The organism is Campylobacter sp. LMG 7929 (assembly GCF_024723595.1).
Lineage (GTDB): Bacteria > Campylobacterota > Campylobacteria > Campylobacterales > Campylobacteraceae > Campylobacter_D.
In genome coordinates this window covers 57,672-114,719 of record NZ_JANQCY010000001.1, presented here as the reverse complement: position 1 = coordinate 114,719, position 57,048 = coordinate 57,672, and the positions used below count along the sequence as shown (strand labels likewise).

The 57,048-nt window shown below is 28.5% G+C and carries 65 protein-coding genes and 1 pseudogene (2 of these 66 running past the window's edge); 26 read left to right on the top strand and 40 right to left on the bottom strand.

Features of this window, described 5'->3' with window-relative positions:
- The 4 genes in view from CAMP5118_RS00625 to mnmH are tightly spaced (each overlapping or abutting the next) and all read left to right on the top strand, a layout consistent with a single transcriptional unit that may run on beyond the window.
- On the top strand, positions 1–367 hold the end of the coding sequence (locus CAMP5118_RS00625) for a tetratricopeptide repeat protein (RefSeq protein WP_337216345.1). The gene continues 869 nt to the left of window position 1, outside the view; only the last 367 of its 1,236 coding nucleotides appear in the window; the start codon falls outside the window, past its left edge; its stop codon occupies positions 365–367.
- Positions 352–954, top strand: coding sequence for an indole-3-glycerol-phosphate synthase TrpC (locus tag CAMP5118_RS00620; protein WP_337216344.1), 603 nt, complete (start codon positions 352–354; stop codon positions 952–954). Before CAMP5118_RS00625 ends, CAMP5118_RS00620 begins: the two co-directional genes overlap by 16 nt.
- Entirely contained in the window at positions 954–1,442 is a 489-nt protein-coding gene (locus CAMP5118_RS00615) for an HIT family protein (RefSeq protein ID WP_337216343.1), read from the top strand. Before CAMP5118_RS00620 ends, CAMP5118_RS00615 begins: the two co-directional genes overlap by 1 nt.
- Positions 1,435–2,418 carry a tRNA 2-selenouridine(34) synthase MnmH gene (gene mnmH, locus CAMP5118_RS00610; protein ID WP_337216342.1) on the top strand — a complete coding sequence of 328 codons (984 nt, stop codon included), beginning with the start codon at positions 1,435–1,437 and terminating at the stop codon, positions 2,416–2,418. The genes CAMP5118_RS00615 and mnmH overlap by 8 nt, the downstream gene beginning before the upstream one ends.
- On the opposite strand, the gene CAMP5118_RS00605 is transcribed toward mnmH, so the two are convergent.
- The 3 genes from CAMP5118_RS00605 to CAMP5118_RS00595 are packed head-to-tail and all read right to left on the bottom strand — an operon-like array spanning position 2,413 to position 5,844.
- Positions 2,413–3,933: an inorganic phosphate transporter gene (locus CAMP5118_RS00605; protein ID WP_337216341.1), complete on the bottom strand. Its 1,521-nt coding sequence runs from the start codon at positions 3,931–3,933 to the stop codon at positions 2,413–2,415. The genes mnmH and CAMP5118_RS00605 overlap by 6 nt on opposite strands.
- Before the next feature lie 46 nt (positions 3,934–3,979).
- The gene (gene pdxA, locus CAMP5118_RS00600; RefSeq protein ID WP_337216340.1) at positions 3,980–5,080 is read right to left on the bottom strand and encodes a 4-hydroxythreonine-4-phosphate dehydrogenase; all 1,101 of its coding nucleotides are present in this window, start codon (positions 5,078–5,080) and stop codon (positions 3,980–3,982) included.
- A complete protein-coding gene (locus CAMP5118_RS00595; RefSeq protein WP_337216339.1) occupies positions 5,077–5,844 on the bottom strand; it encodes a pyridoxine 5'-phosphate synthase in 768 nt (255 codons plus the stop codon). Before CAMP5118_RS00595 ends, pdxA begins: the two co-directional genes overlap by 4 nt.
- A 55-nt stretch (positions 5,845–5,899) precedes the next feature.
- Between CAMP5118_RS00595 and CAMP5118_RS00590 the strand changes: the two genes are divergently transcribed.
- Genes CAMP5118_RS00590 through CAMP5118_RS00580 form a run of 3 tightly spaced genes read left to right on the top strand, consistent with a single transcriptional unit; the run spans position 5,900 to position 7,963 of the window.
- Positions 5,900–6,859, top strand: a complete 960-nt coding sequence (locus tag CAMP5118_RS00590; RefSeq protein WP_337216338.1) for a Ppx/GppA phosphatase family protein — start codon at positions 5,900–5,902, stop codon at positions 6,857–6,859.
- A 10-nt stretch (positions 6,860–6,869) separates the two neighbouring features.
- A complete protein-coding gene (locus CAMP5118_RS00585) occupies positions 6,870–7,313 on the top strand; it encodes a GatB/YqeY domain-containing protein (protein ID WP_337216337.1) in 444 nt (147 codons plus the stop codon).
- Positions 7,310–7,963, top strand: coding sequence for a DNA/RNA non-specific endonuclease (locus CAMP5118_RS00580; protein WP_337216336.1), 654 nt, complete (start codon positions 7,310–7,312; stop codon positions 7,961–7,963). The genes CAMP5118_RS00585 and CAMP5118_RS00580 overlap by 4 nt, the downstream gene beginning before the upstream one ends.
- Positions 7,964–7,994: 31 nt before the next feature.
- Here CAMP5118_RS00580 and dnaK read toward each other — a convergent pair whose 3' ends face one another.
- From dnaK to CAMP5118_RS00565, 3 genes are read right to left on the bottom strand one after another with little or no spacing between them, the layout of a single operon-like run.
- Complete coding sequence (gene dnaK / locus CAMP5118_RS00575) at positions 7,995–9,857, bottom strand: molecular chaperone DnaK (protein WP_039641669.1); 1,863 nt, start codon at positions 9,855–9,857, stop codon at positions 7,995–7,997.
- 22 nt (positions 9,858–9,879) lie between these two features.
- Positions 9,880–10,389: a nucleotide exchange factor GrpE gene (grpE, locus tag CAMP5118_RS00570; protein WP_263708155.1), complete on the bottom strand. Its 510-nt coding sequence runs from the start codon at positions 10,387–10,389 to the stop codon at positions 9,880–9,882.
- Entirely contained in the window at positions 10,386–11,168 is a 783-nt protein-coding gene (locus tag CAMP5118_RS00565) for an HrcA family transcriptional regulator (RefSeq protein WP_337214465.1), read from the bottom strand. Before CAMP5118_RS00565 ends, grpE begins: the two co-directional genes overlap by 4 nt.
- Positions 11,169–11,406: 238 nt before the next feature.
- Between CAMP5118_RS00565 and CAMP5118_RS00560 the strand changes: the two genes are divergently transcribed.
- On the top strand, positions 11,407–11,538 hold the full coding sequence (locus CAMP5118_RS00560) for a hypothetical protein (protein ID WP_256374638.1): 132 nt from the start codon (positions 11,407–11,409) through the stop codon (positions 11,536–11,538).
- Here CAMP5118_RS00560 and CAMP5118_RS00555 read toward each other — a convergent pair.
- From CAMP5118_RS00555 to CAMP5118_RS00535, 5 genes are read right to left on the bottom strand one after another with little or no spacing between them, the layout of a single operon-like run.
- Positions 11,527–12,156 carry a hypothetical protein gene (locus CAMP5118_RS00555; protein ID WP_263663188.1) on the bottom strand — a complete coding sequence of 210 codons (630 nt, stop codon included), beginning with the start codon at positions 12,154–12,156 and terminating at the stop codon, positions 11,527–11,529. The two genes, CAMP5118_RS00560 and CAMP5118_RS00555, sit on opposite strands and share 12 nt — an antisense overlap.
- Positions 12,153–12,389 carry a hypothetical protein gene (locus tag CAMP5118_RS00550; protein ID WP_263663187.1) on the bottom strand — a complete coding sequence of 79 codons (237 nt, stop codon included), beginning with the start codon at positions 12,387–12,389 and terminating at the stop codon, positions 12,153–12,155. Before CAMP5118_RS00550 ends, CAMP5118_RS00555 begins: the two co-directional genes overlap by 4 nt.
- Positions 12,373–13,425: a DHH family phosphoesterase gene (locus tag CAMP5118_RS00545; protein ID WP_263663186.1), complete on the bottom strand. Its 1,053-nt coding sequence runs from the start codon at positions 13,423–13,425 to the stop codon at positions 12,373–12,375. Before CAMP5118_RS00545 ends, CAMP5118_RS00550 begins: the two co-directional genes overlap by 17 nt.
- 9 nt (positions 13,426–13,434) lie before the next feature.
- Entirely contained in the window at positions 13,435–15,594 is a 2,160-nt protein-coding gene (gene flhA, locus CAMP5118_RS00540) for a flagellar biosynthesis protein FlhA (protein ID WP_263678690.1), read from the bottom strand.
- Entirely contained in the window at positions 15,587–15,991 is a 405-nt protein-coding gene (locus CAMP5118_RS00535; RefSeq protein WP_263663184.1) for an Rrf2 family transcriptional regulator, read from the bottom strand. The genes flhA and CAMP5118_RS00535 overlap by 8 nt, the downstream gene beginning before the upstream one ends.
- 175 nt (positions 15,992–16,166) lie before the next feature.
- Between CAMP5118_RS00535 and rpsO the strand changes: the two genes are divergently transcribed.
- Positions 16,167–16,439 carry a 30S ribosomal protein S15 gene (rpsO, locus tag CAMP5118_RS00530; protein ID WP_012661650.1) on the top strand — a complete coding sequence of 91 codons (273 nt, stop codon included), beginning with the start codon at positions 16,167–16,169 and terminating at the stop codon, positions 16,437–16,439.
- Between the two features lie 189 nt (positions 16,440–16,628).
- On the opposite strand, the gene CAMP5118_RS00525 is transcribed toward rpsO, so the two are convergent.
- Genes CAMP5118_RS00525 through ilvC form a run of 5 tightly spaced genes read right to left on the bottom strand, consistent with a single transcriptional unit; the run spans position 16,629 to position 20,737 of the window.
- Positions 16,629–17,522, bottom strand: a complete 894-nt coding sequence (locus CAMP5118_RS00525; RefSeq protein WP_263682144.1) for an RsmB/NOP family class I SAM-dependent RNA methyltransferase — start codon at positions 17,520–17,522, stop codon at positions 16,629–16,631.
- Entirely contained in the window at positions 17,509–17,895 is a 387-nt protein-coding gene (gene ruvX / locus CAMP5118_RS00520) for a Holliday junction resolvase RuvX (RefSeq protein WP_337216335.1), read from the bottom strand. The genes CAMP5118_RS00525 and ruvX overlap by 14 nt, the downstream gene beginning before the upstream one ends.
- Entirely contained in the window at positions 17,892–18,659 is a 768-nt protein-coding gene (locus CAMP5118_RS00515; protein WP_337216334.1) for a DNA-processing protein DprA, read from the bottom strand. Before CAMP5118_RS00515 ends, ruvX begins: the two co-directional genes overlap by 4 nt.
- On the bottom strand, positions 18,646–19,713 hold the full coding sequence (locus CAMP5118_RS00510) for a divergent polysaccharide deacetylase family protein (RefSeq protein ID WP_337216333.1): 1,068 nt from the start codon (positions 19,711–19,713) through the stop codon (positions 18,646–18,648). Before CAMP5118_RS00510 ends, CAMP5118_RS00515 begins: the two co-directional genes overlap by 14 nt.
- A gap of 1 nt (position 19,714) precedes the next feature.
- Positions 19,715–20,737 (bottom strand): ketol-acid reductoisomerase, encoded by a 1,023-nt coding sequence (gene ilvC / locus CAMP5118_RS00505; RefSeq protein WP_337214471.1) that lies wholly within the window; start codon positions 20,735–20,737, stop codon positions 19,715–19,717.
- A 107-nt stretch (positions 20,738–20,844) separates the two neighbouring features.
- Here ilvC and CAMP5118_RS00500 point away from each other — a divergent pair, with 107 nt between their 5' ends.
- From CAMP5118_RS00500 to CAMP5118_RS00475, 6 genes are all read left to right on the top strand, one after another.
- Complete coding sequence (locus CAMP5118_RS00500) at positions 20,845–22,785, top strand: ribonuclease R family protein (protein ID WP_337216332.1); 1,941 nt, start codon at positions 20,845–20,847, stop codon at positions 22,783–22,785.
- On the top strand, positions 22,778–23,743 hold the full coding sequence (gene holA / locus CAMP5118_RS00495) for a DNA polymerase III subunit delta (protein WP_337216331.1): 966 nt from the start codon (positions 22,778–22,780) through the stop codon (positions 23,741–23,743). Before CAMP5118_RS00500 ends, holA begins: the two co-directional genes overlap by 8 nt.
- 91 nt (positions 23,744–23,834) lie before the next feature.
- A complete protein-coding gene (gene rpsF, locus CAMP5118_RS00490) occupies positions 23,835–24,209 on the top strand; it encodes a 30S ribosomal protein S6 (RefSeq protein ID WP_263663175.1) in 375 nt (124 codons plus the stop codon).
- Positions 24,210–24,212: 3 nt separating this feature from the next.
- A complete protein-coding gene (locus tag CAMP5118_RS00485; protein ID WP_263663174.1) occupies positions 24,213–24,740 on the top strand; it encodes a single-stranded DNA-binding protein in 528 nt (175 codons plus the stop codon).
- A 10-nt stretch (positions 24,741–24,750) separates the two neighbouring features.
- Positions 24,751–25,011, top strand: a complete 261-nt coding sequence (gene rpsR / locus CAMP5118_RS00480; RefSeq protein WP_039618521.1) for a 30S ribosomal protein S18 — start codon at positions 24,751–24,753, stop codon at positions 25,009–25,011.
- Between the two features lie 51 nt (positions 25,012–25,062).
- The gene (locus tag CAMP5118_RS00475; RefSeq protein WP_337214474.1) at positions 25,063–25,704 is read left to right on the top strand and encodes a MarC family protein; all 642 of its coding nucleotides are present in this window, start codon (positions 25,063–25,065) and stop codon (positions 25,702–25,704) included.
- On the opposite strand, the gene CAMP5118_RS00470 is transcribed toward CAMP5118_RS00475, so the two are convergent.
- From CAMP5118_RS00470 to fliW, 5 genes are all read right to left on the bottom strand, one after another.
- Positions 25,686–26,108 carry a hypothetical protein gene (locus CAMP5118_RS00470; protein WP_263678705.1) on the bottom strand — a complete coding sequence of 141 codons (423 nt, stop codon included), beginning with the start codon at positions 26,106–26,108 and terminating at the stop codon, positions 25,686–25,688. The genes CAMP5118_RS00475 and CAMP5118_RS00470 overlap by 19 nt on opposite strands.
- A gap of 71 nt (positions 26,109–26,179) precedes the next feature.
- Positions 26,180–26,833, bottom strand: a complete 654-nt coding sequence (locus CAMP5118_RS00465; RefSeq protein WP_337216330.1) for a prepilin-type N-terminal cleavage/methylation domain-containing protein — start codon at positions 26,831–26,833, stop codon at positions 26,180–26,182.
- Complete coding sequence (locus tag CAMP5118_RS00460) at positions 26,817–27,113, bottom strand: hypothetical protein (protein WP_039618527.1); 297 nt, start codon at positions 27,111–27,113, stop codon at positions 26,817–26,819. Before CAMP5118_RS00460 ends, CAMP5118_RS00465 begins: the two co-directional genes overlap by 17 nt.
- On the bottom strand, positions 27,110–27,838 hold the full coding sequence (locus CAMP5118_RS00455) for a pyrroline-5-carboxylate reductase (protein WP_337216329.1): 729 nt from the start codon (positions 27,836–27,838) through the stop codon (positions 27,110–27,112). Before CAMP5118_RS00455 ends, CAMP5118_RS00460 begins: the two co-directional genes overlap by 4 nt.
- Complete coding sequence (fliW, locus tag CAMP5118_RS00450; protein WP_263663168.1) at positions 27,838–28,233, bottom strand: flagellar assembly protein FliW; 396 nt, start codon at positions 28,231–28,233, stop codon at positions 27,838–27,840. Before fliW ends, CAMP5118_RS00455 begins: the two co-directional genes overlap by 1 nt.
- 176 nt (positions 28,234–28,409) lie before the next feature.
- Here fliW and bamD point away from each other — a divergent pair, with 176 nt between their 5' ends.
- Positions 28,410–29,066 (top strand): outer membrane protein assembly factor BamD, encoded by a 657-nt coding sequence (gene bamD, locus CAMP5118_RS00445; RefSeq protein ID WP_263663167.1) that lies wholly within the window; start codon positions 28,410–28,412, stop codon positions 29,064–29,066.
- Entirely contained in the window at positions 29,066–31,444 is a 2,379-nt protein-coding gene (gene lon, locus CAMP5118_RS00440) for an endopeptidase La (RefSeq protein ID WP_337216328.1), read from the top strand. The genes bamD and lon overlap by 1 nt, the downstream gene beginning before the upstream one ends.
- A gap of 15 nt (positions 31,445–31,459) precedes the next feature.
- Here the strand turns inward: lon and CAMP5118_RS08050 are convergent.
- The 11 genes and pseudogenes from CAMP5118_RS08050 to CAMP5118_RS00385 all read right to left on the bottom strand — a co-directional run.
- Positions 31,460–32,161: pseudogene (locus CAMP5118_RS08050) on the bottom strand (methyl-accepting chemotaxis protein); the annotation flags it as partial.
- Between the two features lie 682 nt (positions 32,162–32,843).
- Entirely contained in the window at positions 32,844–33,335 is a 492-nt protein-coding gene (locus CAMP5118_RS00430) for a PAS domain-containing protein (protein WP_337216326.1), read from the bottom strand.
- 79 nt (positions 33,336–33,414) lie between these two features.
- Positions 33,415–33,906, bottom strand: coding sequence for a PAS domain-containing protein (locus tag CAMP5118_RS00425; protein ID WP_337216325.1), 492 nt, complete (start codon positions 33,904–33,906; stop codon positions 33,415–33,417).
- 47 nt (positions 33,907–33,953) lie between these two features.
- Positions 33,954–35,165: a threonine ammonia-lyase gene (gene ilvA / locus CAMP5118_RS00420; RefSeq protein ID WP_263663163.1), complete on the bottom strand. Its 1,212-nt coding sequence runs from the start codon at positions 35,163–35,165 to the stop codon at positions 33,954–33,956.
- Positions 35,166–35,167: 2 nt separating this feature from the next.
- Positions 35,168–35,527, bottom strand: a complete 360-nt coding sequence (locus CAMP5118_RS00415) for a CoA-binding protein (protein ID WP_258108542.1) — start codon at positions 35,525–35,527, stop codon at positions 35,168–35,170.
- Positions 35,528–35,595: 68 nt separating this feature from the next.
- Positions 35,596–36,768, bottom strand: coding sequence for an MFS transporter (locus CAMP5118_RS00410; protein ID WP_337216324.1), 1,173 nt, complete (start codon positions 36,766–36,768; stop codon positions 35,596–35,598).
- Positions 36,769–36,781: 13 nt separating this feature from the next.
- Positions 36,782–37,123 (bottom strand): MarR family winged helix-turn-helix transcriptional regulator, encoded by a 342-nt coding sequence (locus CAMP5118_RS00405; RefSeq protein WP_337216371.1) that lies wholly within the window; start codon positions 37,121–37,123, stop codon positions 36,782–36,784.
- A 135-nt stretch (positions 37,124–37,258) separates the two neighbouring features.
- On the bottom strand, positions 37,259–38,299 hold the full coding sequence (trmA, locus tag CAMP5118_RS00400) for a tRNA (uridine(54)-C5)-methyltransferase TrmA (RefSeq protein WP_337216323.1): 1,041 nt from the start codon (positions 38,297–38,299) through the stop codon (positions 37,259–37,261).
- Positions 38,300–40,012 (bottom strand): Na+/H+ antiporter NhaC family protein, encoded by a 1,713-nt coding sequence (locus CAMP5118_RS00395; RefSeq protein ID WP_263663159.1) that lies wholly within the window; start codon positions 40,010–40,012, stop codon positions 38,300–38,302. It lies immediately after the preceding gene.
- A gap of 16 nt (positions 40,013–40,028) precedes the next feature.
- The gene (locus tag CAMP5118_RS00390) at positions 40,029–40,775 is read right to left on the bottom strand and encodes an SDR family NAD(P)-dependent oxidoreductase (RefSeq protein ID WP_337216322.1); all 747 of its coding nucleotides are present in this window, start codon (positions 40,773–40,775) and stop codon (positions 40,029–40,031) included.
- The gene (locus CAMP5118_RS00385; protein ID WP_337216321.1) at positions 40,772–42,019 is read right to left on the bottom strand and encodes an ankyrin repeat domain-containing protein; all 1,248 of its coding nucleotides are present in this window, start codon (positions 42,017–42,019) and stop codon (positions 40,772–40,774) included. The genes CAMP5118_RS00390 and CAMP5118_RS00385 overlap by 4 nt, the downstream gene beginning before the upstream one ends.
- 109 nt (positions 42,020–42,128) lie before the next feature.
- Here CAMP5118_RS00385 and CAMP5118_RS00380 point away from each other — a divergent pair, with 109 nt between their 5' ends.
- Positions 42,129–42,581, top strand: coding sequence for a methylated-DNA--[protein]-cysteine S-methyltransferase (locus CAMP5118_RS00380; protein WP_337216320.1), 453 nt, complete (start codon positions 42,129–42,131; stop codon positions 42,579–42,581).
- Position 42,582: 1 nt separating this feature from the next.
- On the top strand, positions 42,583–43,461 hold the full coding sequence (locus CAMP5118_RS00375) for an EamA family transporter (RefSeq protein WP_337205571.1): 879 nt from the start codon (positions 42,583–42,585) through the stop codon (positions 43,459–43,461).
- Here CAMP5118_RS00375 and truA read toward each other — a convergent pair.
- From truA to glmU, 8 genes are read right to left on the bottom strand one after another with little or no spacing between them, the layout of a single operon-like run.
- The gene (gene truA, locus CAMP5118_RS00370; protein WP_263724819.1) at positions 43,415–44,149 is read right to left on the bottom strand and encodes a tRNA pseudouridine(38-40) synthase TruA; all 735 of its coding nucleotides are present in this window, start codon (positions 44,147–44,149) and stop codon (positions 43,415–43,417) included. The two genes, CAMP5118_RS00375 and truA, sit on opposite strands and share 47 nt — an antisense overlap.
- A complete protein-coding gene (locus CAMP5118_RS00365; RefSeq protein ID WP_214100351.1) occupies positions 44,149–45,174 on the bottom strand; it encodes an LptF/LptG family permease in 1,026 nt (341 codons plus the stop codon). Before CAMP5118_RS00365 ends, truA begins: the two co-directional genes overlap by 1 nt.
- On the bottom strand, positions 45,171–45,422 hold the full coding sequence (locus CAMP5118_RS00360; RefSeq protein WP_337216319.1) for a hypothetical protein: 252 nt from the start codon (positions 45,420–45,422) through the stop codon (positions 45,171–45,173). Before CAMP5118_RS00360 ends, CAMP5118_RS00365 begins: the two co-directional genes overlap by 4 nt.
- A gap of 17 nt (positions 45,423–45,439) precedes the next feature.
- Positions 45,440–45,865, bottom strand: a complete 426-nt coding sequence (locus CAMP5118_RS00355) for a prepilin peptidase (protein ID WP_337216318.1) — start codon at positions 45,863–45,865, stop codon at positions 45,440–45,442.
- Entirely contained in the window at positions 45,862–46,530 is a 669-nt protein-coding gene (uppS, locus tag CAMP5118_RS00350; protein ID WP_337216317.1) for a polyprenyl diphosphate synthase, read from the bottom strand. The genes CAMP5118_RS00355 and uppS overlap by 4 nt, the downstream gene beginning before the upstream one ends.
- Position 46,531: 1 nt before the next feature.
- Positions 46,532–47,152 carry a hypothetical protein gene (locus CAMP5118_RS00345; protein ID WP_337216316.1) on the bottom strand — a complete coding sequence of 207 codons (621 nt, stop codon included), beginning with the start codon at positions 47,150–47,152 and terminating at the stop codon, positions 46,532–46,534.
- Positions 47,149–48,312 (bottom strand): bifunctional phosphopantothenoylcysteine decarboxylase/phosphopantothenate--cysteine ligase CoaBC, encoded by a 1,164-nt coding sequence (gene coaBC, locus CAMP5118_RS00340; RefSeq protein ID WP_337216315.1) that lies wholly within the window; start codon positions 48,310–48,312, stop codon positions 47,149–47,151. The genes CAMP5118_RS00345 and coaBC overlap by 4 nt, the downstream gene beginning before the upstream one ends.
- Entirely contained in the window at positions 48,309–49,601 is a 1,293-nt protein-coding gene (gene glmU, locus CAMP5118_RS00335; protein WP_337216314.1) for a bifunctional UDP-N-acetylglucosamine diphosphorylase/glucosamine-1-phosphate N-acetyltransferase GlmU, read from the bottom strand. Before glmU ends, coaBC begins: the two co-directional genes overlap by 4 nt.
- Before the next feature lie 137 nt (positions 49,602–49,738).
- Between glmU and fliP the strand changes: the two genes are divergently transcribed.
- The 7 genes in view from fliP to CAMP5118_RS00300 are tightly spaced (at most 44 nt apart) and all read left to right on the top strand, a layout consistent with a single transcriptional unit that may run on beyond the window.
- Positions 49,739–50,473: a flagellar type III secretion system pore protein FliP gene (fliP, locus tag CAMP5118_RS00330; protein ID WP_337216313.1), complete on the top strand. Its 735-nt coding sequence runs from the start codon at positions 49,739–49,741 to the stop codon at positions 50,471–50,473.
- 9 nt (positions 50,474–50,482) lie between these two features.
- Complete coding sequence (locus CAMP5118_RS00325; protein WP_263708127.1) at positions 50,483–51,394, top strand: AEC family transporter; 912 nt, start codon at positions 50,483–50,485, stop codon at positions 51,392–51,394.
- Positions 51,395–51,402: 8 nt separating this feature from the next.
- Positions 51,403–53,151 carry a bifunctional anthranilate synthase component I family protein/class IV aminotransferase gene (locus CAMP5118_RS00320; protein ID WP_337216312.1) on the top strand — a complete coding sequence of 583 codons (1,749 nt, stop codon included), beginning with the start codon at positions 51,403–51,405 and terminating at the stop codon, positions 53,149–53,151.
- Positions 53,148–53,711 carry an anthranilate synthase component II gene (locus CAMP5118_RS00315; protein ID WP_337216311.1) on the top strand — a complete coding sequence of 188 codons (564 nt, stop codon included), beginning with the start codon at positions 53,148–53,150 and terminating at the stop codon, positions 53,709–53,711. The genes CAMP5118_RS00320 and CAMP5118_RS00315 overlap by 4 nt, the downstream gene beginning before the upstream one ends.
- A gap of 44 nt (positions 53,712–53,755) precedes the next feature.
- A complete protein-coding gene (locus CAMP5118_RS00310; RefSeq protein ID WP_337216310.1) occupies positions 53,756–55,012 on the top strand; it encodes a TolC family protein in 1,257 nt (418 codons plus the stop codon).
- Entirely contained in the window at positions 55,009–55,749 is a 741-nt protein-coding gene (locus tag CAMP5118_RS00305) for an efflux RND transporter periplasmic adaptor subunit (RefSeq protein WP_337216309.1), read from the top strand. Before CAMP5118_RS00310 ends, CAMP5118_RS00305 begins: the two co-directional genes overlap by 4 nt.
- A gap of 2 nt (positions 55,750–55,751) precedes the next feature.
- Positions 55,752–57,048, top strand: partial view of an efflux RND transporter permease subunit gene (locus CAMP5118_RS00300; protein WP_337216308.1) — the 5' end (the start) only. The gene runs 1,718 nt beyond the window's last position; only the first 1,297 of its 3,015 coding nucleotides appear in the window; it begins with the start codon at positions 55,752–55,754; its stop codon lies beyond the right edge, outside the window.

The window sequence follows — 57,048 nt, the reverse complement described above, 5'->3', positions numbered from 1 at the left end:
ATTTGAAATTCATATGGATCCTAGAAGTAAAAAAGTCACGGATCCAAAAATTCTAGCCTCTATCATGAAAAAATTTGAACAAAGCGTAGATGTGCGCAGTGATGCTTTATATCAAAACTACTATGGCTATGCTTTAATTGAATATGATATTGATATAGCCAAAGGTATAGAGCTAGTAGGCTGGGCACTTGAACAAGAACCACAAAATCTTTACTATCTAGACTCTTTAGCTTGGGGGTATTATAAACTTAAAAATTGCAAAAAGGCTTATGAAATTTTGCAAAAAACACTGCATGATAAAGAATTTTCAAGCTCAGATGAAAGCAAAGAGCATTTAAAGGCTATCGAAAAATGTTTAAAACAATAGATTTAAAAAATCATTTTTCAAAAACACAAAAAAATCTTGAAAGCAAAAAAGAAATTTTTCCTTATGATATGTTAGGTAGAAGTCTAGCTTCTAATGCCTTTTATCCTAAAGATATTTATACACTTTTACTTGAAGGAAAACTTTCACATTTTTTATATTCTAAAGATTTAAATTTTAATCATAAAAATTTTGATGCCATCATCTTACCAACAAGCCCTTTGCTTAATCAAGACATACAAAATTTAAGTCTTTTTAGACGCTATCATGAAAAACCTATTGTGCAATTTGATTTTATTTTTGATGAATATCAAATTTTAGAAAGCTTAGTATATGGGGCTGATGCATTTATTGTATTTCCTAAAATGCTAAAAACCATGCAACTAAAAAAACTTTATAATTTTGCAATACATCTTGGCTTAGAAGCCATTTTTTACCTTGAAAGCAAAAGTGACCTTAATAATGCTATTTTAGCAGGAGCTAGAATTTTTTTACTAGAAGATGAAAAGCTATTACCTTTAATACCAAAAAATAAAGCTCTTATAAGTAAAAATATTAAAAATCTACATGCTTGCATAAAGGAGAGTTGATGGAGTATTTATACGCACCTTGGAGGGATGTTTATTTTAACAATAAAGATAAAAATTTTTGCCCTTTTTGTCATTGCAAGTATGAGCTTAATGAAGATGAAAAACTTAGGGTGATTTTTAGAGCTAAAGAATGTTTTGGCATTATGAATAAGTACCCTTATAGTCCGGGTCATTTTATGATTATCCCTTATGAGCATTTAGAAAATATAGAAGATTTAAGTAATGATACATGGCTAGAAATTAGCCATTTTGTGCGTATTGGAGTTAAAATTTTAAAAGAAAACTTTCACGCTAAGGGTGTTAATATAGGTATGAATTTAGGCAGTGCAGCAGGAGCTGGCATAGCACCACATTGTCATTATCATTTAATCCCAAGATGGCAAGGCGATACAAATTTTATCACCACCATAGGACAAACTAGAGTTTGCGGGAGCGATTTGGAAAAAGTTTATACCACCTTATGTAAAGCTTTTAAAGACTATGTATAAAGAAGTTGATTTTGAAAATTTTTTAAAATTTAATTTTGATCTTTTAATTGATGCAAGAAGCCCCAAAGAATACAAACTTGCTCATATAAAATCTGCGCAAAATTACTATGCGCTCAATGATAATGAATTTGAAGAAATAGGCACACTTTATAAGAAAAATAAAGGCTTAGCTAAAGCAAAAGGTGTAAGTTATATTTGCAAAAATATGAGTGAGCATATTAATAAAATTTATCAAAATTATAAAATAGGCTCTTTGGTGGGAATTTATTGTGCAAGGGGTGGTAAAAGATCAAAAGCTATTGCTTTAATTTTAGCTGAACTTGGTTATAGGGTTGTAAGATTAGAAGGTGGATACAAAGCCTATAGAAGTTATGTGAGTGAGTTTTTTAGAAAAGATTTAAATATTGAGTTTTTATGCCTTTGTGGTAATACAGCAAGTGGTAAAAGTGATTTAATCCAAACTTTAGATAATGCTTTAAATTTAGAAAAACTAGCCAACCACCAAGGATCTAGTTTTGGTAAAATTTATGGAGAACAACCAAGCCAAAAAGCCTTTGAAGATGGATTGTTTTATTTTTTAAAAGATTATACTTATAAAACTTGTTTTATAGAAGCTGAAAGCAGACAAATTGGAAATTTAACTATCCCACTAAATTTATACAATAGCATGCAAAAAGCTAAGAAAATTTGGTGTGAGTGTGACACGAATTTACGTGTTCAAAGAGTTTTAAAAAACTACACTCCAATGGATAAAAAAGTATTTTATCAATGTGTTGAAAAAATATCACCTTATATTAGCAAGGATTTTAAATTAAGACTTTGTCAAAATTATGAAGAAAACAATTTAGAACTTTGTGTAAAAATGCTTTTTGAATATTATGATAAAGTATATAAAAAACCTTCAAAAATTGATTATTTTATCAATAGTTCTAATTTAGATGAAGCTAAAAAACATCTTATGAGTTTAAACTCATAAGATTGTATTTACAAAGATAATAAAAATAATACTTGAAAGAATTCCAGCAACTGGTAAGGTAATCACCCATGCTAAACCAATAGGTTTCATCATAGCCCATTTAGCATCTTTATTAAATACCCCTATACCTAAAATAGCACCGATTAAAATATGGGTTGAGCTAACTGGAATTCCAAGTTGGGTAGCTAAAAGTATAACAATACTTGCGCCAAGTTCAGCACTAAAGCCTGTTGTTGGTTTAATTTCAGCAAGTTTTGAACCCACAGTTTGAATAACTTCTTTACCCAAAAACCAAAGTCCAATAACCAAAGCTATACCAAACATAAGCATTACAGCAAAAGGTACTGGTGAGCTAGGATTAATGGTGTTATTTTTAAGTACATCTAAAATAGCAGCAAATGGTCCAAGAGCATTAGCTATATCATTAGCTCCATGTGAAAAAGCAAAACTTGAAGCAGTAAAAATTTGAAACCATGAAAAAATCTTTTCTATGGTCTTATTAACCTGAGTTTTTTTCATCAACCTCACGACTGCTAAAGTAACAATATAAGCAAAAATAGAAATAATCGAAACTATCCATAAATTTTGCATTACATCTAAAGTAGAAACATTATTTAAACCCTTAAATAAAAACATAGAAGCAATAGTCAATGCACCTACACCTGCTATTAAAGGAACATGAAATTTCATTCTTGAGAAAACATCTATGTTTTTTTCTTTTTCTTTTAATTCTTTGATTTTTAACTTATATTCACTTCTTTTTTCATCATCATCTAAAACAATAGCACTAAGTTCTTTGATTTGCTCTTCTTGGCTTTTGTTTTTTAAATTTTTAAAATATTCTTCTTTAAAAGCCTTTTTTTCTTTTTTGATTTCTTTTACCACAAGAGTTATTTCTTCTGATGGCTTTAGGATTTTTTTATAAATATAAGCATAAATTAAATACGCCACAAGCCCACCAAGCAAAGGCGAAATAACCCAACTCATAGCTATTTTATAAATACCATTCCAATTTACCATAGATAATGCTTGAGCTTGATCAAAAAATACAAAGCCCATAGCAATACTTGAACCTACAATACCTCCTATAATACTATGAGTGGTAGAAACTGGAAGTCCTTTTTTAGTCGCTACAAAAAGCCAAATTCCTGAACTTAATAAAGCTGAGAGCATTACGCATACAAATACCATAGGATTAATCCCATCAGGTAAAACTACTATACCACTTCTTATAGTATTTGTTACTTCCCCACCTGCAAACACAGCCCCGCTTAATTCAAACACCGCTGCAATAATCAAAGCTTGTTTTATAGTAACTGTTTTAGCGCCTACGCTAGTACCAAATGAATTTGCTACATCATTACCACCAACGTTAAAGGCCATGAAAATACCAAATATACTAGCAAGGATAAATAATATCATGGAATTATTAGGAATATAATTATATCCCCAAACAAAAAAGCATAAAACACTCACAATAAAAATAAAAAATGCAATAGCATTATCTTTACTCAAGCATTCTCCTTAAGAATTAATTTTAATGAATTAATTTTAGTAACTTTTACTTAGTTTTTTCTTTGATCTTTAAAAATTGCAAAGCAGATTTCACTGCTTGCATATAACTTTGTAAATTAATTTTTTCATTTTTATAAGCCTTATCATAAGCTGTACCATGATCAACACTAGTGCGAATTATAGGTAAATTTAAACTTACATTAATACTTTTTTCAAAATACAAAGCCTTTAAAGGCGCTAAGCCTACATCATGATACATACTCACTAAATACTTGCATTTACTTAACGCAAAAGGAGTAAAAGCACTATCAGCCACTAAAGGCTCACTTAAATAAATATTTTCCTTATAAGAAAGTTCTTTTTCTTTTTGACTTAAAAAATCTTCATTTTCTAAATTTTGTAAATTCAACGCGTAATCTTTTAAAAATACATTTGCCATTCTTATAGCTTTTTTTATTTCCTGCTCTTCTTCTCCACCTATTACACCATTATCACTTGCATGAGGGTTAAAACTTAAAACTCCAATTTTCTCAAATAAAGTGCATTGATAAAAATTAATTAAAAATTGCGCGAGTTTGAAAGCCTTAATTTCTTTATAAACATCTCTTAAAGCCATATGCTCAGTATATAAAGCCACAAAAAGCTCATCACACCCTAACATCATAATAGCATCTTGTTTGAAAAAATCTCTTAATGCCTCAGTATGACCTTTATAACTCACTCCCCCCATTTGCCAAGTCTTTTTATTAATCGGTAAAGTTACCAAAGCATCTAAAAACAAATGCGTGCAATAACTAGCTCCTTCAAAACTTAAAAAAGAATAAACCCCACTTTTAGCGTCTAAATTCGCAGGGTTTAACTCAAAATCAAAATCAATAATTTTACTAGCTTGATATGAAAACTCATAAATTAAAAAATTTTCTTTTTCTTCTTTAAAGACAAAATGTGGTTTTGAAGCATTAGAAATTTCAACTAAATTGATTTTAGATTTAGGATTTATTTTCAAAAGTTTATTTGCTTTTTGAAATAATTCATAATGCACAAAATAATAAGGCTCGCAAATTTTTACTAGCTCATCATGACAAGCTAATAAAATTTGCATACCTATGCCATTTAAATCCCCTATGCTAATGGCAATTTTTTTCATCTTTTAATCAAAGCTTTCATTTGCAATATAGCTTTTTCTAAGCCTATAAAAACCGATCTTGCTACTATACTTTGGCCTATATTTAACTCTTCTATTTCTAAAATATCTACAATATTTTTTACATTTTTATAATTAAGTCCATGTCCAGCTGCCACTCTTAAATTTAAACTCTTAGCCAAACTTGCACTTTGTCTTAATCTTTGGAGTTCATTTTCTAAAAGATTTTTGAGTTCATTTTTGCTTAAAATTAATTCAGGCAATGCATAGGAAGTTTGATTGATATTAGTATATAATGCATTGTAAATATTAGCATACAAGCCTGTATGAAGCTCTATAAAATCAGCATTTAAAGAAGATGATTTATTAATATCTTCTAAATTTGGATCAATAAATAAAGAAACTTCGATTTGCTCTTGCTTTAAAGCACTAATAGTTTCTTGTAGTTTTTCATTATCTAAATTTAAACCACCTTCTGTTGTAAGCTCTTGTCTTTTTTCAGGTACTAAAGTAACGCGCGAGGGTTTGTATTTTAAAGCATACTCTATCATATCAATAGAGCATTCTAAATTCACTACACATTTGCAATATTTTAAAATATTTTCTAAATCAAACTCATTAGCATGGCGACGATCTTCTCTCACATGGATAGTGATTTGATCAGCTAAATTTGCACTCAAAATAGCAGCTTCAAGTAAATCAGGATCATTTACTTTTCTAGCTTCTCTTAAAACTGCTATATGATCGATATTAACCCCTAAAAGCATAAGTTTTCCTTATAAGTTTTTTGCTATTATACTTTAAATTTTTTAAGGAGAGCTAGTGCTAGGTATTGATATGGGTTCAAATACATTAAGAGCTGTTTTAATGGATGAGAATTTTAATAAATTAAAAAGCGAAGAATTTATCATAGGTGCAGCTAAAAATATGCAAAATGACACCATTAGCAATGAAGCCATAGAAAGAATTTTTAGCGCTTTGAAAATCTTAAAAGAAAAAAACTATGATTTAAGTCAAGCCAAAGCAGTCGCCACAGCTGCTTTTAGAAAAGCAAAAAATACTGAGTTTATTTTTGAAAAAATTCAAAAAGAATTTAAACTTGATATAAAATTAGTCGATGCAAAAACCGAAGCAAAACTAAGCATTTTAGGTATGCAAGAGCGTCTTAAAGCTCTTAAACTTTTTAGAAAAGACTTAAACTATTGTGATTTAGGCGGTGCTTCTTGTGAAATTTCAAATGAAAAGTTTAGTAAAAGTTATGATTTTGGAATTATTAGTTTTTATGAAAGAATGCATTTTAAAGCTATAAAACCAAGTGCTTATGTAAGATTTTTTAAAAAATATCCACAAAATCTTGCACGTATTAAAGATGAAAAATTAAAAATTCATCTAAGCCCCTACCCTGCGCATCTAAAACAACTTGTCTTAAAAGCTTTTAATCTTAGTAAAGATATAAAATTAAAAGGAAATTTTTTCATATTAAATTCAGGAGTACCCACCACACTTTGTGCTTATAAACAAAACATAAAATACAAAGATTACCTAGAAGAAAGTGTAAATGGTAAAATACTCAAACGCAAAGATTTTTTTGATTTTGCATTAAAAATTTGGAATTTAGAACAAGAAAAAGCTAAAATTTACCTTGGAGAAAATAGAAAAAAATACCTCATAGCAGGCTCAATGATACTTTTTGCTTTATTTAATAAGCAAAAGCTCATTGTAATTGATGATGGTGTTAGAGAAGGTGTGTGTATAGCACATTTTAAAAATATCAAATTTTAAAGGAGAAAAAATGAGTTTAAAAGAACAAATTTTAGAAGATATTAAAGAAGCTATGCGGAATAAAGATGATTTTAAAAGAAACACTTTAAGAACGCTTAATGCTAGCTTTAAACAAATAGAAGTTGATGAAAGAATCACACTTAATGATGAAAGAATATATAAAATCATTGCAAGCGAGATTAAAAAACGAAATGAAGCAGCTTTGGCTTTTTCTAAAGGATCTAGAGAAGATTTAGCACAAAAAGAACTCCAAGAAGTAGCTATTTTAAGTGCTTATTTACCAAAACAACTTAACGATGAGGAATTAGAAAGTGAGCTAAAAAAACTTATAGATAAATTACAAATTAACTCTTTAAAAGAACAAGGTATTTTAATGAAAGAAGCTAAAGCAGCTTTTGGCGCAAGCGTTGATGGTAAAAGACTTAATGAAATGGTAAGAAAGCTTTTAGCATGAAAAAAGTTTTAGCACTTTGCGCCTTAGCTTTAAGCTCTTTTGCTTATACTCAATATGAATTACATCCTAGCTTTAAAGCTTATTTTAAAGACTGCTCTTTATTGATGGATAAATATTATTATATTAATTGTTATGATTATAATTATAAAGGCACTAAGGCTATTGCTTATAAATTAGAAGCTAAAATTTTAAATCAAGGACACATCAAAAAACGCCCAAGATTTCAAGAAGATACCAATATACCTAAAAAATACAGAACTTATTGGGAGGATTATCTAAGAAGTGGTTATACAAGAGGACATGTCGTGCCAAATCAATCCATGAATGCAACCCCGCAAGCCCAACTTAGCACTTTTTTAATGAGCAATATCACTCCGCAAAAAAAAGATATTAATGCAGAAATTTGGAATGAAATCGAACAAAGAGAAAGATATTTAGCAAAGAAAAATAAAGAATTAGAAGTCTTAAATTTAGTACTTTATGATGATAAGCCAAAACGCATTAAAAACAACATAGCCATTCCTAGTTTTTATGTCAAAATTCTTAAAGCTAAAAATTTCACTGAATGCTATAAAGTGCCAAATAATGATAATTTTGCAAGATTTGATAGAAATTATTTTAAGGAAGATTGTAAAAAATATATTGATTAAACTAGAAGCAACAAGGCTTCTAGTTTAGTTTTTACTCAACTTCAGCATCGATTACATCATCGTCTTTTTTCTTTTGAGCGTTTGGTTCTTCTTTTTTATACATATTTTCTGCTAATTTATGAGAAACTTCACTTAAAGCTTTCATTTTGCTTTCAATTTCTTCTTTAGAAGCATTAGCATTTTTCAATGTCTCTTTTAACTCATCTAAGGCTTTTTGAATATTTGCTTTATCATCATCACCTACTTTATCTCCAAGCTCACTTAAAGATTTCTCTACTTGATGCACTAAGCTATCAGCAGCATTTCTAGCTTCTACTGCTTCTTTGCGTTTTCTATCTTCTTCTTTGTGAAGCTCTGCATCTTTTACCATGTTGTTGATTTCTTCTTCACTTAGTCCGCTTGAGCCTGTGATTTTAATCTCTTGAGCTTTACCTGTAGCTTTATCTTTTGCACTAACTGTTAAAATACCATTTGCATCAATATCAAAAGTTACTTCAATTTGTGGCATACCGCGAGGCGCTGGTGGAATTCCTTCAAGATTGAAATTTCCTAAAGATTTATTATCACGGCTAAATTCTCTCTCACCTTGTAAAACATTGATAGTAACTGCGCTTTGATTATCTTCAGCAGTTGAGAAAACTTGTTCTTTTTTAGTTGGTATAGTTGTACCTTTTTCAATGATTTTAGTCATCACACCACCTAAAGTTTCAATACCCAAAGAAAGCGGAGTAACATCAAGCAATAATACATCTTTAACATCACCTTTAATAACCGCACCTTGAATTGCCGCACCTATTGCAACAACTTCATCAGGATTTACTGATTTATTAAGCTCTTTTCCAAAGGCTTTTTTAACTTCTTCTTGTACCAGTGGAACACGGGTAGAACCACCCACCATAACGATTTCTTTTACTTCATTTTTGTCAAGCCCTGCATCTTTTACTACTTCGTTAATTTTACTAATAGTTTCAGCAACTAAGCCATCAATCATACTTTCAAATTTAGCTCTTGTTAGAGTTTTAGTTAAGTGTTTTGGACCACTTGCATCAGCTGTGATAAATGGTAAATTAATATTAGTTTCATTAGCTGAACTTAATTCTTTTTTAGCATTTTCAGCTGCTTCTTTTAATCTTTGTAAAGCCATTACATCGTTTTTAAGATCAATACCTGTTTCATCTTTAAACTCATTTGCTAAAAAGTCGATTAATTTATTATCAAAATCATCACCACCTAAAAATGCATTACCACCAGTTGCTAAAACTTCTACAACATTATCACCTGTTTCAAGCACAGTAACATCAAATGTACCACCACCTAAATCATAAACTACAATTTTTTCACTTTCTTTTTTATCAAGTCCATAAGCCAAAGCTGCTGCAGTTGGTTCGTTGATAATTCTTAATACATTCAATCCTGCAATTTGCCCTGCTTCTTTTGTAGCTTTTCTTTGTGCATCATTAAAATACGCAGGAACAGTAATAACCGCATCTTCTACTTTTTCACCTAAGAAAGCCTCCGCATCTTCTTTTAATTTCATTAAAACTTTTGCTGAAATTTCTTGTGGAGTATAAATTTTACCTGCTATTTCAATCGCACAAGCCCCATTTCTCTCTGTGATATGATAAGGTAAGCGATTTTTAGCTTCTTTTGCTGCTTCTTCATTGATCATTAAACCCATAATTCTTTTTATAGAATAAATAGTTTTTTCAGGATTAGTCACAGCTTGACGCTTAGCGCTATCTCCAACTAAAACTTCACCTTTATCTGTAAAAGCAACTACTGAAGGAGTAGTATTTTTACCTTCTTTATTTGGGATAACTTTACTCTCGCCTCTTTCATATACACTCACACAAGAATTTGTTGTACCTAAATCTATACCTATAACTTTTGCCATTTTTTATCCTTTTTATTAAATTTTATTTTGCAACACTAACTTTTGCTGATCTAATCACTCTATCATTCATCATATAGCCCTTTTGTAAAAGCTGAACGATATGATTGCTTTCATGATCAGCACTTTCAACATGAAACATCGCTTCATGTAAATTTGGATCAAACTCACCATTTGCTTCTATTACCTTAACCATATGTTTTTCAAGTTTTTTCAAAAGCAAATCTAAAGTGTTTTGAACCCCTTCTTTGATTTTTAAACTTAATTCATCATTGGCTTCTACATTAATAGCCGCCTCTAATGCATCAACTACATCAAGCAAATCTTTAGCAAAACTTTCATTTGCATAAATTGTTGCTGCAATTTTTTCTTTTTCCATTCTTTTTTTGATATTTTCAAATTCAGCATTTGCTCTTAAATAAGTATCTTTTAACTCATTATACTCTGCTTGAAGTTTTTCTAATTCATTGTTTTGACTTTCTGAATTTTCCACTGTTTCTTCTTGCATTTGCTCATTTTGCTTTTCTTCGCTCACGCAGCCTCCTTTATAATATTTAACATTGTTTTAAAATCAGAATACACACTACCGGCAAAAACCATATTAGATTCTTTACCTAAAAATGTACTCTTAAGCTTTAACCCCATAAAACCCTCTTCAAATAAAGGATCAAATTGCAATTTATCGTTAAAATAAAATCCAATTTGAGGAGATAAAAGCTTAGCAAATTCATCATTTTGATAAATTTGATAAGCTTTACTCTCATTATATCTATAATAAACCATAGCATCTTTTAACATGGCAATTTTCTCTGACAACTCTTTAAACTCAACCCTAAAAGCTAAATTTTCAATACTTTTTAGATCAAGTCCTATAAGTCTTTGTAAGAAAATTAAACTATCTTGACTAAATCTTAAAACCAACTCATTTTGTCCAAAATCAAGTATGATAAATTTATCATTAACCTTAGTAATATCTTGTAAAATAAGCTCATCACCACCATAAACTAAGGTATAAATTTCAAACTTATCAAGTAAAAACTCTAGCAAAGCAAGATCGTTAATCACAATCTCATCTTCGCAAAGTTGTTCATACCAATAAGCCTTCATAGCAGTAAAAGTTGGTATGCGACCACTGCTAATGTGAAGTTGTGTTAATACACCCTCATCACTTAATTTTTTAAAATAAACTCTTATAGTAGAAGCAGGTATGCTAACTTTATGATTTAACTCATTAGAACCCACAGGATTATTACCCTCTAGATAGGTCTCAATGATGGTTTTTAAAATTAAATCTTTTTTACTATAAGACTTCACTATAAAACCTTAGTTTTTAATTTAGCACTCAATGTTTTTAAGTGATAAAATAATTATACAACTTTAGTATAATAATGTCAAGTTATTTTTAAATAAAAATATTTAAAATTATTTAGTCTATATAACTAAAGTTTATTTAGTTATTTATATATAATATATAAAAATTTATTTTTCAGTTTTTTTAAAAGAAAAGATAATATAATTGCATCTAGCAATATTTTTTAAAAGGTTTATAATAATGAAAAATCTTACTTTAAGAGAAAAGCAAGATCTAGAAGCTTATGTGTTTTCTAATATAGAAAGAAAAAAAATGGCTTTAAGTAGAATTTTAAAATTATATTATTTAAGATTTTTTAGATTAGTTTTTTAATTTATATTTTTTCATACCCTCTTTTGTGAAAGATAAGTCTTTAAAATCAGGAGATGAGATTAACTCCATACAAGTTTTATCTAAATTTTCCATTCCGCTTATTTGCATACTAGATTGCAAATTTTCATCTAAATATAAATCAAAAACTACACAAGCTTGATTATTAACCTTGTAAAGAATTTTTCCACCTTTTTTCTCATCTAGTTTATACGCTTGTAATTTATCATTTTTACTCATTTTTTTAATTTCGTTTGCAAAAGATTGATGTAAGGTATAATAAATCATAAAATCACGCATTATGTTTTTAATATCAGTAATTTCTTTTCTTAGTTTTGATAAATCTTTAGCGTATAAACTTATAAATTGCGTATTTAAGTACTCATTTAGACTTTTTTCGTTTAAATTTTCACATAATGGATAAATTTTAACCACAAAAACCTTATCTTTAGCAAGTACTATATCCACACAAGCTTGTTTGTTTTGTTTGTATTCTAAAAATAAAGCTTGACTTGAGCTTAAATTTAGCGTGTTTTGTTTATTGTAAGCAAAATCACTTAAATCTTCATAGATATTTGCATAAGAAAAAATTCCCGCAAAAAACAATAATAAAATTTTCATTCAAATAAATCTTTATGATGATTTTTTAAGTACTCTACTACTTCTAAGATCTCATCAACTCCTTCTTTTTGAGTATTTTGACAAACCTCATCAATACAATCAATATAAGCCTCAATTGCTTTTTCTAATTTTGCTCTTTTTACCCCAGCAAACAAGAGCATTGCCTCTAAAACTATGCTTAATTCATATTGTAAATTTTCTATTTCTTCTTTAAAATCATGATTTGTTTTCATTATTTTCCTTTAATTCTTTGCTTTTAATCAAATCCGCAAATTGTGCTTTTATAAAATCATAGTTAGAGCTATCTTTATACGCAGCGAACAATCCACCGCTAGCATTTTTATGCCCTCCTCCATTGACCAAACTCTTAGCCATCAAACTCACATCGATTTTATTATTTGCTCTAAAACTTAAGGTTTTTCTTGAACTAAGATCAACGAAAAAATCAAAATCAGGATTTTGCATTAAAAAATCATTTCCAATTACGGAAGTATTGCCTATATTTGAAGTTAATAAACCTTTACTTCCTTTATAAAATACACTAAATTTTTCTTTATTTGCACTTAGTTTTTCTACTACGAATTTAGAAATTAAATTACTTAAAGTATCATCATTTTCTTTTTTGAAAAAAGATTTTTTTAAGCCATGCAAATCATCATCTAAATTAATATGAGCATTTTTTTGATGAATGTATTTTCTACAAACATCAAAAAGATAAAAAAGATATTTGATATTTTCTTGTGCAAACATTACTCTATTGATTTCTTTTGCTCCAGAAACCATACCAAGCAGTACTTTTCCAAGTTCAAAATTCTCATCTTCACTCAACCAAATATCTACTGCATTTACCACATCTACAAATTCTGACAAAGCCTTATTTTCGCCATAACATTTACTAAAAAAATCATAAACAATCTTAGTAGCACATCTTTTATCATCTAAAAAATACCAAGGATATTTTTGCATACATTCTAAGCCACTTTGATGATGATCCAAAAGTAAAAGTTTGATTTTTTTACCTTCTATAGCTTTTTGAAAATCTTCACATTGACTTAAAGTTAAATTTAAATCCGTGATTAAAATCACAAATTCTTCATTAGGATTTTGCTTTAAATCTTCCTCTATATTTTTAAAAATCACATTAAAATTTTCATTAATCTCTTTACCATAATTAGAATTATAAAAATAACAATTCTTAAAATAAAAATCTAGCACATACTGACAAGCATAGCCATCTAAATCTGTATGTGAAAGATGATAAATTTTCATATTTTTCCTTTATAAATTATCAACTTTTATGATACCTTCTGTTTCAAATTTGGTATTTTCTGCAATCTCAGCAAAACTTAAAACCGTAATATTAATACCAAAATTAGAACAAATATCAGCAATAAATTTTCTAAGTTGTGGCTCAACACAAAGCAAGAAAGGTTTAATTCTTGTATTTGCTACACTTGCAAGTTCAGCTTTTAAAGCTTCTACTAAAGCGCCGGTTTGAGCTACATTTATCATTAAATGATACGAACCATCTTTAAACTGCACATGCTCCATTAATTTTGCAGCAGCAGCAGCATCAAAAATATAAAAGCTAATTTGCCCTTTTTCATCCACATATAAATTTGTAATTGCTCTTGCTAAAGAAGCTCTTACATGCTCAATAATCATATCCAAACTCTTACTTACTTCAGCTATATCACTAATTGATTCTAAAATTGTAAGCATATCTTTAATAGGAATATGCTCTTTAAGTAAAGCTTTTAAAACTTTTTGAATCAAACCTATACTAGCAACTCTTAAACAATCATCTACTACGATAGGATAATCATTTTTGATTTTATCTAATAAATTTTGAACCTCTTGTTTAGTTAAAAGTTCTGAAGCATTGGCTTTTATAAGCTCGCTCATATGGGTTGAAATCACACTTGCTGGATCAATTACAATATAACCATTTAGCGTTGCCTCATCTTTTAAAGATGATTCTATCCATAAAGCATCAGAATTAAAAGCAGGTTCTTTAGTAGCTATACCTTCGATAGGTTCAGTTATAAAACCACTATCCATAGCCAGATATTTATCTGGATAAATTTCAGCACTAGCTATACCCACACCTTTGAGCTTGAAAGTATATTCATTAGGCTTTAATTGTAAATTATCTCTAATTCTAATTTTTGGCATTAAAAAACCTAAACTTTGAGCTATATTGCGTCTTGTTGATCTAATACGCTCTGTTAATTCACTTTCTGCTAATTTAATAAGTCCATAACCTAATTCTAATTCTAAAATTTCTAATTTTAAAATATCTGTGATTTTGTTTTCTTCTTCTTTTAAAATTTCTTCCTCGCTGCGTTTTTGAGGTTTAGCTTGCTCTTGCTCATCAGCTTCTTGAGATTTTTTAGCCGAAATTGTATTGATTTGAATTTTACCTTCTTGCACTTGTTTTATCATATAACCAAGACCCAAAAACACCAAAGCCATAAAACCCAAAGAAAAATGCGGTAAACCAGGTACTAAAGCAAAAATAAATAAAACAAAACCTACAATTAATAGTGTTTTGTATTCTCCTAAAAGCTGATTAATAGAACCTTCAGCAAAATTATCCTCATCTTTACTAGCACGCGTAATGATAATTGCAGTTGCTGTTGAAGTGATAAGCCCAGGAATTTGAGAAACAAGTCCATCACCTATTGTTAATATAGTATAAGTTGAAGCACATTCTCCAAGCTCCATATCATGCTGAAAATAACCTATCATAAACCCGCCAATTAAATTTACAATGGTGATAATAATCCCAGCAACAGCGTCCCCTTTTATAAATTTAGAAGAACCATCCATTGCTCCATAAAAATTTGCTTCGGCTATAATTTCTTGGCGTCTTGCGCGTGCAGTTTTTTCATCAATCAAACCTGCATTTAAATCCGCATCAATAGCCATCTGCTTACCTGGCATTGCATCAAGGGTAAATCTTGCTTGAACCTCAGAAACCCTTGTACTACCTTTGGTTACAACCATAAAATTAATCAAAACCAAAATACAAAAAACAACCATACCTATAACATAATTGCCACCAACAACAAATTCACCAAAACTTGCCACTATATCACTAACAGCTGCTGGACCTTGATGACCCTCACTCAAAATCATACGCGTTGTAGCAATATTAAGTGAAAGTCTAAAAAGTGTGATGATCAAAATCAACGTTGGAAAAGTTGTTAAATCCGTAGGCTTTGGTATATACAAAGAAATTAAAATAATTAAAACCGAAATGGCAATACTTAAAGCAAGAAAAAAGTCTAAAACTATACTTGGTAAAGGCACTATAATAATTGCTAAAATTGCAATAATTACAGCCACTATAGTTAAACTTTTTGCCTTTAAAATAGGTGCAACAAGCGGAGCAACCCAAGGCAATACTAAGCTAAAAATATCTCTTTTAGCCATTATTTTGAATAATATCCTCTAAGGTAATAGAAACTAAAAAATCATCTATCTTATTTTGAAGTTTCACTAAAACTGGCATAATTTTGCAATTATCCTCTTTTTGAGAAGGACAAATTCCATTACTACATTCAAAAACATTAATAGATTTTTTCTCTACGCTATTGATAATTTCTTTTAAAGTGTATTCACTTGGTTGCTTAATAAGCGCAAAACCACCCTTAGCTCCCTTGTAAGACTTCAAAAGTGCATCTTTAGCAAGAGCTTGTAAAATTTTTGCTAAAAAACTTTTAGGTATATCTAAGACATTTGACATAGTATCTACATCTTGTGGTTCTTGGGATTTTGCTATATGAATTAAAGATAATAAAGCATATTCGCTAGCTTTGGTAAATAACATTTGTTCCTTTCAAGTTATAAATAAAATATATTATTGGTTATTAATAAAAATTTTTATTATATCAAAAATAAGTATCGATAAATATTAAATTTCATATTTTTTAAATTTCAGCATTCTTTTTGGTTTTTTAGTTATAATTACACTTTTTATTTTAATACCGCTCAGGAGGTCTATTATGGCTTTAGATTCGGCTAAAAAAGCAGAAATAGTTGCAAAATTTGCTAGAAAAGAAGGAGATACAGGTTCTCCAGAAGTTCAAATCGCACTTTTAAGCGCAAGAATTTCAGATTTAACAGAACATTTAAAAATCTACAAAAAAGATTTTTCTTCTCGCTTAGGTCTTTTAAAGCTTGTTGGTCAAAGAAAAAGACTTTTATCTTATCTAAAAAGAAAAGATTATCAAGCTTATTCTAAATTAATTAGCGAATTAAACTTAAGAGATAAATAAGCTTCGTGCTTATTTATCTTTAATATATTTTTTATTACATTTATTTACTACTACTTTAATTTAAGTTTTCAAAATTTCATCGTTTTATTCACAAGAGTTTCACAGTGTGAATTTACCTTCTAAGCACCTAAAAATAGCACTTTAAGTTTTAAACTAAAAAATATTTTTCACATTTAATTTTATTGATTTTTAATATTTTTTCACTTTTGCTATAAAAAACCCATCTGCATAGTCATCTGGTAAAACTCTTTTAGCAAATGATAAATCAAATTCATCACTCTTTGCACATATAAAATCAACATTAACCAAATTAAAATCAAGCAATTCTAATTTAAAATTTTCATTTCTTAATGCATTTTCTAAAACTGCTTCATTTTCTTCTCTTAAAAATGTACAAGTGCTATATACTAATTCTCCGCCATGTTTTAAAGCTAATAATGCTGAATGCAAAAGCTTTTTTTGCAAATTTGCAATTTGCTTAATTTCTTTTGTATTTTTTTGGATTTCAAAACCCATTTTTGCAAAAGTTGAGCAAGGTGCATCAAGTAAAATTTTATCAAATTTCAAAGGACAAGCCTTGCCTATAGTACGTGCGTCTTTTAAGAAGCATTTTACAATTTTAACTTGATAATTTTCCATAGTTTTTTTTAAGGTAAAAAAACGTGTTTTAGATAATTCACAACTTGCTAAATAACCCTCATTTTGCATAAAATTAGCCAAATTTAAACTTTTTCCACCAGGAGCTGCACACATATCTAATACACTCTCACCAGCTTTAACATCCAAAGCTTTAGCACATAAATACGAAGAATAATTTTGTATATAAAACTTACCCTCATTAAAAGCTTTCATTGAGCTTAGTTTACTTTTGAAGATACTTGGAATTTTATAACAATTCAGATCAATTTTTTCAAATTCTATATTTTCATTATTTAAAATTTCTTCTAATTCATCATTATCAACAAGCAAGGAATTTCTAAAAATATTAATATATTTTTCTTGATTAAAACTTTGAAGGATTTGTTCTTTTTGCTCTTTTGTATAAATTTCATCTAAAGCTGTATTTAAATCAAGTAAGGCCATAAAAATCCTTTAAAAACAAATACGCAGCTAAAGAATCAAGTTTGCCATCTTTTTTCTTTAAATTCACCATGCCAAGTTCTTGTGCATTTTTAGAACTAAAACTCTCATCGACAAAAAAAACTTCTTTGTCAAAATCAAGTAAAGATATGAAATGTTCCACCCTTTTTCGCATTTCATCTTCACTAGATCCACCTAAAGGAATTCCTACTACTAAAGCATTTACATCATACTCTTTGATGTACTTTTTTACCTCATTTGCTGCTTGGTTACGGTTTTTTCTAATAATAGCTTCAAGTGGCATAGCTATACTTTTATTAACACACAAAGCAACACCAATACGCTTTAAGCCTATATCTAATGCTAAAGTTTTCATATGCAAGATCTTATTTTCACTCCAGATATTTCTACCAAACCCTCAAGTTCATACTCATAAACTCTATCGCCAAATTTTTTCAAAACTTTTTCTAAATCATCTTCATGTTTTAAAAAACTTAACAAATCATCTTCACTTTGCTCATAATGAAGCTCTCCAAACATTTTTACAAATTCATCAAAATCATGAATTAAATTTGCCTTTTTTGTAGCTAAAAGCAAATTTGTTCCTTCGCTTTCATTTTTCCTATGAGGTAATACATATATAGGTTTATTCATACATAAAGCAAGTCTTGCACTTTGCATAGAACCACTTTTTAAATCAGCTTGAGCTATTATAACAACCTCGCTTAAAGCAATAATAAGTCTATTTCTTAATAAAAAATCATAGGGCTTTGCCTTGTAATTTCCTTCATTTTCACTTAAGGCTAATGCATTTTCATAAATATTTAAAATTTCATTTGTGTTTGCTTTTGGATAAATCTCATCAAGCCCATTAGCAAATATAGCTATGGTTTGAGGGTAAGCTATTTTAGCTGCTTGGATATCAACCCCCAAAGCCCCGCCACTTACCACACAAACCTTAGCTTTTTTTAACAAAGTCACCAATTCAACAAGACAATTTTTGGTATAAACACTCATTTTTCTAGAACCTATAACAGCTACTTTTCTAGCATTTAAAAGCTCTAAATTGCCTTTATAATAAATCTTTGAAGGTGGATTTAAAAGATTTTTAAAATCCTCAATATTTTCAATAAATTTCATTTAAATACACAAGCTCAACTGATTTTAGCAATTCTTTACTTTGTACCAAAGCTTTAAAAGTCTTTTCTCTTGGATGACCAATAGCGATAGCAAAACCTTTCTTTTTTGCCTCTTCTACTGCTTGTTTGAGTTGATTTTTAATATATGTTATATCATCTTCATTATCCAAAAAAACATCTCTAGCTATATAAGGCTGATTAAACTGATTTGCTAAGTTTTTTGCTTTAGATTTTCCTATGGTTCTTGAATCAACAAAAATAAAATCGTTTTGTTTAAAAGCATTAAATAATTTTTCCATAGCCTGCTTATTTGCAGTAAATAAACTTCCTGTGTGGTTGTTAATAAATTTTGCTCTTGGAAATTGCTCTTTTACAAAAGCTACACGCTTGCTTATTTTTTGCATATCATCGCTAGGGTGTAAAGTATTTAATTCTGCCTTGTCATATTTTATAGCAGCAAGGGGCAAATGCACCATAAAAAAGTCAAAATCCTTTGCAAACTCAGCTGTATAAGGATGGCGTTTATCAGGCGGGAAAAAAGATGGGATTAATTTTAAATTTGTTTTTTTAAGCATATCTACATGAGTGTGACTTGCCATATCATCTATGATAATTGCTAAACGAGGTTTGGTATTTTTTTGTATTAGAATTTGAGTTTTATTATCCTCATTTTTATCTGATATATTTTGCTCTTCATTTTTTGATTCTTTGCTTGCATTTTGATCTATTACTTTTAAAATTGAAGTTTGATTATCTTCTTTAGTTTGATTTAACTCTGTATTTACAGGGTTTAAATTTAAAATTTCACTAATATTTTTATCTAAAAATTCTAAATTTTCATTTTCTAAAGTCAAATTTATATCATTAAAACTAAAATTATTTTCTTGCTCTTTTGTGGGTAGTAATGGTTCTTTTTTGTTTATTGTTTGATTGTAATCTAAACCTTTATTTTCTTCTTTTTTTAAAAACAAAGCTCCAAATGCAAAAAGAAAAATTCCAATTACAACAAGACAAAGTGCTAAAAGCACTTTGTATTTTTTATTTATAGTTTTCAAATTAGTTTTTATCTTTATCAACTAATTTTTTAGCACTAATCCAAGGCATCATAGCGCGAAGTTCGCGTCCTGTTTTTTCTATCAAAGAATCATTCATTAATTTACGCTCTGCATGCATTCTTGCAAAATTCGCTCTTCTTTCTAAGATAAAATCTTTAGCAAAACTTCCATTTTGTATATCTTTTAAAACACCTTTCATAGCCTCTTTAGTTTCTTTGGTAATAATCTTAGGCCCTGTGATATAATCTCCATATTCAGCAGTATTAGAAACAGAATATCTCATATCAGCAATACCACCTTGATAAATCAAATCTACAATTAATTTCATTTCATGCAAACACTCAAAATACGCCATTTCAGGCTCATACCCTGCTTCAACTAAGGTTTCAAAACCAGCTTGAATTAAAGCACTAAGTCCTCCACAAAGTACTGCTTGCTCACCAAATAAATCTGTTTCAGTTTCAGCTTTAAAAGTTGTTTCTATAATACCTGTTCTACCACCACCTATAGCACTAGCATAACTTAAAGCTAAATTTTTAGCATTTTTACTCTCATCTTGGTGGATAGCAATTAAACAAGGAGTACCCCCGCCTATACTAAATTCATGCCTTACAGTATGACCTGGAGCTTTAGGAGCTATCATAATCACATCTATACCTTTTGGAGCAACAATTTGTCCATAATGGATATTAAATCCATGTGCAAATGCTAGAGTTTTACCTGTTTTTAATTCAGGTTTAATTTCCTCATTAAAAATTTCACTTTGAATTTCATCAGGAGCTAAAATCATAATCAAATCTGCTTCTTTAGTAGCTTCTTTTACACTTTTTACTATAAAATTTGCTTTTTGAGCTTTTGCCCAACTTTGCCCACCCTCTTTTAAGCCTATGATAACATCTACACCACTATCTCTTAAATTCATAGCATGAGCATGACCTTGAGAGCCAAAACCTATAATAGCTACTTTTTTTGATTTTATTAAATTAATATCACAATCTTTATCATAATAAATTGATACAGCCATTATGCACTCCTAAAATTAAAATTAGAGCAAAGATTATAACTAAAAAATATAAATTTAATCCTTTTATGATAAAATTTAAGTTTTGAAAAATTACTATAAAGAGTCTTATGAAAGAATTATTTAATCAACTAAGTTATGGTCTAAATGCTAATGAAATTACCAATAAAAATAAGCAAATCATTAGAGAATTATTAACTTGTGATATCATTAAATTTTATAAAAACAAATACTATTTAAAAGATGGCTTTACTTTTGGTAAAATTGATATTTCTGTTAATGGAACGGGATTTTTAGAAAGTTTTGATCCTGCTTTTAAGCGTGATTTGCTCATAGAAAATAAAAATTTAAAAGGAGCAAATTATGCTGATATAGTTGTGGTAAAATTACTCCCTCTTAAAAAAAAGCGTCCAAGTGCTAAAGTTATTTTAATACTTAAAAGAGCCCACGAAACTTCTTTGGTTATGACTAAAAAATACGGCGAAGCAGTTCTTGGAGTAAATATTCAAACAGGACTTACATGTGCCTTAAAAGCCTCTCAAAAATCCTTAAAAGCTCTGCCTTTAGGAACTATTTTAAAAATAGAAAATCATGATAATAATATCACTGAAGTGATAGGGCATATTGATGATGATTTTGTGGATGAAAAAATTTCCTTAGCACTTTTTAATAAAAATGCAATTTTTGATAATTTATGTGAAAATGAAGCAAAAGCTTATGGAGATAAAGTTGATGCAAGTATGTATCCATCAAGAAAAGATCTTAGAAATTTAAATTTTTGCACCATTGATCCAATTGATGCAAAAGATTTTGATGATGCAATTTATTATGATAAAAATGAACATGCCATTTATGTAGCCATAGCTGATGTAAGCGCTTATGTGCATGCTTATAGCGCCATTGATAAAGAAGCAAGATCAAGGGGTTTTTCGATTTATTTTCCTCATATTGCTATACCTATGTTGCCAAGAGCTTTGAGTGAAAATATTTGCTCACTAAAACCTAATGAAGATAGGTTAGCATTTTGTTTTAAAATAAGCTTAGATCAAAACAATGAAGTGATTAAAGAAGAGCTTTTCGAGGCTATTATTAACTCAAAGCGCCGTTTTGATTATGATGAAGTTGATGAGTATTTACAAACGCAAGAAGATTTAGGTGCAATTAATTGGCTTTATGAAGTTTTTAAAATCACTCAAAATTTACGCAAAAAACGATTAAAAAATGCTTGTGAGTTTAAAACCCAAGAGCTAAGAATGACTTTAGATGAAAATAATAAACTCATAAAAACACGCCTTGAAAATGACACGGCCTCGCATAATTTAATCGAAGATTGTATGCTTTTAGCTAATAAAGCTGCAGCAAAACTCATTGATATAGGAGTTTTTAGAAATCACTTAAGTCCTGATTATAAAAAAATAGATCAATTACTAGTTGATCTTTCAACGCTTAGTATAGATATTAATCCTAAAAATAATGTCATAGAATTATTTAAAGACATTCAAGTCTTAGCAAATGAGCTAAATATAAGAGAAGAAGTAGATAAGCTCATCATCAAAGCACAAAAAAAGGCAGAATATTCTAGTGAAAATGCGGGACATTTTGGCTTAGGTTTTGATAAATATACCCATTTTACAAGTCCTATTAGAAGGTATTCTGATCTTATTTTACATAGACTTTTAAAAGCTAAAATTAACAATGATGAAAAAATGTTTAATTATTTACTTTTAAATATACAAAGTACTTGTGAAGAATTAAGCTTACTAGAAAGAGAGGCGGATAAAGTTGCTTGGCATTTCATGGATAGAAAATTTGCAAGATGGGCAAAGGAAAATATAGGAAAAAGATTTAAAGCTTTGGTAGTAGAAAATCAAAGTTCATTGCAAGTAAAATTAAATGATGAAATTAAAGGAGCTTTGATTACCATCATAGGTTCAAGGGCAAATTTATTAGAAAATGTAGAAGTAGAAATCACTGAAGTAGATATTGTTAGTGCTAAAATTTTTGGCAAAATCACCAAGCATTTTAGTTTAGAAAGAAAGCAAAATGTATAAAAATCAACTCCAAAGCTTACTTAATAGCAATAGTTTTCCTAATTTTTTCTTACTTTATGGAGCGGATAATTTCCAAATAGAGCTTTATGCTAAATTTATTAAAGACAAATACTCTTTTGATGAGAGTTTAAGATTTTATTTTGAAGAATATGATTTTAAGCAAGCCCATGATTATTTATCTAGTGCTTCTTTATTTAGCGAGAGAAAACTGCTAGAAATCAAAACTCAAAAGAAAATCCCAAGCAAAGAACTCAAACAACTTTTACAGCTTTGTCAAAATTCGCAAGATAATTATTTTTTACTTGAAATTTATGATGAAAGCTCCAAACAAAGCGAAGCAGAGAAAATTTTTGCTAATAATTTTTGTAGATTTTATAAGGTAAATTCAGCTAAAGAAGGTATGGAGTTGCTAGCTTTAAAAGCTAAAGAATTAAATATTAACATCACTCAAAATGCCCTCTATGCTCTTTTTTATAATTTTAATGAGAATTTATATTTAGCAGCTAATGAGTTAAATAAATTTAGTGGTTTAAATATCGATGAAAAAATTATTCAAGAGCATTGTTATAGCTTAAGCACTATTAGCTTTGAAAGTTTTTTTGATAAATTAATGCAAAAACAAGATTTAAGAAATGAACTTGAAAATATTTTAGAAAATTATAATGAAATAGCACTGATTAACGCCTTATATGCAAATTTTTCTAGACTTTTTAAAATTGCATTACATGTTAAAATTTATGGAAATTTAGACTTAAAAGAAATTTTAGGCTATGCCCCGCCTATTTCTGTGACACAAAATCTTCAAAAACAAGCTCTTGTGATCAAAATATCACAATATAAACATATCTTTTTAACACTTTGTAATTGCGAATATGAATTAAAAAAGAATTCTAAAATAGAAAAAAAAGAGTTTTTAATCGCAACACTTTTACAACTTAGCTCCATATTAAAAAGTTAAATTAAGAAAACTTATGGTAAAATAAAATTTGCATTTTATGCAAAATCCTTGCCTAAAAATTTTAGGCTTTATATCCATAAGGAGAAATTAAATGAGACATTATGAAGTTTTATTCATATTAAAACCGACACTTACAGAAGAAGAAGTAAGTGCTAAGTTGGAATTCGTAAAAGAAGTCCTTACAAAAAATGGCGCAGAAATTGAAAGCGTAGTTCCAATGGGAACAAGAAAACTTGCGTATAAAATTAAAAAATACGAAAGAGGAACTTATTTTGTGATTTATTTCAAAGCTCCTACAAATTTAATAGCAGAGCTTGAAAGGGTATTAAGAATCACTGAAGAAGTAATTAGATTTTTAATCGTAAAATATGAAAATAAAAAAGAAATTGCAGCTTGGGAAAAACTAAGCAAAGGTATCAAACAAAATAAAAAAGAAATCAAAGCTAGTGAAAATACAGAAGGCTAATTAATGTTTAATAAAGTCGTTTTAGTAGGTAATCTTACAAGGGATATAGAGATGCGCTATGCTCCATCAGGTAGCGCGATAGGCTCTTCTGCTATAGCTGTAACAAGAAGATTTAGTACAAATACAGGAGAAAAAAGAGAAGAAACCTGCTTTATCGACATTAGTTTTTTTGGTAGAACAGCAGAGATTGCTAATCAATACCTTAACAAAGGTAGTAAAGTTTTAATTGAAGGTCGTTTGAGATTTGAGCAGTGGAGCGATCAAAATGGACAAAATAGATCAAAACACAGCATTCAAGTTGAGAATTTAGAAATGCTAGGTTCAACTGTACAAAATAACCAACAAAACAATTTTGACAATCAAAATTATGGCTATAATCAAAATTTTAACCAACAACAAAGTTTTGACCCTTATGCTCAAGTACAAACTAGAACAAACCCATCTAATACTTATCAAAATCCTCAAAAGGAAGCTCCTATGAAGGAAATTGATATTGATAAATATGATGATGATACAGAATTACCATTTTAAAGGAAAAAACATGGCAGAAAAAAGAAAATATTCACGTAAATATTGCAAATATACAGAAGCTAAAGTTGATTTTATAGACTATAAAGATACAGCATTGCTAAAACATGCTTTATCAGAAAGATTTAAAATCATGCCACGCCGTTTAACAGGTACTAGCAAAAAACACCAAGAAATGGTTGAAGTTGCTATTAAACGTGCAAGACATGTAGCACTTATCCCTTATATCGTAGATAGAAAAGAAGTTGTTACTAATCCTTTTGAGGGACTATAATTATTAAATCAATCCCAAGCTTAAAAGCTTGGGAAAATAAAAGGTTGTCTTATGTTTTCAGATATAGAATCTGAAATTTATGCTATTTTACTTGCTTCTGTTGCTATTATAGCAGTCTTAAATCCTTTTGGAAATCTTCCACAATTTATCGCAATGACTGAGGGCTTAGATGCTGATACGAGAAAAAAACTTTTTAGAAATATCATTTATACTGCATTTTGTATTGTTTTAGTTTTTTTACTTTCTGGACCGTTTATTATGAAATATTTATTTAAAATAGATATTAATGATTTACGAGTTGCGGGTGGTTTGATTTTAATCATTATGAGTACTAGAAACTTACTTTTTACTCCATCAAGTTCTCAATTTCAACATTATCAAGGATTAAGTCATAAAGAATTATTGAAAAAAAGTATAGTTCCAATGGCATTTCCTATGCTAGTAGGACCTGGAACACTTTCAACGATAGTGGTTATTTCAGAAGATCAAAATTTAGCTATAGCTATAGCTTCTGTACTACTTACCTTTGCTTTTATTTTTGCTTTATTTCACTTTTCAGCTACCATTGAAAAAGTCATAGGAAAGCTTGTACTTTATGTTTTTTCACGTATTGCTTTAGTTTTTATTATGGCTATGGGGGTAAAAATGATAGCTATTGGAGTTCAAACTTACATTCAATCTAATTTAGGATAAACAAAAAAACTTTTTTGTAAAAACACTTCTTCATTTACCGCTTTATTATCATTTAGCAACACACTAATATTTACCGCTATAATGCTTTTTGCATTAGCATCATTTGCTATCAATTTATATCCTTTACACTCACCCAAAGGATAAGCATAATCAATTCGTATTTTTATATTATTATATTCAAAATTATATTCATTTAAACATTCTTTACCCTCTAAATAGGCTTGATATAAAAAATATTTAGAAAGCTCTTTTGTATCATAAAGCAAAATCTTTCCTTGAGTATAAAGAGTTAAATCTTTCATAATTCTTGGAGAATATGAAGAAATTTTTATTATAAATACCATAACAAAAGAGATAAATAAAATAAAAGATATTGTATAAACCATAGCAAACGATTTTTTCATAAAAACATCCACTTAAATAAACATTCATTTTGACTTTTATCGCATATTAAAACTTTTAGCGCCTTATCATCTTACTTGAAAATAAGCTTTGAAATATTTTGAGCTAGTAAAAAAGATCGTTTGTTATGATTTAAATCATCTATTTGCATATAAATATTTTCATTTTCTAAATATACTCTAACATAAGCATATAAAATAGTATAAAATCCACTAAATTTCTCATTATTAAAATGGATTTTCTCTCTATCATTCACTAATGCTTTATAAATTTTTGAATTTTTTATATCATAAAAATACATATAATCATTAGCATATATTTTTAACTTTTTTTCACTATGCATATCTTTATAATTACTTAAAATTCCTTTAGAATTTCCATTTTCTATAAAATGTAAATTGCTTTTTGGACTAAAAAAACTTTCATTGTTTTCTAAAATAATGCCACTAAAGTTTAATTTTTTCAATGATACATCATAAAAAATATCATTATTTGCACTCATATAGCACTCAAAAGAACTACTTGTCAATGTCGCATTTAAACAAGAATGATAAATTTTTTCCATACTAAGCAAAGTTTGATTTAAATTTAAAAATACTGTGTTGGAATTTTTAATTTTGTAACTATAATTATAAAGATGTATAGCCGGATTGCTTAAGATAACAATCAATACACCCAAGATAACAAGGCTTAGCACAAGCTCTAATAAACTAAAAGCTTTTTTCATCTATAAAGGCTTCTTTATAGGATAAATCTTTTATTTTTAAAGATTTGAGTTTAAACTCATCACTAGTGTATTCTAAAAAGTTATAAGTATTTATATTTACTTCTTTTGCTTTATATGAAGGATTTTGCATAAATAATTCTTTTTCTTCATTAAAAAGGATTTGATTTTGCCATATAATATTTAAAGATTTATTTGCAAATATAAGATAATAAGATCCAAAAACAAAAGATAAAATTACAATACAAAAAGCAAGCTCTAGGAGACTAAAAGCTTGCTTCATTTGTTTAAACTTACATTAAAAGCTTCAAAAAAAGCACCGCGCAAAGCTCTTTTTTCTAAAGCCTCAACTCCTCTTATAGTCACTCCTGCTGGAGAACAAATTTTTTCTTTAATAATAGCAGGATGTGTATGATTAAATAAAGCACTAAAGCTTTCAAAACAAGCACGAGTAAGCTCATAACTAAGCTCATTTTTTAGACCATTTTTCACACCTGCATTTGCTAAACTTTCTGCTACCAAAGCCAAAAACGCAGGAGCACAGCCACTTAAAACCATAGCCACATCAAATTCTTTTTCATTTTGCAAACCTATGGTTTTACCAAAAGTATTTAACAAAGATAAAATTTCATCTTTATATAAATCATTTTCCATCAAATACGCAGTCGCTGAGGCTTTAAATTCAGCTGCTGTATTTGGCATGATTTTTATATAATTTTGCGCATTAACACAATGAAGTTGCTCAAAAGTAGTATTTGCTAAAACTGAAATAAGCCATCTTGCCTTGCCTTTTAATTTAACAGCTACTTCTTCTAAAGCATAAGGTTTAAATGCTAAAATAACATTTTTATCTTCTAAATCAAATTCTTCATAAGATAAAACTTCTAAATTTAAGCTACTAGCTTTTTTTAAATCCCTAGCAACAATAACTACTTTATAAGTATCTTTTAAACCTTTAGCTATAGCACTTGCCATAGCGCCATTTCCTAAAATATAAATTTCAGACATTATTTTGCTTGTTTAATAAAAGCTGAAATCTTTTCAGATTGAAAATAATTAGGATATTTGCTTGTATCTAAAATCACTTGTACTAAAGAATTATTATCATAATTCATCACAACAGGCGCTAAAAAATTAACTGTAGATTCTTCTAATGGCTCATTAATAGCGACAATAACAAATACACCAAAATTAGTTTGTTCATTTAAAGCTAATAATTCTTGATAATAATCAGGTACTTCAAAATCATAATCGGGACGGATCATATAAGGATCAATCATCACAAAAGAAAAATCTTTACCATCAAGGCTTTTAAGTCTATAAAAAACCTCATCTATTTTATAAAAGTTCATATTTTTGGTATCTTCAAACCCCAAAATAGGACATTTAACCTCTAAGTTCATTTTGCCTCCTAAAATCTATTGACTAAGAAATTACAACTCATAAAGCAATTTTAGTTCCAACTTTTTAAATTATGCTAATTAAAACTTTTTGATTATAATTTTAATTCAAAAATTAACATTTTCATAAACATAAAAACACTATAATTATAAACTATATAAATTTATAAGGTAACATTATGAAAAAACTTTTTATTTTTTCGCTTATTATTGCAGGTTTATTTTTAGGGGCATGCAGCTCAAAAAAAGCCGAAGATTTGTATAATCTAAGTTCGATGGAATGGTATCAACAAATTATAAAAGATTTACAAGAAAAAAATCTTGAAGCAGCTGATAAACATTATACTTCAATGGCAGCTGAACATATAGCTGATCCATTATTAGAACAGACTTTGCTTATATTGGCTCAAGCTCACATTAGTGAAGAGGAGTATGAAATGGCAAATTTTTATCTTGATGAATACTTAAATAAATTTGGTGATTCACAAAATGTAGCTTATATAAGATATTTAAAAATCAAAGCCAAATTTGATTCTTTTGCTGTTCCAAATCGTAATCAAGCACTAATGTTAAAAACAATAGAAGAAATCAAAGAATACAATCAAAGCTATCCTAATGTGCAATATAATGATTTAATTGACACCATGCTTACTAAATTTAATCTTGCAGTTTTTTATCTTGATACCAGCATAGCAGAGTTATATCATAAAAAAAATAGAGAGCAAAGCTATGAGATTTATAAGCAAAAAATAGAAAATTCCGATTTTAATAAAATCGATATGATTAAACCAGAACTTCCATGGTATAGAAAAATATTTGAAGAAGGTATAATGTAATGAAATTAGAAAACACTCAAAACTATCCAACAAAACTTCCTGTTCTTGTGGAAGATGAGCTTTTTTTATACCCTTTTATGATAACACCAATTTTTTTAAATGATATGCAAAATATCAAAGCCTTAGATACTGCTTTACAAAATGAAAGCATGATTTTTGTAGCACCATCTAAGATTGAAGGTGGACGTGGTTTTGATGAAATTTATGATTGTGGGGTTATTGGAACCATTATGAGAAAAGTTCCATTGCCTGATGGTAGAATTAAAATTTTATTTCAAGGTTATGCCAAAGCTAAGATAGTTGAAAAAATTTCAGATGACCCCTTACTTGCTCTAGTTGATTTAATCCACCAAGAACCATTATGCAGCACAAAAAAAGAAGCAATCATCGAAGTAGTAAGAGAAAAAGCTAAAGCTTTATCTACTGTGAGTCATTATTTTCCACCCGATCTTTTAAGAACCATAGAAGAAGATGTCGAGCCTAGTAGAATTTGTGATTTAATACTAAATTCCATTAAAATCAAAAAACAACAAGCGTATGAATTTTTCATCGAAACTAATTTAGAAACCAAGCTTTTAAATTTAATTGATTATTTAGCTAAAGAAATTGAAGCAAATAAAATTCAAAAAGAAATCAAAAACAAAGTTCATTCTAAAATAGATAAAGTCAATAAAGAATATTTCCTAAAAGAACAGCTCAAGCAAATTCAAAGAGAGCTTGGAAGTGATATACAAAAAGAAAGCGAAGTAGAAGAATATAATAAAAAATTAGAAAAGAAAAAAGCTTTTATGTATGAAGAAGCTTATAAAGAAATCAAAAAACAAATTCAAAAATATGAAAGAATTCATCAAGATAACTCAGAAGCCTCTATGGTGCAAACTTACATAGAAACGGTTTTAGATATACCTTTTGAGCACTCCTCAAAGAAAAAACTAAATTTAAAAGATGTATCTTTGCAACTCAATAGTGATCACTATGCCCTAGAGAAACCAAAAGAACGTATTGAAGAATATTTTGCAGTAAAAGAGCTTTTAGAAAAACGCAAAATTAAAGATAGAGATGGTGCAAAAGTTATCTTGTGTTTAGTTGGACCTCCAGGTGTTGGTAAGACTTCTTTGGCAAATTCAGTCGCAAAAGCATTAAAAAGAGAATTAGTACGCATAGCTTTAGGCGGTTTAGAAGATGTAAATGAATTAAGAGGGCATAGAAGAACCTATATAGGAGCTATGCCAGGACGCATTATACAAGGACTTATAGAAGCTAAACAAAGTAATCCTGTAGTAGTGCTTGATGAGATTGATAAACTAAGTCGCAACCATAGAGGAGATCCAAGTGCAGTTTTGCTTGAAATCTTAGATCCTGAACAAAATACTAAATTTAGAGATTATTACCTAAATTTCAACATTGATTTAAGTAAAATTATTTTCATAGCTACTGCAAATGATGCAAGTTTAATCCCACCTGCTTTAAAAGATAGGATGGAATTTATAGAGCTTAGCTCTTACACTCCTCAAGAAAAATTCCAAATAGCTAAAAACTATCTCATACCTGATGAAATAAAAAAACATGGACTAAAAGAAAAAGAAATTAGTTTTGATGATGAAGCTATAGAATTAATAGTCAGTGAATATACCAGAGAATCAGGTGTAAGAAATTTAAGAAGAAAGATTGCTGAAGTTTGTAGAAAATGTGTTAAAAAACTTCTTTTGGAAGAAAATATTAAAAACATTCATATTAATACTAAAAATTTAAAAGATTTTTTAAACAAAAAAGTCTTTGAAATAGAAAAACATGAAAAAGAAAATAAAATCGGTCAAGTAAATGGACTTGCATGGACTGCGGTGGGTGGAGATGTTTTAAAAATAGAAGCTATTAAAATCAAAGGCAAAGGCGAGTTAACTCTTACAGGAAGTTTGGGTGATGTGATGAAAGAATCAGCAAAAATTGCTCAAAGTCTTATTAAAAATTTAATCGATGAAGAACAAATCAAAACACCAAAAAATCTTTTTTATAAAAAAGATGAAAGTATTTACAATCAATACAATCTTCATATTCATGTTCCAGATGGTGCAACACCAAAAGATGGGCCAAGTGCAGGTATAACAATCACTACAGCTATTGCCTCTATTTTTAGTGACAAAAAAGTAAGATCTGATGTTGCAATGACAGGAGAGATTGACCTAATGGGTAATGTTTTACCAATAGGTGGTTTAAAAGAAAAATTAATTGCTGCTTATAAAGCTGATATTAAAACGGCTATTATTCCACATAAAAACTACGAAAGAGATTTAAAAGATATCCCGGAGGAAGTAGTAAAAAATATGAAAATAATTGGGGTAAAAACTTTAAATGAAGTATTAAAAATAGCTCTTGTGTAAAAAACTAGAAGCTTATTAAGCTTCTAGTTTATCCATAATTAATTTACTATCTTTTTCCAACTCTCTTATGTCACTAATAATTGAATCATAATCTTCTTTTGAAATATTTTCTTTTTTAGCTATTTCTATAGCTTTATTTGCAGAGTGTTGTATTTTTTCGCTCTTAGAATCCATTTCATTTTGAGAGATTAAAGGACAGAAAATACTTTTTGCATCTTCATCTTTACATAGACTAGAGATTGGATCAAGATTTTGTAGATTTTGCTGAGAACCATTAAGAGTTAGATAAACATCTGATTTATATAAAATATGATCTATTTTCATAGCTGATAAAGTTAAATCAGAAGCAAAATTAACAAATTCTTTTCCTAAATGAGAGCTTTTATCCTCTAATTCTCTAAATGCTTCGCTAAAATCAGCGATTTTACTATTAGAAGAATTCGCAATATCAAATACCTTTTCACTATTTTCCTGTATTGAGCCAATTTCTTGATTCATTACTTGAATTGCCAAGGTAATCTCGCCAGTTGCTTTTTGTGTTTTTTCAGCAAGTTGTCTTACCTCATCTGCAACCACAGCAAAACCCCTTCCATGTTCACCCGCACGAGCAGCCTCAATAGCCGCATTTAGCGCAAGAAGATTAGTTTGATCTGCTATATCTCTAATAACTTCTACAATTGCATTAATACTCTGAGCATTAGATGCAAAAGTATCAACAGCTTTTTTACTCTCATCGGCCACTTGCATCATAGAAGAAATCGAATCTTGCAAATTACCCACTTCTAAACCATTCTTTTGAGCAGTATCTGATATTATTTTAATATCACCAAAAACTTCCCTCATCAACTTAATAATACCATTTAAAGCAGAAGATAAGTCATTTAAATTTTTATTTTGACTATTTAAACTCAAATCCATCAATTCTCTTGATAAAGCATTTTTAAAAACAGATTTTCCTGTTTTTTCTATATCATCTAAAGCTTTATTGATAAAGTTAATATTATGAACAAAAATTCCTTTTAAACCTTCAGGAATAGCTCTTCTAAAATACTCACCCTTTTGAGAACAAGCAATAGAAGTATTAATTTCTCTCAAATAAGCTTCTAAACCATCTATAGTATTATTAAGATTATCCGCAATTTCTTTAAGCTTTTTATTGCTACATTTAATGTATACAATTCTTGAATCAAAATTACCATTTTTTAATTCTCTGCTAAGATCTAAGATTTTATCACTAAATTGATCTTCTTTTTTTAAAACAACAAAAGCAAAAGCAAACAATAAAAACAAAGCCAAAGAAAACCCAAAAGAAATAAAATCCATAAAATATATAGAATTTGCACAAGATAAAATACCCAGACCAATACCAACTAATACTATATTTTTCATCAACATCCTTTTATTTTTGAATTTGCATTATTAATTCATTGTAGCTCATCCCATAAGATTTTACTACAGCATTTAGTTCTTCAAGTCCTGCTTTTATACCACCTTCCTTTTCTTTTCTTATAAGAATTTTATAAATTTCCTCTATTGTTTTAACAGCTTCTGCTTTAGGTTTTCTTCTTACTGAATAATAATTTAAAATATTCTCATTAGCATCGCAAGAAGCAGTTACATTTGCAAAAACCCAATAATAATCATTAAATTTTGTTTTATTTTTTACAAAAGCAAAAACTTCTCTTTTCATTTGAATATTATCCCATAAATATTTAAAAACAGTTCTTGGCATATCAGGATGACGCATAATACTATGAGGTTTATATAAAATTTCTTCAATTTTATAATCAGAGTATTTTAAAAAATCCTCATTAGCATAAATAATTTCACCTTTTAAATTAGTTTTTGATGTTATTAAAACATCTGAAGTTAGAACTTTTTCCAAAGACATAGATAATTTCCTTAAATTTAAATTAATCAGACTTATTATACCTTTTTTTAAAAAACATTTTTTAAATATTTTTATAAAATTATTTTTGAAGCTCTAAAATTAGCTGATTATAACTCATACCATAAGAATTAACTATCTTCATAAGTTCATTCACTCCAGCTTTTATACCTCCAGTTTTTTCAGCTTCTATTAAAACCTTATAAACTTGCTCTATAACCGGTATGGCCTCTCTTTTAGGTTTTCTTCTTACCGAATAATAATTTATAATATTTCCTTGATTATCAAATGAAGCTGTAACATTAGTAAAAACCCAATAATAATCATTTTGTTTAGTTTTATTTTTTACAAAGGCAAAAATTTCTTTTCCATCTTGTATATAATCCCACAAACATTTAAAAACCGTTTTTGGCATATCAGGATGACGCACAATATTATGTGGTTTATACAAAATTTCATTCATTTTATAACCAGCATATTTTAAAAAATCATCATTAGCATAAATGATATCTCCTTTTAAATCTGTTTTAGAAGTTATTAATGTATCTGGTTCTAAAATTTTCTCTTGTGACATTTTTACCCTTTTTTTGGTTTTATTTAAAAAATATTATATTTAATATATCATAAAATTTCATTAAAATTAAAACCTTTATCATAAAGTATTTTTCTAACTAATTCCTGATGTTCTTTTCCTTTTGTTTCTAAAGTGATTGAAATCATTGCATCGCCATATTCAAGTTTAGTAGAAAATCTATCATAGTCAATTTTAACTATATTAGCCTGAGCTTCTTTAATCGCATCACTCAAAGCACTTAAAGCCCCTGGTTTATCAACCAAAGTAACATTAATAAGCATTTTTCTAAAAGCTTTAAACAAGCCTTTTTCTATAATAATATTTAACATTTGTACATCAATATTTCCACCACTTAAAACCACACCGATTTTCTTATGATTTTTTAAATCTATTTTTTTATGCAAAAGTGCAGCTACTGCTGATGCTCCTGCTCCTTCAACTGTTATTTTGTGTTTTTCAAGTAAATACAATACCGCATTAGCTATTTCTTCATCATCAACTTGAATAAAATCATCAACACATTCAAGAATAATATCAAAATTAATTTTATTCACATCACGCACTGCTATACCATCAGCTATAGTTCTAACAGCTTTTGAATTAATCATTTTTTTACTTTTAAAACTCTCATACATCGCAGGAGCTCCCTTAGCACTCACTCCGATAACTTTTATAGCAGGATTAATTTGCTTAGCCGCACTTGCTACACCACTAATCAAACCTCCTCCGCCAACTGGAGCTAAAATCATATCTAAATCACTTATTTCATCAAGCATTTCAAGCATTAAAGTACCCTGCCCTGCTATAATACTTTCATTTTCAAAAGGATGAATGAAATTTAAATGATGCTCTTTAGCATAATTTAGTGCATAAGCATAAGCCTCATCAAAATTATCTCCTTTTAAGATCACTTTTGCACCTAAATTTTTAGTCGCACTTACTTTTAATAAAGGTGTAGCTTCGGGCATAACAATCACAGCTTCTATGCCAAATTTTTTAGCACTAATTGCTACTCCTTGCGCATGATTTCCTGCGCTTGCAGCTATTACACCTGCTTGTTTTTGTTCTTTAGTTAAATTAGCTATTGTATTATAAGCTCCTCTGATTTTATAAGCACCTGTTTTTTGCAAATTTTCACATTTTAAAAAAACATCAGTTTCCAAAAACTCACTCAAAAAAGAAGAGTGCACAAAAGGGGTTTTTAATACAAAATCTGCGATTTTTTGTTTTGCTTGATAAATTTTATTTAATTCAACCATGATTATCCTTTTTGTAGTTCTATTTTAATGCAACGATCTTGAACGCAATTTATACCATATTTTTTACATTTTTGCATTATTTCTTCATTGGCAATGCCAAGTTGCATCCAAAAATTTTTAATCTTTTTACTCAAAAGATCCTCAAAAATTTCATTTGCAAAACTTGCTTTTCTAAACATTACAACCGTATCAACTTCAAAAGGGATTTCTTTTAAGTTTCTATAAACTCTTTCATTTAAAATAAAATCTTCTTTAGGGTAGATGGGATAAATTTTATAACCTAAATCTTGTAAATATTTGCTTACAAAATGAGAAGGTTTATCTTGATTAGGGCTAAGTCCTATGATGGCTATATTTTTCATAGTACTTAGTATTTTATAACTATCACACAATGCTTTTTCCTTTTTAAAGCATTGTATCTAAAATCAAATTAATAAGAAGCTTTTTTTACAACCAACAAACAATACAAAATCAAAGCCATTGCAACCAATAAAGCACAAAAAGCATAAACATTAGCAAAACCTATACTTGGCTCTATAATGCCTAGCAAATAAGGACTTACTCCTATACCAAAATCTAAGGCTATAAAAAATGTAGAATTAGCTAAGCCCATTTTTTCTTTAGGTGCAAGTTTTATAGCTAAAGCTTGAGCACTTGAAGTAGCATTAGCATAACCTAACGCACAAAAAACTCCAGCTAAAATAATCATATAAAAATTTAATGCAAAAGCAAGTAAAAGCAAACATACCATAAAACTCAAAAAGGAAAAAATCATCACGATGTTAGCACCATATTTATCAAACACTTTACCAGCAAGTGGTCTAAAAATCATAGAAAATCCAGCATATATCACAAAAAACATAGATCCAGCAAAAGCTAAATTTAAACTTTGGGTATAAGCACTCATATAAGCTATAATAGCACCAAAAGGACATGCAAGCAAAAAGGTTACCAAGGCTAAATTTAAAACTGATTTTTCAAAATAATTATAAATACTAAATTTTCTTTTTATATGATGATGTTTTTTAAATCTTCTTACTTTTAAAAAAATAGATAAGATTAACGCAAAGACAATACTCAAACAAGCTATTAAAAAACTAAGCCAAAATTGATTGATAGAGTCAAGTTTTATGGCCAAAAAAGGACCTAAAGCTGAAGTTAAAACAACGCTTGTAGCATAATATCCTATACCAACTCCTCTTTTATTACTAGGTATTATCCTAGCAATAGCTGCCCCACAAGCACAAGAACAAATTCCATAACAAATCCCTGCTAAAAAGCGTATCAAAATCAAAAAATATACATTATAAAATTTCAAATACATTAAATTAATAAAAAGATAAAACAAAAGCGAAAACACTATAACCTTTTTTATATTAACATCATCGATTATAGAACCAAAATAAAGTCTAGAAAGCAAAGCACCTATAACAAAAGCACCCATTATAAGTCCTGCGGTGCTAGTTTGAAGATTTAAAACACCCAAAACATAATCTGTACTAGAAATAGTACTCATATAAAAAACAAGACAAATAACAAAATTTATCCCAAAAATACAGAAAAAATTTACATTAAATAAATTATATTTCTTACTAAGACCCATGAAAAAACCTTTCTTAAATTTTTTCATTGATATAATCAAGTAATTTTAAAAGCACTTCTTGATCTTGTTCATCTAATATATCTAAGATTTCTTTTTCATATTTTCTTATACAAACATTTGCATCAAAAAAAATTTCTTTACCCTTGGCACTTAAAGTAATGATCTTTTCTCTTTTATCATCAGCTTTTAAAAACTCTATATATTCAAGTTTTGTTAGTTTAGAAACAACTCTAGAAAGTATAGCTTTATCCATCTGATAAAACTCACATATTGGAGCTAAAGTACTATAGCCATGCTGATTTAAATATACAAAAACCCTCCAATCACTTGATTTTAATCCAAAGGGTTTTAAAATTTCATTGACTTTATAGAGTATTTTTCTATTTGTATAAGTAATTTTTTGAAATAAAATAAGAAATCCTTTATAAAAATTAATTGATTAAATCAACTATTTTTATAATAACAAAGCTTGTATAAATTCTAACTTATACTAAGCTTTTATTTTTAAATGCACCCCACATTCAAGATGAGGAGTATTAGCAAATTGATCAAAAAAGGCTAAATTTAAAATTTCATGACTTTGACATAAGATTTCAAGATTTTCTTTTAAAGTGATAGGATTACACGAAATATAAATGATATTTTCATAATTTTTAATAAGTTCAATCACGCTTAGATCAAGCCCTGCTCTTGGAGGATCAACCAAGACATGAGATATTTTAAAGCTATCTAAATCTATGTTTTTTAAACGGTTAAATTCTCTTTCTTTTTTCAAAGCTTGACTCAACTCTTCACTAGAAAGTCTTGTAAAAGTTATATTTTCAATAGAATTTAAAACACAATTTTTTAAAGCAAATTCGATATTTTTTTTAGAATTTTCAGTTGCCAAAACTTTGTTAAAATTTCTTGCTAAAGCTATGGTAAAATTTCCATAACCACAATAAAGCTCTAATAAATCTTGTTTAAAATCACTTCCAATGCAAGATACAACCCATTCAATCATCTTTTCATTGATAAAAGTATTAGGCTGGATAAAACAATCATTATTAAACTCATATAAAAATTCATTTGTATTGATTTTTAAAGCTTGTCTTAAATTTTCTCCATTAAATACAAGTTTTTTACCCCTGCTTCTTGCTATGAGTTTGAGATTTAATTTTTCTGCTAATTCTTGTAAATCTTGTACAATTAACTCTATATTTTTATGAAAAAGCAAAGTAATACTTAAATCTAATTTTGTAGCTAAAAACTCTACTCCAAAAAGCTTATGTTTTAAATTTTCATTTAGATTATTTAATAAAATAGGCATACAGTCTTGAATTTTTTCATCTGCTATATCAAATTTTTCAATAGGATTTTTTTTCTTATTTTCAAACATTGCATAAGAAATTTCCCCATTTTCATGATGATATATAGAAAATTCTGCCCTAGTTCTATAAGCTTTTAAAGGTGATTTAAAGCACTGAATTTCTTTATCATATAAAGAAGAAAACAATGCTTTATTTAAAGCAATTTTTTCTTCAAAATGCATCTATGCATCTACCTTTTTGCCAACTACAAAAAGTAAAGCTATCATAGCTAAGATTCCAAAAACAAGCCCTAGCCATACATTAAGTCCTAGTGCTACTGGTAAATAACCACAAAGTATACTAATAGCACAAACACTCAAAGCATAAGGCATTTGCGTGCTAACATGAGCTAAAAGATCACACTTACTTCCCATAGATGAAAGTATAGTTGTATCAGAAATTGGCGAGCAATGATCTCCAAAAATAGCTCCTGTTAAAACCCCTGAAATATTAATAATCATATATTGGTGCAACTCTGCTCCGCTTAATTCATTATGAACACCAACGGCCATAGCTAAAGGAATAGCTAAAGGCATTAAAATACCCATAGTCCCATAACTAGTTCCTGTTGAAAAAGAAATAATAGAAGCAAAAATAAAAATTGCCGTAGGAAGCAAGTAAATAGGCGTTTTATCTGAAAATAAATCAATTAAATATTTAGAAGTTCCTAAATCCTTAATCACAGAAGCTAATGACCATGCACAAAGCAAAATAATCACAGTCATAATCATAGTTCTCCAACCATGGGTCCAAACCGCAATAGCTTCTTTTAAAGTAAATATTTTTCTATACATTCCTAAAATAATAGCTACTATGGTAGCTAAAAGTGCTGCTTGAAATAATACAACCGAAGCATCAGCTGCACCAAAAGTTTCTCTAAAAGCAAATAAACTAAGCGGTGCTGCATCAATTTGCGCTTTAATACTCGCATCATCTAGAGCATTATAACCACTAAAATAAAAACCTATAAATGAAAATACAATCAAAACAGCTAAAGGTATAATAGCATTAGAAGCTTGTAATTTCACATGCTCTTTTGGCTCTAAAACCTTATCTTCTATATTATCAATTTGCTCATGACCATGAGAAAATTTACCCGCTCTAGCTCTAAGCTCAGCTTTTAGCATAGGCCCAAATTCCCTACCTGTATAAATAGTTAAAACAACAAAAATCAACATAAAAAGATTATAAAATCTATAAGGTAAGGTTTGTACAAAGATCTCAAAAGCATTGATTTCTTCTTTTACTATACCTAAATGCGCAAAAGTTGCATTATCGATTAAATCATATCCGCTACGAATTAAAGAAATTTCAAGTCCTATCCAAGTAGAAATGATAGCAAGACCGGTAATTGGTGCTGCAGTTGCATCCATAATAAAAGCAAGTTTTTCACGGCTTACTCTAAATTTATCTGTTACCGGACGCATGATAGGACCTACGATTAATGAATTAGCATAATCATCAAAGAAAATAAAAATCCCCATACACCAAGTAGCAAATTGTGAGCTTTTTGCCTGTTTAGCTTTAGTAGAAAGCCAAACAGCTACAGCCTTAGTACCACCTGTTTTGGTAATAAGAGCTACAACCCCACCTATGGTTAAAACTTGTAATAAAATTCCTGCATTACCAGGACTCGCCATGGCATTTACCACTTTAGAAATAAAGCCTGTAAAAGAAGCAATAATAGCATGATAAATGCTATTTTCAATAAGTCCTAGCATAAAAGTACCACTTAATGCACCAATAAACAACGAAAGCACTACATCTTTAGTGATAAAAGCTAAAATAATAGCTATCACCGGTGGTAAAAGCGTCCAAACTCCAAAAAGTTCTGCATTTGCTTGTGCATCAGCAAATAACAATAAAGGAGCTAATAATAAATAAAAAATTTTCATATTTTTCCTTAAGTTTTTATATTTTCTCGCTAAAAGTTCCTGCCCATGTTTGAGTCACAGGCATAAGTTCAATTTCATTAATATTAATATGCTCAGGCAAGCTAATAATAAAAGTAATAATTTTTGCTACATCTTCAGCTTTAATATATTTAGTATTTTCATAAACCTCATCAGCTTTTTTAATATCACCTTTAAATCTCACTTCACTAAATTCAGTTTTACAAAGCCCCGGAGCTATATTTGTTACCTTTATATTGCTTCCGCGCAAATCTGTTCTTAAAGCTTTAGAAAATTGCGCCACAAAAGCCTTAGTTCCACAATAAACATTACCTCCATAATAAGGTACATTTGCCGCAATTGAACCAAGATTAATCACATGAGCATTTTTTGCCTTTCTAAGCAAAGGTAAAGTAGCTCTTGCTATATATAAAAAGCCTTTGATATTAGTGTCTACCATGGCTTCAATATCTTCAATATCCAAAGAATCAAACTCATTTAAACCCAAAGCAAGACCTGCGTTATTAACAAGTAAAGAAATATTTTGTAAATCTTGAGGTAAATTTTCAATTGCTGTAAAAACCGCTTGTTTATCCCTAACATCAAGCACGATAGGATAAATTTTATCCCCATAAAGCTCTTGTAGTTTTTCTAATCTTTCTTTACGTCTTGCTATGGCTATAACCTTATAATCAAGCTCTATCAAAGCTTTTAAACTTTCTAATCCAAAACCTGAACTTACCCCTGTTATCAAAGCAATCTTCATGGTTGTGCCTCTTCATATAACATCAAATTTTCATTTTCTTTTAAACCAAGTTTTTTTAGAAATTTAATATTTTCTTCTTTTTTTGTAATGATGGCAAAATCAAGAGCATTAAATCCTAAATCATCTATTTCTTTATAATTAGCTTTATAATCTATAAGTAACTTAAGCATTTTTACATCAGCATAATTTGCCCCATGCATAAAGATATTTTTAGAAGTATGCTCAAGCGCACATAAGGTGATAAAATATGGCGTATTGCTTCCCATACTGGCAATAGAAAGTTTTTCATTATCATTAATGTATTTTTGATTTACATTTGCATCATTTTCAAGCAAAAGCTTGGCAACTTTATAGTTGTTATATTCAACAGCATAAAACAAAGGTGTTTTTCCAAAAGAATTTTTATAATCAACCACCGCTTCATTTTCAAGCAAAAGCTTAACATTTTCTGCATTATCTAGTGCAAAAAATAAAGCAGATTCATAACCTTCATTTATTTTTACACCTAATTTAATAAATTCTCTTATAATCTCACTTTCTCTATTATTTAACAAGGCTGATTTAAAACCATTGTTTAATTCTAAATTACTAATTTTTTTAGTATAAATATACTCTTTAATCTGCTCTAAAGAGTTATTTTTATTAGCTACAAATTTTTCAAAATCTGAAATATCTTTAAAAATTTTAGTCTCGCCAACCGCCCAGTTTAAAAATTCATTCAAAGCATTACTAGCAAAATAAATTGCACTTGCTTTATCTAAATTAAATTCCTTTTGAAAATATCTTGTTAAAGGATTAATCGCATTATTATATTCTTTCCAAAATTCCTTGAAAAGTTTAAAATTTCCAATGCTTTGATAAGCCCAAAATCTAAAATACGCTTTTAATTTTGCAAATTTTTCTTCAAGTATTATAGGATCTTGTAAAGTCTTTTGATAGCCTTGTGGATCAAGTGCAATTTCTAATAACTTAAAATCAAATTTTCTCAAATCGCTAAAATATTCTCCACCCATGCAAGCACTATTACTTCCTCTGATTTCATTAGCAAGCTCATATAATCTTTTTGTGATTTGATGGTTTTTTAAAGAAAAAGCACAATTTAAATCCACTTGAGCAAAATCTTGTGTATTTTTTGGCTCAAATTCTTTAAAAAAATTAGTCTTATTTTCCTTAACATACTCACAACTATAATCCAAAGCTAAAGCATTTAAACTTATAATCAAACTAAATAATAAAATCTTCAAATATTTTCCTTGAATATAAATTAAATCACTATTTTAACTAAATTTTTGCTTTAATAACAATTAATTAATTTAAAATTCATACAATGCTTGCTTTTAAATAAGGAAAAATATGTATCAAAGTTTTTATAAAGCTAGTTTTGCTTATATTCTTTTACAAAGTGATAAAGATAAACTTATTAATGTTGATTTTGCTATATATAAGCCTGATTTTACCAAAGATAAACACCTTGTTTTAGAACAAGCCTTAGAAGAACTAGACCTTTATTTTAACAAAAAGCTTTTTGCTTTTAGCACTCCCCTAGCTCTTCAGGGAAGCGAATTTGAACAAAAGGTATATAAAGCTTTGATAAAAATTCCTTATGGACAAACTAAAACTTATCAAGAAATTGCTTCTTTTATCAATCATCCAAAAGCTTTTAGAGCAGTAGGCAATGCAAATTCTAAAAATAAACTTGCAATTTTTATACCTTGCCATAGAGTGGTAGCTAAAAATCACTTAGGTGGATATAATGGTGGTTTATTTATCAAAGAAGCTTTACTTAAATTAGAAGGCGTGCTTTAAAATGCCAAGTTTATTACTAGCAAGTTTTATTTGGGCTTTTTCTTTTCCATTAATTGGACATTTTATTACCTTAGAAATGGATAGTTTTTTTGCAGCATTTGCAAAAGTTTTTTTATCTTTATTGGTATTTTTACCTTTTTTAAATTTTAAGATAAATTTGCATTTAAAATTAAAACTCATAAGCATTGGAGCTTTGCAACTTGGCGTGATGAATTTATTTTATTATCATTCTTTTTTATATTTAAGTGTAAGCGAAGTAGCGCTTTTTACGATTTTTACACCTTTTTACGTTGTGCTTTTTTATGGGCTTTTTTCAAAAAATATTAGATATTTATATTTTATAAGTATTTTTATATGCATTATGGGTGCTTTTGTAGTTAAATTTGATAATATTAACTCTAATTTTTTATATGGATTTTTACTTATTCAAGGGGCTAATTTAGTATTTGGAGCTGGACAAAGTTTTTATAAAATTTTATTAGAAAAAAATACAAATTTAAGCCAAAAAGAAGCTTTTGCTTATTTTTATCTAGGCGCAACCAGTATAACCTTACCTGCATTTTTATTTTTTGGAGATTATAATAATTTACCATCCAATTTAAGCTCTTGGATAGCTTTGATTTATCTTGGGACTATTGCTTCAGGACTTGGATATTTTTTATGGAATAAAGGCTCTACTGAAGTAGATAGTGGAGTTTTGGCCTTGATGAATAATGCCATTATACCTATAAGTATTTTTATCAACATGAGTATTTTTGGAGTAGATGTAGAGCTGCTACCTTTTTGTATGGGGACTTTAATCATTCTTTTTTCATTTTTTATACATAAAAAAATCATGCATTATTATAATAAGAAATCTTACTCAAATATAAACCACTAGCAGGAGCTAAAAATCTACAATGAGCTTTTTTAGCATTAATTTGTTCTAAAAGCTCATTTTGGCTCATTTTTCCTTCTAATACTTTTAAAATACTTGCCATCATCATTCTAATTTGTGATCTTAAAAAACCATTTGCTTCAAAATAAAACACAGTGTAGTTGTTATAAGCATAAACTCTAGTTTTATACATTTTTCTTATGCTTGTTTTATTATCAGAGCCTTCTTTTTGAAAGAGTTTAAAATCATGCTCTCCTTCAAATAAAAATGCAATTTCATTGGCTAATTTAATATTTATTTTTGGATAAAAATACACATAAGAGGCTAAAAAAGGATTGTATTTTTCATGACTTATAATATAGCGATATGCTCTTTTTTGCACATCAAAACGCACTTGGAAATTTTCTTGCATTCTTTGAATATGCTTTATATGTATAAATGGGTGCGCAAAATGATTGATTTTATTTTTTAAATATACAAAATCTTTAAAATGTTCTCCCGCTTTTACACAAGCGACTGCATTAAATGCATGCACACCTTTATCAGTTCTTGAAGCAAATAAAGGCTTTTCATAAATACCCAAATGTGACAAGGCCTGCGCTAAGGTATCTTGGACACTAAGCTTATGTGGCTGGGTAGCTGAACCTTGAAATTTAGAACCATCATAAGAAAAAGTTAATTTTAAAAGCATTAATACTTACTTGCAATTTTTGCTTTAAAATAAAACAAAGAAGTAATTAAAAAGCTTGAAAAAATCACAGCAATAGCTACAAAAGGAGGATTATAAAAACTAATCAAAAGCGTAAAATAAGCAAAAATAATCACAAAAATTCCAAAATAAGCAAAACCTTTTTCATAACGATAAGTTACTATACCAAAAGAGAGTGCAAAAAGCACGCTAGCTAAAGGAAATAAAGCTATAAGAATATAAATAACAAATTCTTTTGCTTTTTCTTTATTGCTTGTTACATCAGACCAATACCCATAAAAACTTTGAGTATTTAATTCTTTAGAAGAAAGCTTGCTTTTAATTAATAAATTTTTAAAACTAGAAATATGCCAATCTTCTTCTTTAATCTCATAAGCTTTTCCTTCATCTAGCTTAAAAGTAATAACCCCATCATTGGTTTCTAACTTTCCTTCTTTGGCTAAAATCACTTGTTCTTTATCTTGTGGGTTTTTCTTTGGATGATACATTATGATATTTTTATAAGTTTCATCAGAATTTTTAGCATCAATAAAAACAAGCCATTCCCCATATCTTTGTCCAAATTCTCCTGTTTTTATGCTTACTTTAGCGCTAATTTTTTTATAATCTACAAAATTATCAAAAAGTTCAAAAGATATAGGTATAAAAACCAAAACCACCACAAGCATAAAAGCACTTACTAAAGCTGCAATTTTTGCAAAAAAACTTGCTATCATACTTGGAGCTATACTCAAAGCAAACAACACCGTGCTTTCATTTTCCCTAGAAAGTCTATAAAAGGCCAAAGTCAAAGCTATGAAAAAAGATATGGGTAAAGTAAAAATCAATATCTTTGGTAAAAGAAAAATATATAATTTGATTAATTCAAAAAAAGTAATTTCAATATAAGCAGTAATTTTAGCAAGTTGTATAAAAAATATAATCGAAACAATAATAAATAAAGTAAAAAATAAAGACAACATTGTGCTTAAAAACTGATTAAGCAAATACTTATAAACTAGTTTCATAATATACTTTCTACACTTAGATTAATCAAAATTCCGCAAAATAAAAAAGGAATCATAGGCATTTGATAATCTTTCTTGGCTATTTTTATAAACAACAAAAGACTTAAAAAACTTGCAATAAATAAAATTAAAAAGCCTTTTTCATAGCCAAAAATTCCAAAAATCAAAGCTATTATTATAACATCACCTTCCCCTAAACTTTCTAAAATTTCATCTCTTTTTTTAAAATTTTTAATAAAATTAATCACACTTTTTAGTATGAAAATTAACCCCGCTCCAAAACACACTCGAAACAAAAAGCTAAAATAAATAAAATCCAAAGCCAAAGCTCACTCACTGCTTTTAGATAATAATCCATCCAAGAAAGTGCTAATAATATAGCTAGCATACAAGCAAAAATTAAAATTTGAAAAACATCTTCGATTAAATAAAAAGCAAAGACAAACAAACACGCACAAAGAAATTCATTAAAAGGATAAATCAAAGAAATTCTTTCTTTGCAAAAAGCACATTTACCTTTTAAAAATACAAAAGATGACAAAGGAAAAAGATGATAAAATTTCAAAGTTTTAAGACACTTAGGACATTTTGATCTTGGACTTATTATACTTTCTTTATTAATCGTTCTTAAAATCAAAACATTGACAAAAGAACCCATACAAAGCCCTAGTAATAAAAAGAAAAATATCATTTACCAAAGGTTCTTTTGCGTTTTTTAAAGTCAGTAATGATATTTGCGATTTCTTTTTTAGTAAGTGCAGGAAATAAGGTTTGACTAAAATAAATTTCTGCATAACTTGATTGCCATAATAAAAAATTTGAAATTCTTTTAGCACTCCCTACTCTTAAAAACAAATCCACATCCTCACTTAAGTCAAGATTTGCTTGTATATTTGCTTCATTAATTTCAAGATTTTTTTCAACCACCTTTTTAACCGCTCTAACTATTTCATCCTTGCCTCCGTAAGAAATAGCTAAATTTACACATAATTTTGTGTAATTTTTAGTTTGTTCTTGAAAATTTTGTATTTTTTTTAAGGTTAACTCATCTAAAAGATTTAAATTTCCTATAGCTTTAAAACGCACTTCATTGGCTACAAATTTATTTAAAGACTCATCAAGATATTTATTTAATAGTTTAAAAAGAAACTCCACTTCTTCTTTTGGTCTTTGCCAATTTTCTGTACTAAAAGCATAAAGGGTTAAATTTTGAATTTTTTCATCTATACATACTTCTATGATTTTTTCAACAACCTTAGCACCTTGACTATAGCCAATTTTTTCTAAAAGTCCATTTTTTCTAGCCCATCTTCTATTGCCATCCATTACTACAGCAAGATGTTTTAACTCATTCATTCTATCCCTTTATATCCATCAATCTTTTAAAAACAAACATAGGATTAAGCGTATTAACTACTTCAAATTTAAAATACTCGTTTAAAAAATGCGCTACTTTGGCAAAAGGTGTTTGTATGCGTGTGATTTTACCATCATCAATTATAATTTTTAAAGCACCAAAAATTTCAAAATACAAATACACTTCTAAAATATTTCCATTTTTCTTAGCTTCAAACAAAGCCCTATTTCCCTCATAAACAAAAGGTATATAATAAATTCCTTCAAAAAATGCAAAAAACATTTCCTTATAAATTTCAAATTCATACGCACTTTTGCTTTCCATAAGTCTTTGGATAATGAATTTTTTATACCAAGCTTTTTCATCACCTTCTTGCAAAAGCTTTTCTATAAGTTCAGCCCCTTCTTCAAAAAGTCTAATTTTAGGCTTTTTCAAAAGATTTTTAAAAGAAATCACGCCTTTATTTTCATAAACTTCAGCTAAATACTCCTCCCCTACTTCAAGCTCTATCAAACTTTTTGTTTCAAGCTTTTTAGTGTTTAAAAGCAATACATAGCGATTATATGCACGTTTTTCTAAAATTTGCATTCTTACAGGTAAAGTTGAGTTGATGATATTCACCAAAGTTTCCTTAATTCTTGTGCCAAAATAAAGCCAAGTTTTTCTTTGCTTTGTTTAGAACTTTGAGAAATACTATCTTTAGTGATAAAACAAATGCTATTTTCATCACTTCCAAAGTTCATTTGCTCATTTAAGACATTTAAACACACCATATCTAAATTTTTACTAACTAAAGATTTTTTAGCATTTTCTAAAGCATTTTGCGCGTCAAATTCCATCTTAAAGCCTATTTTTTTACCTTTAAAATCTAAATTTTTTAAGATGTCTTCATTTAGCTTTAATTTTAAATCAAGTCCGTTTAAATGCTCATTTTTCTTAATCTTACCCTTATAAGCTTTTAGAGTAAAATCACTCACAGCAGCAGCCATAATTAAAGCATCAAATTCTTTGTATTTTTGCAATTTTTCTTTTAATTCTAAAGAAGATTCAAATTTTTCTAATTTATAAGGTGTTTTAAACTCTACTGAGCTAACTAACACTACTTTAGCACCTAAAAAATACAAGGCATCGGCAACCGCCTTTGCCATTTTTCCACTTGAAAAATTACTAATACATCTTACATCATCAATTTTTTCTTTAGTGCCACCACCACTTACAATAAAACTTTTATCTTTAAAAAAATCTTCCTGCATTAGACTTCTTTTTAAAGCATTTATAATACTATCAAGCTCAGCCAAAGCTCCCAAACCCTCATCTTTACAAGCTAGAGTTTTTACTACAGGATCAATGATAATATAACCTTGTTCTTTTAAATTTTTTAAAGAATTTTGAGTACTAAAATGCAAATACATGTTTGTATTTGCAGCGGGTGCGATTAAAAATGGTTTATTTTTATCTACTGCTATTAAAGTTTGAATAAATAAATTATCTGCTATACCATAGTTTAATTTATTAATAGAGTTTATACTAGCAGGCGCAAAAAGCACACAATCACAAGTCTTGCTAAAGGCTATATGATTATTAGTATTTTGCCAACTTTCATTATCTTCACATAAAATTTCATCCGCTAAAGCTTCAAAGCTAAGCTTAGTGCCAAATTTTAAAACTCCCAAGCTTAGCAAAACTTTAACCCTAAAACCTTCTTTTTTTAATAAAGAAATCAGCTCATAAGCTTTATAAAAGGCTATGCTTCCACTTACTGCTAGTAAGATTGTTTTCATTTTTTACCTAGTTTTTTATAGTAAAAATCTTCTATGATTTGCACTTTTGCCCTATTGATATACAAAGAACCTTTTTCTACATCCTTACACACAGTGCTTCCTGCTGCGATGATTACCTCATCTTTTATTTCAACCGGAGCGATAAATTGCGTATCTGAACCTACAAAAACATTTTTACCTATTTTAGTTTTATGTTTTTTAACCCCATCATAATTACAAGTGATAGTACCACAACCTATATTAGTTCCCTCATCTATCTCACAATCTCCTAAATAACTCAAATGCCCTGCTTTAACTCCATTTAATAAAGCATTTTTACATTCTACGAAATTTCCTATATGGGTATTTTTAAGCTGGCATTTTGGACGCAAATGCGCCAAAGGTCCTACATCGCTATTTTCCACTATACTATCTTCAATCACACTTGAACTTTTAATGATAGAATTAATGATTTTTGATTTTCCCTCTATACGCACATTTTCATATACTTCACACTCACCTACAAACTCAACCTCATCTGAAATAAAAGTCGTCGCAGGCATGTGAAAAATCACGCCTTGCTTCATCCATTCTTTTTTAATCGCTTCTTGCATAAGATCTTGAGCTAGGCAAAGCTCAATTTTATCATTTACCCCCATAAAATCTTGCTCATTCACAAACACCGCATCGATTTCATAGCCCTTTTCTTTTGCTAAATAAACCGCATCGGTTAAATAATATTCTTTGGCTTTGTTATCATTTTTTATCAAAGGTAATACTTCTTTTAAAATTTGTGCTTTTATAGCATAAACACCACTATTGCAGATGTTTATAGCAAGTTCTTCTTTGCTTGCATCTTTTGTTTCTACTATTTTTTGAATTTTATTTTCTTTTAATACTATTCTTCCATAACTTTTTGGATCTTTTGCCTCAAAAACTGCCACATTAAAATCACTCTCATTTAAAGCTATTTTTTCTAAATCATCTGCTTTAACTAAAGGCATATCGCCACATAAAATCAATACTTTTTCATGCTTACTCTCATAACCCCTTAAAGCTCCTGCAGTACCTGGAAAATTTTGCAAGTCTTGTTCTAAAAAACGTGTATTTGGAAAATGCTCTAAAACAACTTGTTCAACCTTTTCTTTTTGATGAGAAAGCACCACACACACATCATCACTAATCTTATATGCTTGTTTTAAAATATGTAAAATCATTGCTTTTGAGCAAATTTTTTGAAGTACTTTTGGATTTTGTGATTTCATACGCGTGCCAAGTCCAGCAGCCAAAATAAGCACAGAAATTTTCATAATTTACCTTTGTTTTAAAAAATTATTGCTTATTTTAACAAGCTAAAGTAAAAATTCTTATTTTTATAAAATCATTTTTATTCTTTTAAGAGTAAAATTGCTAAAATAACGCTTTTAATTTTAACCAAGGAAATATTTTGAGGGTTTTACTAGCTTTATTTTTATCAAGCTTGGCTCTTTTAGGCGCTGAAGCAACTATACCAACTGTAAATTTAAGCCTTAGTGCTCCAAATAGCCCACAACAACTCGTAACAACCCTAAATATAGTCATAGTTTTAACCATACTAGCTCTTGCGCCTACCATTGTTTTTGTAATGACTTCTTTTTTAAGACTTGTTGTAGTGTTTTCTTTTTTAAGAACAGCTCTTGGCACTCAAACTATGCCACCAAATACTATTTTGGTTACCTTAGCTTTGATTTTAACTTTTTTCATTATGGAGCCTGTGGCTACAAAATCATACAATGAAGGTATAAAACCCTATATCGCTGAACAAATAGGCTATGAAGAGGCTTTTGCTAAAGGTGTTAAGCCTTTCAAAGATTTTATGCTAAAAAACACTAGGGAAAAAGACTTAGCGCTTTTTTATAGGATTAGAAATTTAGAAAATCCAAAAACCATAGATGATGTGCCTTTAATAGTTTTAGTGCCAGCCTTTATGATAAGCGAGCTTAAAACTGCTTTTGAAATAGGCTTTTTACTTTTCTTACCATTTTTGGTTATTGATATGGTAGTAAGCTCGGTATTAATGGCTATGGGTATGATGATGCTACCTCCTGTTATGATTTCTATGCCTTTTAAACTTTTGATATTTGTGCTTGTAGATGGATGGAATTTACTCATACAAAATTTAGTCAAAAGCTTTTTAACTTAGCAGAATAAAATGTATATTTTTTCTTCCTTATTTAGTATATTTTGTTTGCTTTTTGGTGGATATTTTGCTAAAAAAATCAAAATTTTAAAACAAAAACAAGCGCGTGCTTTTTTAGATTTTGCTATTATTTTTGCATTGCCTTGCTTGATTTTTGAGCGTGCTTATCATTTAAATTTTGATTTTTCTTTGATTGTTATTATATTGCTTGGGTTGGGCTGTGCTATTTTTTCAGCATTATGTTGTGTATTTTTAGCTCTTTGTTTTAAATTTAGCAAAAGCACTCTTGTAAGTATTTTTTTACTTTCTAGCTTTGGAAATACTTTATTTGTAGGTATACCTATTATTAGTGGAATTTATCAAGATCCTCATTTTTTGGGAGAGATTATCCTTTATGATGCTCTTGCTACTTCTTTGCCAGTGGCGCTGCTTGCTCCCTTTATCATATCTTTAGCTAGTGAGCAAAAGGTAAGCTTTTTACAAAATCTTAAAAAAGTTTTTACTTTTCCACCTTTTGTTGCTTTGATTTTAGGACTTTGTTTTAAGTTTGCTACACTTCCTGATTTTATCTTTGAACCTTTGCGTATGCTTGGAGCTAGTGCCACACCTATAGCGCTTTTTGCCATAGGTTTAAATTTAGGCTTTTTAAGTATAAAAACTTCCTATAAAGCAACTATAATAGTCATTTTTGGCAAAATGATACTCACACCTTTAATCTTTTTAGTACTTTTAAAGCTTTTAAATTTCAAATTAAATCCTAGCTCTATCATCGCTTTACTTGAATCAGCTATGCCTACTATGACAATGGTTGCAGCTATGATTATGAAAGCAAAACTTGATACGAATTTAGCGGTTAGTTCTGTGGCTTTTGGTATAGTTTTTGCCTTTATTTCTTTACCTATTTGGGTATATTTTCTAAGCTAAGGATATCAATGGCATTTGTTATATTTGGAAAATATCTTTATGATGATCTTGCCTTTACCCTCAAAGCCTATACTCAAAAAGAAAGCAAAAAAGCTTTTAAAACCATAGAAAAATATAAAAGTCAATATTATTTTTTAGGTTATATCCAATATGAATTTTATAAATATCTAGAAGATAAAAATTATAAAAGCAAAGAACCTTTTTTATATTTTTTTGCTTTTAAAACAAGAAAAATCTTTACAAGTGAAGAAAAAAATTTAGACTTTTATCCAAGTTTTTCATCCAATTTAAACCAAGAAAAGTATTTTGAAAGTTTTAACAAAGTTAAAGATGCTATAGCTAAAGGTCAAAGTTATCAAGTTAATCTCACTCAAGAATTACATTTACAATCAAATCTTAATTTATACGAGAGTTTTTTAAGCCTTTATCCTAAGCAAAATACCCCTTATAAAGCTTATATGAAAAATGAATTTTTAGAACTAGCTTCATTTTCACCTGAGCTTTTTTTTAAAATCAAAAATAAAAAAATCATCACAAAACCCATGAAAGGTACAATCAAACGCTCAAATAATCCAAAAGAAGATGAAAATCTAAAAAACTTTTTAAAATGCGATGAAAAAACCATTAGCGAAAATGTAATGATAGTTGATTTATTACGCAATGATATTTCAAAACTCATCAAAAAACATTCTTTAAAATGCGAACTTTTTAAGGTTAAAACCTACCCTACCTTACACCAACTTATTTCAAAAATAAGAGGAAAATTAAAGCAAGAAAATGATTATTTTAAAATTTTCAAAGCCCTTTTTCCATGTGGATCCATCACAGGTGCACCCAAAATAGAAACTATTAAACTCATAGAAAATTTAGAGCAAAGAAAACGTGGAATTTACTGTGGTGCAATAGGTTTAATCCATAAAAACAAAGCAAAATTTAGCGTAGCTATACGCACTTTAGAGAAAAAAAATAATGATGATTTTTTAAGATATGGTGTGGGAAGTGGGCTTGTGTGGGACTCACAAAAGCAAGATGAATTTGAAGAATTAAAACTAAAAAGCAAAATTTTAGAACCTAACTTTTATTTATTTGAAACAATGTATTATAAAAATCATTCTATTTTATTTTTCAAAGAACACTTACAAAGAATTTTAAGCTCAGCTAAATTTTTTGGCTTTGATACTCAAAGATTAATACATGATTTTAAAAATATACTAGAGAGTAAAGATAAAAAATTCCATTTTAAATCTTTACAAAATTTTAATAATTTTGTTTTCAATCATCATCATTTTTTTACAAAAAGTAATTTTACTCAAAAAGGCTCAAAAGCTATTAAATTAAAACTTTTCAAAAATGGCCTTTATGAGTTTGATTTTAGCAATATACAAGAAAATTCAAGCAAAAAACTACTCATAAGTAAAGATATCGTAAAAGTAAATCTTTTAACACACCATAAAACTTCTCTGCGTAGTTTATATGAAGCAAATTCTCATCTATGGAAAGAAAATATTTGCTATGACATAGTTTTTTTTAATGAGCAAGGCATACTTTGTGAGGGTTCAAGAACTAATATTATCATAAATTTAAATGATGAGTATTTTACTCCTTATGCCAAAAACTGCCTCAATGGCATTTATAGACAAGCACTCTTAAAACACAAGCTCATCAAAGAAAAAGATATCACTAAAGATGCGCTTTTAAATGCTAAAGAAATTTATGCTATTAATTCTTTAAGAGGCTTAAAAAGGGTGTTTTTGTGAGAGTTTTGATTATAGATAATTATGATTCTTTTACCTACACTATAGCCTTTTATTTAAAAGAATTAAATATTACTTATAAAATCATCAAAAACGATAAATTTAAAAACCCAAAAAAGCTTAAAAAATATGATTTTACCCATCTTTTAATCTCCCCTGGACCAAATTCTCCAAAAGAATCAAAGCTAAGCTTAAAAGCTATAAAATATTTTAAAAAAGATAAAAAAATTCTTGGAATTTGTCTAGGACACCAATGCATAGCACATGTTTTTGATGGTAAAATTTCTAAACTTCCAAATCCGACTCATGGTAAGGTAAAAACTATAAAATTTAAACCAAATCCACTTTTTAAAAATCTTAAGCAAAATTTTAAAATTTGTTTATATCACTCTCTTTATGTTAGCCATATAGGTAAAAAATGTGAAATTTTAGCCCATAGTGAAGATAATGTCATCATGGCTTTAAAACATAAAAAATACGACATTTATGGAATCCAATTTCATCCTGAAGCCATACTAAGTCAAAATGGTAAAAAGCTACTTAAAAATTTTTTTGCTTTATAATTACTTTAAGTTATATTTTCTATAATAAAATAAAAAGTTTAAAAATGAAAATTTTATATTTACTTTTCTTGCCTTTATTTTTACTAGCTAATAATCTTAAAGAATTTATAGATTTAAGTTTAAACAATGAAAATTACTTACAAAAGCAACTTCAATTTTCAAAAAGTATTTTAGAACAAGAAAACGTGCAAAATGCTTATTTGCCAAGTTTACATTTAGGTGTTTCTTATCTTGGCTCAAACAAAGATCGCTTTATCATAGAACCTCAAGAAAGTCTAATGAGTACTCTTTCGCTTAAATTTTTACTTTTTGATGGGGGTAATAGAGAAGCAAAAATCGCTAGCATGCAAAGTCTAAAACAACTTGCTCATCTTGAAAAAGAAAACATGGCAAATTATATGGCGCTTAGTGCTAGTGTTTTGTATTTTAATTATCTTAGTTTAGAAAGTATTATAGCAAGTGATAAACAAAAAGAAATCACTCTGCAAAATCAACTCAAGCGCTTAGAAAATTTTTACCAAGCTGGACTTGCTAGCCAAAGTGAGCTTGAGAGCATAAGAGCAAAATTTGAGTTAAGCTCTTATGAATTGGCTCAAAATGAATTAAAACTATATGAATTAAAAAATGAAATTTATAATCTTAGCAAAACGCATTTTACACCTTCTTTTCAAAATATTTTACAAGAACCAAGTGCAGAAAAAAACAAAAGCTATGAAATAGCCCTTATGCAAGAAAAATTAAATTTAGAAAATTTAAAAATAGACTCTGCTAGAGCTGAGTTATTTCCAAAAATATTTTTACAAAATAGTTTTAGTTTTTATGATATGAACTATAATCCTAAATTACCACATGAGCTAAAATCAACAAGCGAAAGCTTTTTAAAAGAACATGGACAAAGCAATCGTTTTATTTTAGCTTTTGAGTGGAAAATTTTTGATTTTGGTGCTAATCAAAAAGCCTTAGAAGCTCAAAAATATACAAGTAAAATCACTCAATTAGAGCTTGAAAAAACTAAAAGAAAAGTAAATATAGAACTAGATAATCTTTTACAAGAAATTGAAATTTCTAAAGTTAAAATAAAAGCATTAAATGCAAGTTTCAAAGCAGCTAATTTAGCTTTTGAGGCCATTGAGAAAAAATACATTGCAGGACTTTGCTCATATGTAGAATACCTAAATGCATTAGAATTAAAATACAAAAGTCAAAGTCAGCTTGAACTAGCTAAAAATGAATATGAAATCACGAAAGCAAGGTATTATTTTACAGCTGGAATTGATATAAAAACAAAGGTTTTAGAATGAAATTAGTATTTTTAATTTTATTTTCTCTACTCACTTTAAAAGCTGAAGAAATTTATGCTAGTTTTGATGTGCTTGCACAAAATCAATCAAAATTATCCTTGCAAAGCGCTGGTATAGTTAAGGCAATTTATGTGAATGTTAATGATAAGGTAAAAAAAGATCAAGTTTTACTTAAACTTGAAGATTCTAGCGAGCAAATAGCCTTAAAATTAGCACAAAATGAATACAAACTTGCCACTCTTGCACTAGAACATGCTAAAAGTTCTTTAGAAAAATTTAAAAAGGTACAAGAAGTTGTAGATAAGCAAAGTTATGAAAATGTTTTATTTGAGTTTCAAAAAGCACAAAGCTTGCAACAAAAAGCCTTTTTAAATATACAACATTACAAAGACTTAATTGATAAAAAAACTCTAAAAGCACCTTATGATGGGATTATTTCTAACAAATATATCGACATAGGCGATGGAGCTAGGGGAATTTCTCATGTTTTATTTGATTTTTTTTCTTATCCAAAAGTAAAATTGCTTTTAAGTTTTGATGAGAAATTTAAAGATAAGGTAAAAATTGATGATATTTTTATTTATAAAATAGACTCAAATGAAAAAGAATACCAAGGCAAAATCACACTTATTTATCCAAGTATAGACATAAAAACACGAAAAATTTATGCAGAAGTTGAGGCCTTAAACTTTACTCCAGGTTCTTTTGGAGAAGGAAAAATCATCACCAAGGATTAATCTTGTATCGTTTTGCTATTAATAATCCTATTGCTGTTTTGATGTTTTTTATCGCTTTAGTGATTTTTGGTATTTTTTCTATTTTTAGTATGCCCATTAATCTTTATCCAAAAGTAGATATTCCTTTGATTAAAATCACCACAACCGCTAATGGGGATTTAAAATTCATAGAATCTAAAATAACCAAAGAAATAGAAAATGCAATTTCAGATGTACAGGGGATAAAAAATATCAATTCTACAAGTTATAATAATTTTTCTATTTCTGTTGTTGAATTTGAACTAGGCAAAAACTTAGAAGTAGCTGCAAATGATATTAGAGATAAACTTAATACTATTAATCTTCCAGCAAAGCCAACCTTAGAAAAAATATCCCCTGATGCAGGATCTGTTGTATCATTATTTTTAAGTTCCAAAGATCATTTAAAACTTATGCGTAAGATTGACAATGATATAAAACCATTTTTACAAAAAATTTCAGGAGTTGGAACGATCAATGATATAGCCTTTTTAAAACCACAAGTTCAAATCAAACTCCTGCCTAATGCCTTGCAAAAATACCACATTAATGCACTTGATGTAGCTAAAATCATCCAAAGTCATAATTTTAAACAATATCTAGGTGAGTTTGAAAATTCAAAAGATAATTTCACCATCAAAGGATATTTTGAAGCACAAAATTTAAAAGAGTTAGAAAATATACGCATTTTTAGTGGAATATTTTTAAAAGATATAGCAAATATTAGCTATGGCTTAGAAGATCAAAAGCAGTTTGCAATACTTGATACAAAAGATGGGGTATTACTTGAGCTTAATAAAATTTCTGGTTATAACTCCTTAAAAGTTATAGAAAATATCAAAAATTCTTTAAAAACATTACAAACAATAGCAGGCAATGAGGTAGAAATTAAAATAGTTTATGATAAAAGCCAAAACATCTTAAAACATATCAATCAGGTTATTTTTGATATGGTTTTTGGCGTGATTTTAACACTTTTAATAGTGTATGTATTTTTAAGAAATATCAGCGCGACTATTTTAGCTTTTATTGTTTTACCAACTTCAATTATTTCTAGTTTTTTTCTCATTAATCTTTTAGGTTATGATATTAATCGCTTAACCATCATAGCTCTTACTTTAAGTATAGGAATTTTTATAGATGATGCTATAGTCATCATTGAAAGTATAGCCAAAAAAGCAAAAACACTCCCTCCTTTACAAGCTTCATTTGAAGGGATCAAAGAAATAGGCTTTAGTGTCTTAAGCATTAGTGCAGTTTTATTATGCGTGTTTATACCTA

Bases quoted from the DNA above. Each gene is read 5' to 3' on its own strand.
- CAMP5118_RS00515 (WP_337216334.1), bottom strand. From the start codon at position 18,659: ATGAAATTTATTGAAAATATTGAGGATTTTAAAAATCTTTTAAATCCA.
- trmA (WP_337216323.1), bottom strand. From the start codon at position 38,299: ATGCATTTTGAAGAAAAAATTGCTTTAAATAAAGCATTGTTTTCTTCT.
- rpsR (WP_039618521.1), top strand. From the start codon at position 24,751: ATGGCAGAAAAAAGAAAATATTCACGTAAATATTGCAAATATACAGAA.
- CAMP5118_RS00430 (WP_337216326.1), bottom strand. From the start codon at position 33,335: ATGTCTTTGGAAAAAGTTCTAACTTCAGATGTTTTAATAACATCAAAA.
- CAMP5118_RS00485 (WP_263663174.1), top strand. From the start codon at position 24,213: ATGTTTAATAAAGTCGTTTTAGTAGGTAATCTTACAAGGGATATAGAG.
- CAMP5118_RS00305 (WP_337216309.1), top strand. From the start codon at position 55,009: ATGAAATTAGTATTTTTAATTTTATTTTCTCTACTCACTTTAAAAGCT.
- uppS (WP_337216317.1), bottom strand. From the start codon at position 46,530: ATGAATGAGTTAAAACATCTTGCTGTAGTAATGGATGGCAATAGAAGA.
- CAMP5118_RS00455 (WP_337216329.1), bottom strand. From the start codon at position 27,838: ATGTCTGAAATTTATATTTTAGGAAATGGCGCTATGGCAAGTGCTATA.
- CAMP5118_RS00550 (WP_263663187.1), bottom strand. From the start codon at position 12,389: ATGAAAACAAATCATGATTTTAAAGAAGAAATAGAAAATTTACAATAT.
- pdxA (WP_337216340.1), bottom strand. From the start codon at position 5,080: ATGAAAAAAATTGCCATTAGCATAGGGGATTTAAATGGCATAGGTATG.
- CAMP5118_RS00380 (WP_337216320.1), top strand. From the start codon at position 42,129: ATGTATCAAAGTTTTTATAAAGCTAGTTTTGCTTATATTCTTTTACAA.
- glmU (WP_337216314.1), bottom strand. From the start codon at position 49,601: ATGAAAATTTCTGTGCTTATTTTGGCTGCTGGACTTGGCACGCGTATG.
- dnaK (WP_039641669.1), bottom strand. From the start codon at position 9,857: ATGGCAAAAGTTATAGGTATAGATTTAGGTACAACAAATTCTTGTGTG.
- CAMP5118_RS00560 (WP_256374638.1), top strand. From the start codon at position 11,407: ATGAAAAATCTTACTTTAAGAGAAAAGCAAGATCTAGAAGCTTATGTG.
- CAMP5118_RS00415 (WP_258108542.1), bottom strand. From the start codon at position 35,527: ATGAAAAATATAGCCATCATAGGACTTAGCCCTAATCAAGATAAACCT.
- coaBC (WP_337216315.1), bottom strand. From the start codon at position 48,312: ATGAAAACAATCTTACTAGCAGTAAGTGGAAGCATAGCCTTTTATAAA.
- fliW (WP_263663168.1), bottom strand. From the start codon at position 28,233: ATGAACTTAGAGGTTAAATGTCCTATTTTGGGGTTTGAAGATACCAAA.
- lon (WP_337216328.1), top strand. From the start codon at position 29,066: ATGAAATTAGAAAACACTCAAAACTATCCAACAAAACTTCCTGTTCTT.
- CAMP5118_RS00375 (WP_337205571.1), top strand. From the start codon at position 42,583: ATGCCAAGTTTATTACTAGCAAGTTTTATTTGGGCTTTTTCTTTTCCA.
- truA (WP_263724819.1), bottom strand. From the start codon at position 44,149: ATGCTTTTAAAATTAACTTTTTCTTATGATGGTTCTAAATTTCAAGGT.
- CAMP5118_RS00555 (WP_263663188.1), bottom strand. From the start codon at position 12,156: ATGAAAATTTTATTATTGTTTTTTGCGGGAATTTTTTCTTATGCAAAT.
- CAMP5118_RS00595 (WP_337216339.1), bottom strand. From the start codon at position 5,844: ATGCTTTTAGGGGTTAATATCGATCATATAGCAGTTTTAAGAGAAGCT.
- flhA (WP_263678690.1), bottom strand. From the start codon at position 15,594: ATGGCTAAAAGAGATATTTTTAGCTTAGTATTGCCTTGGGTTGCTCCG.
- CAMP5118_RS00535 (WP_263663184.1), bottom strand. From the start codon at position 15,991: ATGTTATTTACCAAAGCTAGCGAATATGCTTTATTATCTTTAATTCAT.
- CAMP5118_RS00460 (WP_039618527.1), bottom strand. From the start codon at position 27,113: ATGAAGCAAGCTTTTAGTCTCCTAGAGCTTGCTTTTTGTATTGTAATT.
- rpsO (WP_012661650.1), top strand. From the start codon at position 16,167: ATGGCTTTAGATTCGGCTAAAAAAGCAGAAATAGTTGCAAAATTTGCT.
- bamD (WP_263663167.1), top strand. From the start codon at position 28,410: ATGAAAAAACTTTTTATTTTTTCGCTTATTATTGCAGGTTTATTTTTA.
- mnmH (WP_337216342.1), top strand. From the start codon at position 1,435: ATGTATAAAGAAGTTGATTTTGAAAATTTTTTAAAATTTAATTTTGAT.
- ruvX (WP_337216335.1), bottom strand. From the start codon at position 17,895: ATGAAAACTTTAGCATTAGATATAGGCTTAAAGCGTATTGGTGTTGCT.
- ilvA (WP_263663163.1), bottom strand. From the start codon at position 35,165: ATGGTTGAATTAAATAAAATTTATCAAGCAAAACAAAAAATCGCAGAT.
- CAMP5118_RS00390 (WP_337216322.1), bottom strand. From the start codon at position 40,775: ATGAAGATTGCTTTGATAACAGGGGTAAGTTCAGGTTTTGGATTAGAA.
- CAMP5118_RS00615 (WP_337216343.1), top strand. From the start codon at position 954: ATGGAGTATTTATACGCACCTTGGAGGGATGTTTATTTTAACAATAAA.
- CAMP5118_RS00470 (WP_263678705.1), bottom strand. From the start codon at position 26,108: ATGAAAAAATCGTTTGCTATGGTTTATACAATATCTTTTATTTTATTT.
- CAMP5118_RS00620 (WP_337216344.1), top strand. From the start codon at position 352: ATGTTTAAAACAATAGATTTAAAAAATCATTTTTCAAAAACACAAAAA.
- CAMP5118_RS00310 (WP_337216310.1), top strand. From the start codon at position 53,756: ATGAAAATTTTATATTTACTTTTCTTGCCTTTATTTTTACTAGCTAAT.
- CAMP5118_RS00585 (WP_337216337.1), top strand. From the start codon at position 6,870: ATGAGTTTAAAAGAACAAATTTTAGAAGATATTAAAGAAGCTATGCGG.
- CAMP5118_RS00395 (WP_263663159.1), bottom strand. From the start codon at position 40,012: ATGAAAATTTTTTATTTATTATTAGCTCCTTTATTGTTATTTGCTGAT.
- CAMP5118_RS00320 (WP_337216312.1), top strand. From the start codon at position 51,403: ATGGCATTTGTTATATTTGGAAAATATCTTTATGATGATCTTGCCTTT.
- CAMP5118_RS00355 (WP_337216318.1), bottom strand. From the start codon at position 45,865: ATGATATTTTTCTTTTTATTACTAGGGCTTTGTATGGGTTCTTTTGTC.
- CAMP5118_RS00525 (WP_263682144.1), bottom strand. From the start codon at position 17,522: ATGGCCTTACTTGATTTAAATACAGCTTTAGATGAAATTTATACAAAA.
- rpsF (WP_263663175.1), top strand. From the start codon at position 23,835: ATGAGACATTATGAAGTTTTATTCATATTAAAACCGACACTTACAGAA.
- ilvC (WP_337214471.1), bottom strand. From the start codon at position 20,737: ATGGCTGTATCAATTTATTATGATAAAGATTGTGATATTAATTTAATA.
- CAMP5118_RS00475 (WP_337214474.1), top strand. From the start codon at position 25,063: ATGTTTTCAGATATAGAATCTGAAATTTATGCTATTTTACTTGCTTCT.
- holA (WP_337216331.1), top strand. From the start codon at position 22,778: ATGTATAAAAATCAACTCCAAAGCTTACTTAATAGCAATAGTTTTCCT.
- CAMP5118_RS00545 (WP_263663186.1), bottom strand. From the start codon at position 13,425: ATGAAAATTTATCATCTTTCACATACAGATTTAGATGGCTATGCTTGT.
- CAMP5118_RS00500 (WP_337216332.1), top strand. From the start codon at position 20,845: ATGAAAGAATTATTTAATCAACTAAGTTATGGTCTAAATGCTAATGAA.
- CAMP5118_RS00465 (WP_337216330.1), bottom strand. From the start codon at position 26,833: ATGAAAAAAGCTTTTAGTTTATTAGAGCTTGTGCTAAGCCTTGTTATC.
- CAMP5118_RS00365 (WP_214100351.1), bottom strand. From the start codon at position 45,174: ATGAAACTAGTTTATAAGTATTTGCTTAATCAGTTTTTAAGCACAATG.
- CAMP5118_RS00410 (WP_337216324.1), bottom strand. From the start codon at position 36,768: ATGGGTCTTAGTAAGAAATATAATTTATTTAATGTAAATTTTTTCTGT.
- CAMP5118_RS00325 (WP_263708127.1), top strand. From the start codon at position 50,483: ATGTATATTTTTTCTTCCTTATTTAGTATATTTTGTTTGCTTTTTGGT.
- CAMP5118_RS00580 (WP_337216336.1), top strand. From the start codon at position 7,310: ATGAAAAAAGTTTTAGCACTTTGCGCCTTAGCTTTAAGCTCTTTTGCT.
- CAMP5118_RS00425 (WP_337216325.1), bottom strand. From the start codon at position 33,906: ATGTCACAAGAGAAAATTTTAGAACCAGATACATTAATAACTTCTAAA.